This is a genomic window from Curtobacterium sp. 9128, from assembly GCF_007673775.1.
In the GTDB taxonomy this organism is placed as follows: Bacteria; Actinomycetota; Actinomycetes; order Actinomycetales; family Microbacteriaceae; genus Curtobacterium.
Window position 1 is genome coordinate 400160 of the sequence record NZ_VEAF01000001.1, and the last position, 55825, is coordinate 455984.

The following is a 55825-nucleotide window of genomic DNA, read 5'->3' on the forward strand; positions in this document are numbered from 1 at the left end:
GAACCGCGGTGCGCGTGCGGACGTCGACCACGAGGAGCGTCGCGCGAGGACCGCCATGCCGGTCGCGACGAGGGCAGCGACCATGGCGACCACGAGCGCCGGTTGGACGAGGTCCCACGGGGCGGGTTGGGCCAGGGTGCTCGACGGGAGGGTGGGTGGCAGGACCGCGTCGATGACCACTCCGTACCGGGAGGTCGATGCCGACCACGTCAGTGCTCCGCCGGCGAGGCCGACCAGCAGCCACAGCGCGGCACTCGAGGCAGCCGCCAGCAGGACCACCGGTCGGACCCCGGCCGGACGGTCGTCACGGTCGGTCGTCGGTTCCCCAGTGTCCACGGAACGAACGTAGGGGTGCGGGGTCGCGGCGGCAGAGCCGGACGCGGGCGATGTGTCCTGCGGCCCATCGGTGCGCGGCGCTGCGGGGGTCTGCGGGTGCTGCGCAAGTGGGCGGGCGCTGCGCGGGTGGCCGGGCGCTGCCGACTCGGAACGACAGGGTCGCTGTCGTACGACGTCGACCTTGTCGTGCCGGCGCGGGTGCAACATCGGGCGACTGCAACGGGCGACAGTGTCGCTGTCGTGCGACATCGACGGTGTCGTTGTGGGTCGACGTCGCAGAGACGAGCAGGACTCGGCAGGATGGGGGCATGGTCAGCGCAGTGCAGCTCATCCGTTCCGGCTCGTTGAGCTCCGTCGCGGAGTACGCCTACGCCGCGACCGCTCCGGCCGAGGCGCGACTGGTCTTCCTGGCCGGGTCGTGCCCGCTCGACGCCGAAGGGCGCACGGTCGCGGTGGGCGACCACGCCGGACAGGCTGCGGCGTGCGTGGCGAACCTCCGGCAGGCGTTGGCCGATGCCGGCGCGACGCTCACCGATGTGGTGTCGACCCGGGTGCTCGTGGCTTCATCGGACCAGGCGGACCTGATCGCCGCGTGGGAGGTCGTCCGCGATGCCTTCGGCAGCCACGACGTCCCGAGCACGCTGCTCGGCGTCACGGTGCTCGGTTACGACGACCAGCTGGTCGAGATCGAGGCCGTCGCCGCCGTCGTGGACTGATCGCAGCGTCGCAGCGTCGGCCTACCGGCGCTCGTTGCGTCGACGCCGAACGACACGGTCGACGTCGTACGACGACGACGCTGTCGCTCCCCGGCGCACGCAACATCTGGCGCCGACAAGGAACGACAACGCCGCTGTCGTACGACAGCGACCTCGTCGTTCCGAGTCGGGCGGGTGCGGCGCGGGCGGGTGCCCGGCCGAGGCGAGCGGCGGCCCGCTCAGCGCCGACGGCCGACGACCACCGCGGTGACGGCGGCAGCGGCACCGACCCAGAGCAGGGGACGCGTGACCCGTCGCCGCTTCGCGACCCAACCGCCGTCCGTCGCGTTGCCGGCGTCGGCGGGCTGCCACAGGTTGCCGTCCGTCGGCGCGCCCTTCCCGCGGAGTGCGAACGTCTCCACCATCGGCTTCGTGATCGCGTGGAAGAGCCCGGGGAACACGTACTGCAGCGGCACGAGGGACGCCTGGATGCGCCCGACGAAGCGGTAGCGCTTCGGGTGCAGCGCGGCGTGGACGACCGCCTTGCCCGCGCGCTCTACGGAGACCGTCGGCGGCAACGGGTGCGAGTTCTTCCCGGTGTAGTTGGCGCCGTTCTGGTAGATCGGGGTGTCGATCGTCGACGGCATGAGCGTGGTGAAGCGGATCCCGGTGTGCGCGAACTCGTCGCCGAGCACGTCGATCAGCCCGAGGGCGGCGTGCTTGCTCGTCACGTACGCCGACTGGTACGGGGCGGACAGCAGGGACTGGACGCTCCCCACGAGGACGTAGGTGCCGCGCCCGCGCTGCTTCCAGTGCGGCAGCAGGTGCGTGACCGCGTTGAGGTGCCCGTAGAGGTTCGTGTCGACCACGCGCTTGAACGACTCCGTCGGCGTCTGCTCGAAGAGTCCGTAGATGAACAGCGCCGCGTTGCCGACGAAGACGTCGATGCGCCCGAACCGGCTCGTGACCGTGCCGATGAGGTCCGCGACCTGCCGTTCGTCGGCCACGTCCGTCGGGATCGCGACGGCCTCGGCGCCGAGCCGACGACACTCCGCGGCGGCGGCCTCGAGGCTGTCGTGACTGCGCGCGGCGAGGACGACCGTCGCGCCCTGTCGGGCGAACTCGTGGGCTGCCGCTCGACCGATGCCGCTCGAGGCTCCGGTGACGACGACGACCTGACCGCGGAATCGATGTGCCATGCTCCCGTTCCTACGCGCGGCTGCTGGTCGCCGGCCGTGCGAGCGGTTCCGCGACGTGGGACGATGACCTCATGACCGGTCCGGGGAGCACCAGCGACGGCCTGTCGCTGGACGAAGCGGCGGCGATCGCGGAGCACGCGCGCGAGGGCCACCTCGACATGGACGACCCGCAGATCCGGCAGCTCGTCGGCGAGGCGAACCGCATCATGGTCCGCACGCAGATGTGGGGCGGGGAGCCGGAGACGCCGCAGCGGCGGTGGAAGCGCCGGGGCCTCGCGATCGGCGCCGCCGCGATCGTCGCGATCTGGGTGATCGGCCTGCTCGGACCGCTGCTGCTGCGCCTCGGCGACTAGCACCCGCCGACGGCAGCACGCGTCGACGGCCGCGACGACGGGGCCGGGAGCCGCCACGGTCCCGCGGCGACCGTCTACCAGGGGTGGGCGATGTCGCGGGGGCGAGCACGGCCTCCCGTCCGGATCTGCCGCACCACCCCGCCGCCCGCCGACGGGACCGTGGTGAGCAGCACCGAACACGCCGCGCCACGCGCGACGACGTCCTCGCCGAGCGCCGTGACGACCACGGAGGGCACCGGACCGTGGACGAGTCGGTCGCGCAGCCGCGTCCGGAGTGCGTCGAGGAACGGCTCACCGCCGGCGAGCGCGGTGCTGCCCCCGACCACCACACGACGGACGTCGAGCAGCTCCACGACGTGCACCAGGGCGGAACCGAGCGCTCCGCCGGCCTCGACGAGCAGGGGCCGCGCGGCTTCACCCGCACAGAGCCGTTCGAAGGCCGCGCGGACGGACGCCGGGTCCTCGCTCGGGTCGGCGAGCAGTCCGGCGGCGACGCCGCGGCGGACCTGCTGGAGTGGCTGACACGCCTCCCAGAGCTCGGTCCAGCCGCCGTGCGCGTGCACGGGCATCGCGCCGAACTCCCCCGCGTTCCCGGTGCTGCCGCGGACGACCTCCCCGCCGACGACGATGCCGGCACCCACGCCGTGACCGAGGTAGACGGACACCAGGTCCTCGGTGGCCGACCCCGTCCACCACTCGGCGAGGGCGCTCGCGACGGCGTCCTTCTCGATGCGGACGGGGAGCCCGGTGCGTGCGGCGAGCTCGGCTGCGAGCGGGACGCCGGACCACGACGCCAGCTGCACCGGCGCGCCGAGTGCCGCCAGGTCGCGTTCGATCGGGCCCGGTGCCGCGATCCCGATTCCGACGACCCTGGTGCGGTCGACGCCGGTCTCGGCCAGCACGTCCTCGACCGCGGCGGCCATGGCGTCGAGGGTCGCGGCCGGTCGGTCGAGGTCGGCGGCGCCGAGGTGCCGCTGCGCGAGGAGCCCGCCGGCCAGGTCGAGCAGCACCACGGAGACCTGCGCGGGGTCGAGGTGGATCCCGACCGCGGAGCAGCCGTCCGGCGCGAGCTCGAGGCGACGACGCGCGACACCGGCGCCGGCCACGCCGCGATCGCCCCCTGCTCCGCGCTCGCGGACCAGTCCGTCGGCGAGCAACCGGGCCGCGATGTTGGACACCGTCTGCGCCGTCAGCCCGGTCCGCTGGGTCAGCGCCGACCGCGACACGGGCCCGTCGCGGCGCACGACGTCGAGCACCACGGCACGGTTGTGCGCGGCGACGTGTGCTCCGTTCTGCCCGGCGGACACCTCAGCGATCCGGTGCTTGACGAACTTCGTGCATGGTCCATAGCATCGCTCACCAAGCGAATTTGTCAATCAATTGGATTGAACCGATCTGATCCGACAGTTCGCCCAGCGGCCACACCGACGTGGCTGCGCCCGTGGACGCAGCGGTGCGCCGCGGGGACCCGAAGGGACGCCCGTGACGACGACCGCTCGCCCGGCCCGCACATCGCGACCCGCGACCTCGACCGAGCGCACCGGTCGACGAGCGGGGAAGAACCACCCCTGGACCGCAGCGGAGAAACGACGCCTCCGCATCGGCATCGCCTTCATCTCCCCGTGGATCTTCGGGGTGCTCGTGTTCATCGCCTACCCGCTGATCTACTCGTTCGTGATCAGCCTGACGCGGTACTCCGGCATGCAGGCCGCGACGTTCGTGGGCTTCGCGAACTACGTCGCCGCCTTCCTCGACCCCCTCGTGCACACCGCCGTCGGCAACACGCTGTTCTACGCCGTGATCGCGGTGCCCGTCGGCATCGTCGTGGCGATCGTCATCGCGTTGGCGATGAACCAGGACGTCAAGGAGATCAGCTGGTACCGGACGGCGCTCTACATCCCGTCGCTCATCCCGACGTTCGCACTCGCGTTCATCTTCGTGGTCCTCGTCAACCCGCAGACCGGCATCGTGAACCAGGTGATGAAGCTCGTCGGCATCCCGGCGACGAACCTGCTCGGCGACCCGACGACGGCGAAGCTCGTCATCGTCGCCCTGGCGCAGATGGGCGCCGGCAACGCGGCACTGGTGTTCCTGGCCGGCATGCGCGGCATCCCGAAGACGCTCTACGAGGCCGCCCGTGTGGACGGTGCCGGCCCGGTCCGGCAGTTCTTCGCGCTGACGCTGCCGCTGATCTCCCCCGCGATCCTGTTCAACCTCATCACCGGGATCAGCAACGGCCTGCAGGTGTTCACCGAGGCGTACGTGATCTCGTCCGGGACGGGTGGCCTCGGGTCGCCCGACAACGGGACGTTGTTCTACATGCTCTACCTCTACAAGAACGCGTTCAGCTACGCCCAGCTCGGGTTCGCGAGCGCGATGGCGGTCCTGCTGTTCCTGGCCGGGATGATCCTCTCCGGACTCGTCTACTGGCTGTCGAAGCGGTTCGTGAACTACGACGTGAGCGGGGAGTGACACCATGACGCTGCAGAAGGACCCCGTGACCACCGCGACGTCGTCCATCGAGGACGTCCGCCCGAAGGACCGCAGGAACGCCCGCGCCGACCGCTCGAGGAACGCCGACGGCTCCGTCCGCTCCCCCTGGTCGTCGATCGGCGCCCGCGTGGTGCTCATCGCGATGAGCCTGCTGTTCCTGGTGCCCATCTACTGGATGGTCATCTCCGCGCTGAAGAGCAACGGCGAACTCGGGGCGTTCCCACCGACCTGGTTCCCGCACTGGCTGGACTGGTCGAACTTCGGCGAGGCCGTCACCGCGATGCCGTTCTTCACGTTCTTCCGGAACACCCTGATCATCACGGTCCTCGTGACGCTGTTCTCGATGGTGTCGAACCTGATCATCGCGTACGGCTTCGCGTGCATCGAGTGGCGTGGACGCGACCGGATGTTCTACGTCGTCCTCGCGACGCTGTTCATCCCGTTCCCGGTGACCCTCATCCCGATGTTCGACCTGTACGCCCGTCTCGGCTGGATCAACACGTTCCTGCCGCTCGTCGTGCCGAGCCTGTTCGGATCGGCGTTCTACGTCTTCCTGCTCCGGCAGTTCCTGCTGCAGATCCCGAAGGACCTGCTCGACGCAGCCCGGATGGACGGCGCGTCCGAGTGGCGCATCCTCTGGCGGATCGTCTTCCCCCAGGCCAGGGCGGCCCTCGTCACGGTCGGCATCTTCGCCGCCGTCGGCGCCTGGAACGACTTCCTCGGCCCGCTCATCTACCTGCAGGACCAGAACGTGCAGACCCTGTCGATCGGCCTCCAGGTGTTCCGCCTGAACAACAGCGCGGACTTCCAGTTCAACCAGTTGATGGCGGCCTCGATCCTCATCATCCTGCCGCTCGTCGTCCTGTTCTTCTTCTTCCAGCGGACCTTCCTCAAGGGCATCCAGATCGGGAGCTTCAAGTGAACGCGCGCACCAGCGGTGCCTCCTTCGACCGCCGTACCTTCCTCCGCGGCGCCGCGGCCACCGGCGGCGCCGGGGCCATCGCCCTCCTCGCTGCCGCGTGCTCGACCGGCTCCGGCAGCCGGAGCAACGCGAACTCGGTCTCCCTGTGGGGTGTGACCGGCACGTTCGTGCCCTTCCAGACGAAGGTCATCAACCAGTTCAAGCAGCTCCACCCCGAGATCGACGTCCAGGTCAACCAGGTGCCGTCACAGGGCACCGGCGACGCCACGAGCGTCATCACGGCGGTCCGCGGCGGGACGGCGCCGGACCTCTGGCTGCTCGACCGGTTCAGCGCGGCGCAGTACGCCGCGATCGGGCTGATCGAACCGATCGACGAGCTCATCGCGGAGTTCGAGGACGTCCCGAAGGAGGAGTTCCTGTCGAGCTGGCTCGGCTTCACCGTCGGCGAGCTCACCTACCAGGGCAAGACCTACGGGCTCCCCCACGACACCGACGCCCGCGGCATGTTCGTGAACCGGAAGATGCTCCGCGACGCCGGTGTCGACCTCGACGAGTTCGACTGGCAGCAGAACGGACCGGTCACCTTCGACCGTGTCCGCGAGGTCAGCGACCGGATCACGAAGAAGGAGGGCGGCGACTACACGAAGATGGGTCTGCTGCCCTGGTACGGCGAGGGCTGGCCCTTCACGTGGGGGCTGGGGCTCGGCGCGTCGTACTTCGACCAGGCCGACTCGCAGATGACGATGGACTCCGCCGGGGTCGAGAAGGTCTACGACTTCTACCGGGACTGGGCGGACCACTACGGCTACCGGGCAGCGGACACGTTCATCGCCACGTACGAGCCCACCGGGCACCCGCCGGGGCAGATGGCGTTCCTGCAGAACCGGATGGCGTTCATGGTCAGCGTGCCGTCGACGATCCAGACGTTCGACAACTACGGGCCGAAGGACCTCGACTGGACCATGGCCTACCTGCCGACACAGGCAGCCGGCGACGACAAGTACACGTGGTCGGGCGGGTTCGCGCTCTGCATGCCGAAGGGCTCGAAGAAGAACCGGGCCGTCTGGGAGCTGATGAAGTACTTCACCGGCAAGCGGGGGCAGGAGACGTACATGGTCCCCGCGACGAGCGTGCCGTCGAACATCGCGGCGCTCAAGGACCCGAAGGGCTCGGCGAAGTCGATCCGCTTCTTCGTCGAGTCGATGCCGGCGTCCACGTGCCGCCCGCCGCTGCCCGTCGGCGGGGCCTGGTGGGACTCGCTCGCCGACGCCAGGTCGAGCGTCCTGCTCGGCACGGCCTCGCCGAAGGAGGCGGTGGAGCGGGCGCAGGCACGGGTCAACCCGATGATGCAGACGTACTCCCCGTTCAAGCTGCCGAAGGACTACGACGAGGTCCGGATCTGACCCGGACCTCGCCGACCAGGGCACGACCCGACCACCACCACCAGGAGATCCACCCATGCCCAGCACCACCACCCCGGTCCGCGTCGCCGTCCTCGGCTTCTGGCACGTCCACGCCGGCGACTACGCACGCCAGACCGTCGAGCACCCCGGCACGGAGCTCGTCGCCGTGTGGGACGACGACGTCCAGCGCGGACAGGAGGGCGCCGCACAGTTCGGCGTGCCCTACACCGACGACCTCGACGCCCTGCTCGCCCGTGACGACGTCGACGCCGTGACGATCACCACCTCGACCGACGTGCACCGCGACGTCATCACCCGTGCCGCCCGCGCCGGCAAGCACGTGTTCACCGAGAAGCTCCTCGCCCCGACGGTCGAGGAGTGCGACGAGGTCGTCGCGGCGTGCGACTCGGCCGGCGTCGCGCTCACGGTGTCGCTCCCCCGGCTCTACCACGGGTACACGGCGGCGATCCTCGACGAGATCCGGTCCGGCCGTCTCGGCGAGGTGAACCACGCCAGGGTGCGCCTGTCCCACGACGGCGCGGTCCGGCCGTGGCTGCCCGAGCGGTTCTTCGACCCGCAGACCGCGATCGGCGGCGCACTCACCGACCTCGGGTGTCACCCGGTCTACCTGACGCAGCTCTTCCTCGGTGCCCGACCCGACACGGTGGAGGCGGTGTACCGCTCGGTCACCGGGCGCGCGGTCGAGGACCACGCGGTCGTCACGGTCGGGTACGCCTCGCAGGCGATCGGCGTCATCGAGGCCGGCTTCGTCGCCGGGACCCCCTTCACCATCGACGTGGCCGGCACCGGTGGATGGCTCGCGTTCTCCGACCAGGAGGCCCGGCTCACCGCCGGCGGGTCCGCCTACGGCGACGACCCGGTCACCATCGAGGTCCCCGCGGACGGCCAGGACGCCTTCGGGCAGTGGGTGGACCGCGTCGTCGCCGGCACCCGCGCCGACGACAACATCGCGCGCGCCGTCGAGCTCACCCGGCTCGTCGTCGCCGCGAACGCCGCCGCCCGGACGCCCGTCACCGCCTGACGCGTCCCCGCACGACCGACACCACCAGCACGAACCAGGAGCAACCATGTCCACCGACATCATCCGCGTCGGACTCATCGGGGGCGGCGGCATCGCGACCGTCCACATCGACGGCTACGCCCAGCACCCCGACCGCATCCGCATCACCGCGGTCGCCGACGCCGTCCCCGCGACCGCCCAGGCCCGCGGGGCCGAGCTCGGCGTCCCGCACCACACCGACTACCACCAGCTGCTCGAGCGTGCGGACGTCGACGCCGTCGACATCTGCCTGCCGCACCACCTGCACCGCGACGCCATCGTCGCCGCGGCCCGGGCCGGCAAGCACGTCCTCTGCGAGAAGCCCCTCTGCCTGACCCCGGAGGAGGCACGCGACGTGCAGGCGGCCGTGTCCGAGGCCGGGATCACCCTGATGTGCGCGCACAACCAGCTGTTCCTGCCGGCCGTCGCGAAGGCGAAGGAGCTCATCGACGACGGCGTCCTCGGCACCGTGTACGAGGTCCGTACGACCGACAGCTTCCGCAACGACTTCGACCCGGAGAACATGGGCTGGCGCGCGCACGCCTCGACGAGCGGCGGCGGCGAGCTCATCGACACCGGCTACCACCCGAGCTACCTGCTCATGCACCTCGCGGGCGGCGTCCCGGTGCAGGCGACGGCGATGCTGTCGACCCACCGCCTGGGCTTCATGGAGGGCGAGGACTCCGCGCAGGCCCTCTTCCGGTTCGACAACGGCGCCGTCGGGCAGCTCGTGACGAGCTGGGCGTACGAACCCGCCGCGGGGACCGAGCGCTTCAGCGTCGTCGGGGAGCTCGGCTCCCTCACGAGCGACGGCACCACGCTCCGCTGGGACCTGCTCGACGGGACGAGCGAGACCGTCACGCACGAGGAGATCGACACGTTCGCGGCGGAGATCGGCGCGTTCGCCACGTGTCTCCAGGACGGCGTCCGACCGATCCACACCGAGCGGGAGGGCATCGCCGTCCTGGGGATGATCCTCGCGGCGTACGAGGGTGCCCGCACCGGCACGATCGCGCCCGTCCTGCAGGTCGACCCGGTGGACGCGTGATCGTCGACCCGCAGGTCTCCGCGGCGCTCCGGACCGCCGCCGACGCGGTCCGGGGCGCACTCGGGGTCGAGGTCGGCGACCGCGTGGAGGACGCCCTGCGCCGGACGCTGACCGACACCATCACGCTCGACGAGGACGGCAGCGCCTTCGTGATCACGGGCGACATCCCCGCGATGTGGCTCCGCGACTCGACGACGCAGATGCTCCCGTACCTGCGCTTCGTCCACGCCTGCCCGCCGCTCGCGGACGTCCTGGTCGGCGTCGTCCGCCGGCAGTTCCGGTCGATCGAACACGACCCGTACGCCAACGCCGTCAACCGCTCCGCCACCGGCGCACACCACGACGACCGCGACCTGTGCGACGACCCGTCGGTGTGGGAGCAGAAGTACGAGGTCGACAGTCTCGCCTACCCCGTGCAGTTCGCCCACCGGATCTGGCGGGCGACGGGCCGCACGGACCTGTTCGACGAGCGGGCCCACCGGGTGCTCCGCACGGTCGTCGACCACCTCCGCGTCGAGCAGGACCACGACCGTTCGACCTACCGGTTCGTCCGCGACGTCGGGATCTCGACGGAGACGCTCGCCCGCGAGGGCCGCGGGACCCCGGTCGCGCCCACGGGCATGACCTGGTGCGGGTTCCGGCCGTCCGACGACGCCTGCACGTACGGCTACAACGTGCCCGAGAACCTGCATGCGGCCCAGGCGTTGCTCGCCCTGGCCGACCTCGCCCGTCAGGTGCTCGGCGACGAGCGACTCGCCGACGACGCCGACACCCTCCGCGCGGAGATCATGGCAGGAGTGCGCGAGCACGGCGTCGTCGAACACGACGGCGAACGGGTCTACGCGTACGAGGTGGACGGCCTCGGCGGGGTCGTGCTCATGGACGACGCGAACACGCCGTCGCTCCTGTCGCTGCCCATCGACGCGCCCGACGTCCTCGACCCCGAGGTGACCCGTGCGACGCGGCGGATGGTGCTCGGACCGGAGAACCCCTACTGGTACAGCGGCACGGCGGCCTCGGGCATCGGCAGCCAGCACACCGAACCGAACCGGGTGTGGCCGATCGCGCTCTGCGTCGAGGGCCTCACCGGTACGGCGGAACGACGGCGGGAGTTGGTCGACGTGCTGCTCGCGACGGACGCCGGCACCGGCCGGATGCACGAGTCGTTCGACGTCGACGACCCGACCGCGTTCTCACGGGAGTGGTTCTCGTGGGCCGACGCGATGTTCTGCGAGCTGGCGCTGACCGCGACCGACGACGTCACCGCGGTCACCGTCAGTGCTGCCGCAGCGCCTCGACCAGCTCGTGCTTCCGCATCGACGAGTACCCGGTGAGCCCGAGCTCCTTCGCACGCCCCCTGAGGTCCGGCACGGTCCAGTCCTCGTAGGAACCGGACTCGCCGCCCTTCGCCGCGACGGCGTGCTTCCCGCGTGCCGCCGCGGCGTTGCTGATCCGCGCGGACTTCTCCTCCGAGTTGCCCTCGGACCGGAGTGCCTCGTACATCTCGGGGTTCTTCAGGCTCGGGTTCTGCTGCTTCGGCATGGCGAGCACGGTACCCGCGTGCGCTCAGTGCTTCTCGGGGTCGTTGCCCCAGTTCATGAGCGACCACCGCCACGGGGTGTCGTGCACGTCGCCGTGCGGTCGCTGCTTCGCATGCCGTGCGACGTACCCGACGACCTTCCGCATGTGTGCGTAGTCGGCCTCGGTGTACTCGGACTGCCGCTTCTCCAGGATGCGCACGATGTGCCGCCCGCTCTGGTGTCCCGTCGACTCGGTGCTCCCACCCGACTTCTGTCCGACCTCCTTGGACTCGTCGGTGTCGAGCCACTTCCGGAGCTCCGACGCGGTCATGTTCACCGCGTCGGCGAAGTCGTCCCTGGTCTGTCGTTCGTCGTCACTCATGGGGGCCATGGTGCCCGGGGTCCCCTGACGACGCACGGACCGCCCGGTCGGTCCGGTCTGCGCGTCTGCCGAACCGGTACCCAGGCGCGCGCGAGTTCGCTGGGTCCGTTCCCTGAACGACGGAAGGAAGAACCCATGCGCGCAGTCGTCTGGCACGGCATCGGCGACATCCGGATGGACGAGGTCCCCGAGCCCACCATCCAGGACCCGCACGACGCGATCGTCCGCATCACCCGCAGTGCGATCTGCGGCACCGACCTGCACTTCGTCCGCGGCACCATGGCCCCGATGCAGGAGGGCACCATCCTCGGCCACGAGGCCGTCGGCGTCGTCACCGAGGTCGGTGACGCGGTCCGTGGTTACAGCCCCGGCGACCGCGTCGTCATCAACTCGACCATCTCCTGCGGGGCCTGCCGCTACTGCCGGATGGGCAAGACCGCACAGTGCGACGTGGCGAACCCGAACGGCCCGCAGGCCGGCACGAGCTTCTTCGGCGGCCCGGAGTCGACCGGCCCGGTGAACGGCCTGCAGGCCGAGTACGTGCGCGTCCCCTGGGCGCAGAACACCATGCACCCGCTGCCCGAGAACGTCAGCGACGAGCAGGCCATCCTGCTGTCGGACATCTTCCCGACCGGCTGGTTCGGCGCCGAGCTCGCGGGGGTCACCCGCGGCGACGTCGTCGTCGTCTTCGGTGCGGGGATCGTCGGGCAGTTCGCGGCGGCCTCGGCGTACAAGCAGGGAGCCGGTCGCGTGATCGTCGTCGACGGCGAGGAGACCCGGCTCGCGGCGGCACTCGCGCAGCACTGCGAGATCGTCGACTACAACCGCGAGGACCCGGTGCAGGCGATCATGGACCTGACGAACGGCATCGGCGCGGACGCCGTCATCGACGCGGTCGGTGTCGACGCCGAGCGACCCAAGCAGGGCCCGGCCGCCGTGTCCGACGAGCAGGCGCAGGCGTTCGACGCCGAGGTGCGCCAGGTCGCTCCGGACGCATCGCCCGACGGCTTCGGCGAGGCGCAGCAGTGGAAGCCCGGCGACGGCCCCTCCCAGGTCGCGCAGTGGGCCGTCGAGGTCGTCGCGAAGTACGGCCGCATCGGCATCATCGGCGTCTACGGTCCGACCGCCGAGCGGTACCCGATCGGGCAGGCCATGAACAAGAACCTGACCATCCGCATGGGCAACTGCGACCACCACTCGGTCACGCCGCCGCTCATCGACATGGTCGCCGCCGGGCAGTTCGACCCGACGGCACTCATCACCGAACACGAGCCGATCGGTTCCGCGATCGACGCCTACGAGGCGTTCGACCGGCGCGAGCCCGGCTGGATCAAGGTCGAACTGGAGGCCAACTGACATGCCCACGGACCAGTACGAGTTCGGCGACCCCCGGTCGCGCTACCCGAACGTCAGCCCGGAGCCGCAGACGCAGGCCGAGCCGGGCCTCCAGTCCCGGATGACGCCGGTGCCGGACCTCGGCGAAGAGTCGTACCGCGGGACCGGCCGGCTCGCCGGCCGGAAGGCGCTCATCACCGGCGCGGACTCCGGCATCGGCGGCGCGGTCGCGATCGCGTTCGCCCGCGAGGGCGCCGACGTCGCCCTGGCGTACCTGCCGGACGAGCAGGAGGACGCCGATCACGTCATCGAGCAGATCCGGGCAGCGGGTCGGACCGCGGTCGCCATCCCGGGTGATCTGCGGGACCGCGAGTACGCGGGCCGACTCGTCGAGGAGGCCGTTGCCGGCCTGGGCGGGCTCGACGCGCTCGTCAGCGTCGCCGGCAAGCAGGTCTGGCAGCCCGACCTGCTCGACATCACCGACGACCAGTTCGAGGCGACCTTCGACGTGAACGTCTTCGCGCTGTTCCGCCTCGTCAAGGCCGCGCTGCCGCACCTGCAGCCCGGGTCGACGATCACCACGACGGCGTCGATGGAGGCCTACCAGCCGGCGCCGGACCGGCTCGACTACGCCGCCACCAAGGGTGCGATCAACAACCTCTCGAAGGGGCTCTCGCAGGCGCTCATCGAGAAGGGCATCCGCGTGAACGTCGTCGCTCCGGGACCGACGTGGTCGGTGCTGCAGGTCACACGTGGTGTCGACCCGGAGTCCCTGCCGGAGTTCGGCAGCAGCGAGTCGCCGATGGGCCGTGCGGGTCAGCCCGCCGAGCTGGCGCCGGCGTACGTCTTCCTGGCGTCGCAGGAGTCGAGCTTCGTCGCGGGCGAGACGCTCAACGTGAACGGCGGCATGGTCACGCCGTAGCCGGACGCACGCCGAGATCCGGCCCCGCGGACACACCGCGCCGTCTGCACGCGACGTCCGCGGGGCCGCGGTCAGCGGTGGTCGCGCTCCGTGCGGCGCGTCCAGACCAGGAACGCGGTGTGGCCGAGCAGCGCGATCCCGAAGAACACGAGCGCGACGGCCCAGACCCGGTCGAGCGTGTGGTCGCCGACGACGAGCATCACGATGCAGATGATCACCGCGGCCGAGAGCACGCCGACCTGCACCATCGACCAGGTCGTGCGCCAGCGGGGCTGCTGCTGTCCGTTCACGGGAGCCCATCATGCCGCACGGAGCGCGGCGCGACCTGACGACGGGCGCCAGGCGGGGTGCCGCGGCCGTCGGTCCATTGACTCAGTGCCGCCCGCCGGCCACCGGGACGGCAGCGGCAGCGACGAGGGCGGCCAGCAGGAACGCCGCTGCGGCACCGGCCGCGCCGATCACGGCACCGGCGGCGGCGGCTCCGAGTGCCTGTCCGAGCACCAGCGTGACGAAGAGCACGGCCGTCCCGGCCTCGGCGCGGTCGGCGTCGATCGCGGTCGTCCAGGCGATCTGGGCACCGGTCGCCGCCGTGTAGCCCCAGCCGAAGACCAGGCACCCGAGGAGCGCGACCGGCAGGGTCCCCGGCCAGACCCCGAGCGCGAGGGACCCGACCACGACGCCCGCGACGCTGATCCGCCAGAGCCGCGCTGGAGTCAGGCGGGCCGTCCACCGGCTCGTGACGACGACCGCCGCTCCCCCGACACCGAGCGCGACCCAGGCGACGATCGAGCCGTCCCTGCCCACCCCGGCATCGACGAGCGTGGACCGGCCGAAGTTCCAGACGGCCGCGGAGGCCGCCCCGAGCAGGAGCGACGCGACGAGGAGTCGGCGATGCGCGGTGACCCACGACCGCCCGGCGGTGACCCCCGGACCGCCGGCTGCTCGCGGACGCTCCGCCGCACGCGGACGGTCCGCCGGTCGCGGACGGTCCGCCGGTCGCGGACGGTCCGCCGCTCGTGGACGGTCCGTGCAGAGCACCGCGGTCCCGGCCAGGACCGCGCAGACCGCGGCGACGGACCACGCCGTCCGCCAGTCGGGCAGGAGCAGCAGCGCCAGGAGCCCGGCGGCGACGAGCCCGGGTCCGGTCCCGGCGTTCACGATCGACTGCAGGCGCGCGGCGCGCTCGGGTCGTGCGTTCCTCGCCACGATCCGGACCAGTGCGGGCGACGCGGCGCCGGCCCCCGTCGAGCCGAGGACCACGAAGGCGCCGAAGGCCACCGGGTCCTGGCTCGCCGCGGTGCCGGCGGCGCCGACGGCCGCGGTGCCGGCGGCGAGGACGACCAGTGCCCGCGGACGTGCCGCGGCGGCGAGGAAGCCGACGGCCGCGCCGACGACGTAGGCGACCGATGCGCCGGCGGAGACCCACCCGGCCGTCGCGGCGCCGAACCCGAGGTCGGCCTGCGCGTCGGGCAGGACCAGCCCGTACGCCAGCCGCACCAGCCCGTAGGTCACCGCGATGAGCGCCGTGCCCGCGACGACGAGCCCGGTCGAATTCGAAAACGATCGTTTCACTTTTCCGAGCCTAGAGTGCAGGCATGGCGATCCGTGCAGGAACCGAGCGGAAGCTCCTCGACGCTGCCGAGGAGCTGTTCTTCACGAACGGCATCGCGGCCACCTCCGTCGACGCCGTGCTCGACCGCGCCGGTGTCTCGTCGGCCACCCTCTACCGCGCCTACCCGAGCAAGGAGTCCCTCGTCGCGGCGACCCTCGAACGGCGTCGACGGGACTGGGAGGGCACGTGGACCGCCGCCGTCGCGGAGCACGGCGACCCGCGGACGCGACTGCTCGCGGTGTTCGACGCGCTCGACGCCTACCGCGCACGCACGGCAGCCTCACGGTGGTGCGCCTTCCTCGGCACGGCGTCCGAGTACGCGGACGCCCCGACGGAGATCCGGGTGGTCCTCGACACCGAGACGAGCGACATGCGGACGCGCCTCACCGCGCTCGCCGAGCCCCTCGTCGGGACGGGGGCCCAGGCGCTCGGTGAGCAGCTCACCCTCGTCGTGTCCGGAGCCCTCGCGATGCGGCTCCGGGATGCCGACGCCGACACGGGCGTGGCGCGGGCCGTCGCGGGGGTCCTGGTCGACGAGGCCCTGCGCGCGGGGTGACGCCGCGCCCGAGCCGGCTAGGCGTACCGGATGCCCTCGCCGGCGAGCACGGCGCGGTACCCCTCGCGGTACGTCGGGTAGGCGAAGGCGAAGCCCGTCGACCGCAGGAGCGCGTTCGACAGGCGCTTGTCGGTGACGGGGCCCTCGACGGGTGCCGCCGGAAGCGGCCCCGCGCCGAGCTCGTCGGCCAGGAACCGCAGCACGTCGTCACGGCGGACCGGCTCGTCGTCCGTGCCGATCACGAGCGGGGGCGCGCTCGCCGTCGTGGCCAGGTGCACGAGGAGCGCCGCGGCGTCGTCGCGGTGGATGCGGTTCGTCATCGGGGACGACTCCCCCGGCGGCGCGACCGTCGCCCGGCCGCTGCGGACCTGGTCGACGAGGCGTGTCCGACCCGGGCCGTATATCCCGGAGAGCCGCACCAGCGTCGCGGCGGGCGCACGGTCGCGCAGCAGCGACTCCGCCTCGAGCAGGACGTCGGCGGTCGGGGTGCCGCCGGTCGCCGGCGTCGACTCGTCGACGACACCGGCGCCGCCGTACACCGCCGTCGAGGACACGACGACGATGCGTGGCGTGGCACCGGAGGAGTCGACGCCGTCGAGCACGTTCCGGAGCCCGTCGACGTAGGTCGCCCGGTAGGTCTCGGTGTCCCGGCTCCCCGCGGCGAGCGCCACGACCACGACACCGGTGTCGCCGTCGATCACCGGCTGCTCGTGTCGGAGGTCGACGGCGCCGCCCGCGAGGGGCGCCGGGATGCGGTCCGGGGTGCGGCGGAGGCCGACGACGGAGTGGCCTGCGGCGTGGAAGCGGAGTCCGGCGGCGATCCCGAGGTCGCCACAGCCGGCGATGACGACGTGCACGGGTCGACTCTACGGCCGGGTCGTCGTGCGTCGGTGCGCGTCGGGCGCGGAGGGCGCCCGGTGACGTCCAGGGCCGGCGCCTAGCATCGAGCAGATGCCTGCTCCGTCGGACCCCACTGCCCGTGCCCACCCCGGACAGGACGAGTTCATCCGGGTGCGGGGAGCGCGGGAGAACAACCTGCGGGACGTCGACGTGGACGTGCCGCGCGACCGGATCGTCGCGTTCACGGGGGTCTCCGGGTCGGGGAAGTCCTCGCTGGCGTTCGGGACGGTGTTCGCCGAGGCGCAGCGGCGGTTCCTGGAGTCGGTGGCCCCGTACGCGCGTCGGCTCATCGCGCAGGGGTCCACGCCGCACGTGGACTCGATCACGGGTCTGCCGCCGGCCGTCGCCCTGCAGCAGCGTCGGGGGGCGCCGAGTTCGCGGTCGACGGTGGGGACGCTGACGACGCTGTCGAACTCGATGCGCATGCTGTACTCCCGGGCGGGGACCTACCCTGCCGGTGCCGAGCGGTTGGAGTCGGACTCGTTCTCGCCGAACACGGCGGCCGGTGCGTGTCCGCGGTGTCACGGTCTCGGTGTGGCGCACGAGGTGACCGAGGCGTCGGCGGTGCACGACGACGGGCTGAGCATCCGGGACGGGGCGATCACGGCGTGGCCGGGGGCGTGGCAGGGCAAGAACCTCCGCGACGTGACGGCGGCGCTCGGGTACGACATCGACCGTCCGTGGCGGGAGCTGTCCCGTGCCGACCGTGACTGGCTGCTGTTCACCGAGGAGCAGCCGGTGGTCGAGGTGCACCCGAAGCGGGACCGGGTGGCGAAGCCGTACAAGGGGCGGTTCTGGAGTGCTCGGCAGTTCGTGATGCACACGCTCGCCGACTCGCAGAGCGAGACGCAGCGGACGAAGGTCCTGCGGTTCGTGGAGTCCGGGCCGTGCGGCCTGTGTGGTGGGACGGGGCTGACCCGTGCCGCGCTGGCCGTGACGGTCGCCGGGCGGACCATCGCGGCGATGAACGGGCTCCCCCTGACGGTCCTCGCTGACACGCTCCGCCCGATCGCGGCGGTCACGGACGCGGCTCCGGCGACGTCGCGGGCTTCGTCGGGTGAGCGGACGGAGGTCGCGGTGGCGATCGCCGGTGACCTGCTCCGGCGCGTGGAGGTGCTGACCGGGCTCGGGTTGGGGTACCTGTCCCTGGACCGCGCGACCCCGACGCTGTCACCCGGGGAGACGCAGCGGCTCCGCATCGCCACGCAGCTGCGGTCGGGGCTCTTCGGGGTCGTCTACGTCCTCGACGAGCCGAGTGCGGGGTTGCACCCGGCGGACGCCGAGTCGTTGACGGCGGTGCTCGAGGACCTCCGGGCGAGTGGCAACAGCGTGTTCGTGGTGGAGCACGACATGCGCATCGTCCGTCGGGCGGACTGGATCGTCGACGTCGGTCCGGGTGCGGGTTCCGCGGGTGGGACGGTGCTGTACAGCGGACCGGTCGACGGTCTGGCGGAGGTGGAGGCGTCGGTCACCCGGCGGTTCCTCGACCCGCGCGGGTCGGGCGGGCCGTCGCGGGTCCCGCGGACGCCGGTGGGGACGCTCGAGCTCCGGGGGGTCAGTCGGCACAACCTCCGCGACCTCGACGTCGACCTCCCGCTCGGGGTCATGACCGCGGTGACGGGGGTCAGCGGGTCGGGCAAGTCGTCGCTGGTGGGCGGGGTCCTGCCGGCGACGGCGACGGAGCACCCGCTCGTCGACCGGGTCGTGCAGGTGGACCAGAAGCCGATCGGCCGGACGCCGCGGTCGAACCTCGCCACGTACACGGGGCTGTTCGACGCGGTCCGTGCCGCGTTCGCCGCGACCGACACGGCCCGTGAGCGCGGCTGGGGTGCCGGTCGGTTCTCGTTCAACGTCGCCGGGGGTCGCTGCGAGGTGTGCCAGGGCGAGGGGTCGGTGTCGGTCGAGCTCCTGTTCCTGCCGGGGAGCTGGGCTCCGTGTCCCGAGTGCCACGGTTCGCGGTACACGGCCGAGACGCTCGAGGTGCGCTGGCACGGTGCGTCGATCGCGGACGTGCTCGCGATGACGGTGGACGAGGCGGCACCGTTCCTCGCCGAGCTGCCGGCCGCGGCCCGCGGTCTCGAGGCGCTCCGCCAGGTCGGCCTCGGCTACCTGCGACTCGGACAGCCCGCGCCGGAGCTCTCCGGCGGCGAGGCGCAGCGCATCAAGCTCGCGACCGAGCTCCAGCGGGCCCGCACGGGGCACACGCTGTACCTGCTCGACGAACCCACCACGGGGCTGCACCCGGCCGACGTCGAGCTGCTCACCGAGCAGCTGTCGCGGCTCACGGACGCGGGCAACACGGTGGTCGTGGTCGAGCACGCGATGGACGTCGTCGCACACGCCGACCACGTCGTCGACATGGGGCCGGCCGGGGGCGACCACGGCGGGCAGGTGGTGGCGTCCGGCACACCGGAGGAGGTCGCCGCCTCCGGCGAGAGCCGGACCGCGCCGTACCTGCGCGCGCAGCTGGGCCGCTGACCGCAGCAGCGCACAGCTCGGCCGCCGACCGCGGCACGTGCCGGACTGGAGGCTCGTGGCGGCGTCGCCACGGGCCTCCAGTCCGGTGTGCACCGGTCAGAGCGAGAAGCCGCCGTCGCTGGTGAGCACCTGACCGACGACCCAGCTGCCACCGGAGGTGGCGAGCCAGCCGATGAGCTCGGCTGGGTCCTCGGGTCGGCCGAGGCGGCCGAAGGGCGTGCTGGCGACCCAGGCGTCGAGGTCCTCCAGGGAGCGGTCGGTGGTCTCCGGGTCCATGTAGCCGGTGTTGACGGGGCCCGGGTCGACGGTGTTGAGGACGATGCCGAGCTCGAGGAGCTCGGCGGCGACCGTCGCGGTCACCCCGGCGAGGGCGGCCTTGCTGGCGGCGTACGCGACCTCGCCCCGCATGGCGCCGTGGACCTGCCCCGACGTCATCCAGAAGACGTGCCCGCGGGGCTCCGCGTACGGACCGTTCCCGGTGATGCGGTCCCCCGGTCGTCGCGGTGCGGCGTCGACGGCGAGCTGCGGTGCCCGTCGTCGGGCGAACTCGGCGGTGAGCAGCATCGTGGCCCGGGTGTTGACCTCCCAGAACGCGGTGAGGCGTTCCGGTGTCATGTCGAGGATGCTGCCGTCGTCGCCGCTCTTGGCCTGGTTGCAGACGAGGACGTCGAGGTCCCCGGTCAGGGCCGCCGCGGTGGCGATGACCTCCGGCACGGACGCGGGGTCGGACAGGTCGGCGGCGACGTCCGCGAACCGTGCTCCCGCGGCCAGGTGCGCGCGGACCCCCGCGCGGACGGCGTCGAGGTCGTCGCCGCCCCAGGGCAGGTCGAGGTCGTGCGGTCGGTGGTGGTGGATGACGACGTGCGCGCCCAGGGACGCGAGCTTCGTGGCGACGGCGAACCCGATGCCGCGTCGTCGGGAGACACCGGTGACGAGGGCGGTCTTGCCGTGCAGGGGCAGGTGTGCGGACATGGTGAACCTCTCGATCGCGCCGGGACGTGGCGCACAGATGGAATCGGAGACGGTTCAGCGGCACTGCATGTCGATCAACCTACACAGGCCCGTCGGAACCGACAACCACTCCGAACGGAGGGTGCGGGACACGGCGTCGTCGGTCTGGGACCAGGTCGATCGACATCCGTAGGATCGTGAGGGAACCACGTCATCGGAGACGGAGACCGGAATGGACACCACCCACCAGCAGGCCACCACGTCGCCGACGACCCGGGCCACGGCCTCCGTCGCGGCGATCCTCGCCGAGTCCGCCGCGCGGTTCCCGGACGACGTCGCCGTGGTCGTCGGCGACCAGCGCACGACCTACGCCGAACTCTGGTCGGAGACCCTCGCCTACGCGGGCGCGCTCCGGGCACGCGGCGTGACGGCGGGGGCGCGCGTCGCCATGCTCATCCCGAACGTCACCGACTTCGCCCGCGTGTACTACGCCGTCCTCGCCCTCGGAGCGGTCGTCGTGCCCGTGCACGCGCTGCTCAAGCGGCGCGAGATCGAGTACGTCCTGCGCGACAGCGGCGCCTCGCTCCTCGTCTGCGCCGCGCCGCTGCTCGCCGAGGGAGCTGCCGGCGCCGCACTGGCCGACGTGGACGTCGTCACGGTCCTCGCCCCGGAACCGGACGGGGCCGCCGGTGGTGGACACGACCGCCTGGAGGCACTGGCCGCGTCGAGCGAGCCGCTCACGACCTACACGCCCCGCCACCCGTTCGACACGGCGACGATCCTGTACACGAGCGGCACCACGGGGCACCCGAAGGGCGCGGAGGGATCGCACTTCGCACTGCTCGAGCAGGTCAACACGAACCTGCTGACGACGTTCGACATGCGCCGCGGCGACGTGCTCCTCGGCGCGCTGCCGCTGTTCCACACCTTCGGGCAGACCTGCACGATGAACACCGGCTTCCGCGCAGGAGCGACGATCGTGATGCTGCCGAAGTTCGACGGGGACGCCGCCCTGACCGCGATGGTCGACCACGGCTGCGAGATCTTCATGGGCGTCCCGACGATGTACATCGCCCTGCTCGACGCCGCCACCAGGAACGAGGCCCGCCCGCACCTGCGCTACGCGATCTCCGGCGGCGCATCCCTGCCGCTCGCGGTGCTGGAACGCTTCCAGGCCGTGTACGACGCGCCGATCCACGAGGGCTACGGCCTCACGGAGACGTCCCCGGTCGCGACGTTCAACCACGTCGGCCGGCCACCGCACCCGGGTACCATCGGCACGCCGGTCTGGGGCGTCGACGTCGAGATCGCCGACCCGGCCACCGCGGACACGATCGTCCTGCTGCCGCACGGCGAGATCGGCGAGCTCGTGATCCGCGGCCACAACCTCATGAACGGGTACCTCGACCGGCCGGAGGACACCGCGCACGCGATCGTCGACGGGTGGTTCCGCACCGGCGACCTCGGCACGAAGGACGACGAGGGCTACCTGACGATCGTCGACCGCACGAAGGACATGATCATCCGGAACGGCTACAACGTGTACCCGCGGCAGGTCGAGGAGGTCCTCGCGGCACACCCCGACGTGACGATGGCCGCCGTGTTCGGCGTCCCCCACGCCGTGCACGGGCAGGAGATCGAGGCCGCCGTGGTGCTCCGAGCGGACGCGACCGTGACGCCGGACGAGCTCGTCGCCTTCGTCGCCGGGGAGATCGCGGCGTACAAGTACCCGCGCGCCGTACACGTGCTCGACGCACTGCCGCTCGGGCCGAGCGGCAAGGTGCTGAAGCGGGAGCTCGTCGAGCGGTTCGGGGCGGAGCGGGAGACGGTGGGCCCTGCCGGGATCGAACCGACGACATCCACGGTGTAAATGTCCTTGTCCCTGGACGCTGCCAGACCGGTAGGCAAGTAACCGCAACCATCGCAGCTGTTCAAAGTCCGGTTCTTTGCGGTTAGTTGCCACCGCCTCCGCGTCTTCACCAACACCACACCGACACGCGGAAGCTCCACCGCACACACCAGGACTCGCGGCGTCGGCACTGTAGGCGGCGAGGGTCCGCGCGACGAGTCAGCTGCGCCGGGTGCTCGACGACACCCGACTTGACCTGGGCTTTCCTCGAACAAGGCCCCCGCGGCGTCGGGTCATGCATAGGGCGTGCATGACCAACGCAAACACCCACACCATCAAGGCCCGCAGCGCTCAGACGTCGAACGGCCAGACCGCCCCTTCTCGTCGAGGCCGCGGTTTCACCCACGAGTCGGGCCCGAACAACCCGAACATCGAGTGGTACACCCCGGCCGCCGTGTTCGACGCTCTGGGCGTCGATTTCGACCTGGACCCCTGCTCCCCCGGTTCCGCGCTCTCGAACGTTCCGGCCGTGAACTGCTTCACCATCAACGATGACGGGCTGACCTCCCCGTGGCACGGCATGTGCTGGGTAAACCCGCCTTACGACGACACGGACGCATGGCTCGAGAAGCTGGCTGCACACGGCGATGGCATCGCACTCGTCTTCGCACGCACGGACACCAAGTGGGCGCACAAGGCGATGGCTTCGGCCGACGTCGTCTGCTTCACCGCTGGCCGCATCAAGTTCATCAACGGCCGGACGGGCCGGCCACAGGGGTCGCCTGGCGCGGGGTCGATGTTCCTGGCGTGGGGAGAGCGGGCCGCGAGAGTTCTCCGCCAGGCCGACCTCGGGCTCTGCTTCTCCGTTCTGAGCTGACCACCGGGTTCCCCAGAGGCCCTCGATGCGAGTTCGCGTCGAGGGCCTCTTCGCGCGCTCACATCACGTCGAGAATGCCAGCGCGCTCCAACATCAGAAGCATCTGCCCGTCGCTCGGCCCCACCCGCTCTACCGAACCCAGCGGTAACGGCGCACCGTGCAGCTGCATGACGGTGAGGTAGAGGGCCGGTTTTCCGACCCACTGCTCCGGGAGGTCGGATTCGAATCGCTCGCCCTTCGGTGCCGTGTAGATGGCCAGCTCCTCAACCGTCATCGACGCGGTGCCCTGACGGCGATGCACGCGCTCCCAGTGTTCCAGTTCGGCGTGCTGTGCTCTCTGTGCGACGGCAATCATCAGCTCGGCGCGATTCGAGGCGCCCGGGAGCAGTTGAGCCAGCGCGGCTCGCGGGTCATCGAACAGCATCCAGTCTCCGCTGATGTGGACGAGGGTGTGGGCGGACGGCTCGATGGTCACGACGGCGGCCGACGCCGTCCTGCGCGAATGTCGGCGAGGTAGTCGAGCGGTTGTTGCAGCGACCACAGCGCATCGAGCAGGCGGCCGTCTTCCGGCATTGCCCAGCCGAGGAGAGCGGTCGCCTCAGCGGGTGAGAAGATCTCGCCTGCCCGCACCACCGCGGTCCAACCAGCGCGGATGTGGACGCGGCGGACCTCGTCCGGCGCATCTCGCTTCGCAACGCGCGCGTACTCCCTAGCGCCTTCCTGCGGGGTGACGAGCTCGACTATCAACCCGACGCCGGGACCAAGCGTGAGGACCTGCGCACGAACGCGGACCTCCGCGTCGTCCTCGGGCCCACTGCGGTACTCGATGAGCATCGGCTCGCCGGTGGTCGGCGACGACGAATGCGCATCGACAGTCGAACGCAGGCGCCCCCACGAGATGGCTCGCCACGTACCGCCGCCCGCTTGCAGCACGGAGAGCGTCTCCGCCGCGAGGTGCTGCTTGGCCTCGGGGTAGCCGCTCATGCGAGGTCCACAGCTGCCGGAGTGATCGCGCGTGGCGCCCCGGTCGATCCTGATCCGTTCACGAGAGATGTATGCGCGGATTGCACGACATGCGTGCGTACGGACGGACGGACGGAACGACGACAGCATTCGGGCTGGTGCTGATCATCCGCACGCGGTGCGTCCGCGCGTCGAAGGTCCGAATGCGCGGCGGGGGCTGAGTTCATCACGAACGCTTCTATGCGGCGAACCGCGGCGTTGACGCGACTTTCTCGAGGGCCGGCGCGATCCGGCCGTCATCGAGCAAGCGGTGACTTGCCGGTGCTCGACGCGTGGACGGGATCGTCAAGTCACCGCAGATCGCCGGTGGCAAGCCGATCGGAAGGGGTAGAGGGCCCTTTGACTTGAAGACTTATGTATAGAGGATACAAAGAAGAAGAAGAAGAAGTAGATCGGCCCTAGATCCCCACACCTATATACCCCCTAAAAGGTCTATAGCTGTACCTCCCCGCAACGGTCATGCACGGAAGCCACGAGAGGTTTCCCCAGTTCAGACCGACTTTTCTGACACTTTCAGGGCTCATCACGGGCAAGCACTATCCGCCAGGAACGACGATCCGGGCACCCTGGGTGCATGTCAGGAGCCCCGACGACAAGGGCCATCAGCCCGGTTCCTCCCTGAGGACGGCGGCTATGACACACCGGCCTCGCCGTCGCTGGACTGGACCGAAACACAGGTCAACTCAGCCCGTCTCGGTCACTCCGACATTTTCGCCGCATAGAGGTGGGTGGACAGCAAACAGCCTGTCCGTCCACCACGAGGAAGCGAACACATGTCCCCCACCAATCAGCCCGCCGGCAACGGCGCCATGTCACTCCGAGAGCTCGCTGCGGCGGCTGACGTCACCCTCGGCACCGTTTACGCCTGGAGCGCCAAGGGCATGCTCCCCGAGTCTGCATCCAAGGTCGACGGAAAGTTCTGGATCCCTCGCGCCGACGCCGACGTGCTCATCGCAGAACGGCGTGCGGACAAGCAGCGCTTCTTCGGACAGAACACCGAACCGTTCCCGCTGGATGTCGAGACAGTCGGGCTCGAGTGGCTCGCCGCTCAGTTGAACGTGTCACTGCGCCGGGTGTGGGCCCTGAGTGCAGAGGGCGCGCTGCCTGCATCCGCGCGACGGATCGGGCGATCCATCCAGATGCCCATCGAAGACGCACGCACCTTTGCCGAGGAGCAGCGCAGCCGCCGACGACGCCCGTTCCCAAGGCGCCGACAGGCATCGCGAGCGACAGTGGGCCTGGGGTGGCTCGCTGATGAAATCGGATGCCCTCGACAGTCCCTCTACTACATCATCAACATCGTTCCGCTGCCGGACTCGACGTTCTACGCCGGGAACGAGATGCGGATGCCCCGCGAGGACGGCGAGAACTGGGTCGCCGACTTCTCCGCGTCGATCGAAGCCGACAACGCCAACGGGCGACGCCTCGGCGCCGCGCTGAACCGGTCGCAGGCCGCGTGAGGGTGGGGGTCGGCCGAGCGATGTCAGCCGACCGCCACGAGCTCGGCCTTCGTCAGATGATCTCGTCACGGTATGCGGGCTGTGCGCACGCGAGACCTTCCCAACGCACCTGGAGAGGCCAACCGCCACCCTTGGTGACGACGCCACGACACCCTCCGGGTACGAACGTCCTGCTCGTTCCCCCATGGTCCTTGCTCGCAGCGACAACGGTTCCGGCGGAAATCATCATGGTCGTTCCTCTCTTGAAGCCGGCCGGACATCGGCGGCGCCGTTCCTATGCGCGGACAGGACGGGCTTTGGGAGCGCCGCAAGTCGCGAACCGGGGTGCCATCTGACGTGACCTCCGTGGTTGTGAATGCTGACTCGCCTCGAGGGGTCACTCGAGGCATGTTGTCGATGACCTCGCTACCTCCGCACATATCGCAGGTAGCCCCGCCGGTCTCCATCCGAGACAGTCGCCGGCACGGCAGATCCGATCTCGAAGGGAATCTGATGCACAGCGCCAGCGACGAATGGTGGTCTCAAGCCCGGCAACGTACCGACATCCTCGACTTGCGGGACTGGTCCACGTGGCCGGTCGACATCACGCGCGAACTCGTCGCCCTCGAACGCGCGGGCCTGCCCGCCACGATCGAGACCCACGACACAATCCGCCTCGCCGACGGCCGCCGCGCCCGCGTCGCACCAGCCGCATCCCCCCGCCGCCAACCCGGCCTGAGTCTCGACGACGAGCCAGAACTGCTGCTCGTGCCGACACCGGCGTACGTCAACCGCCGCACCTTCGTCGAAGTAGCGCGGTCCGCACCGAACGTGCTGCTCGTTGACGGCTCCCAGGTATGGGAGGACGGCCGGCAGATCGCCGGAGAGCCTGCGTTCCAAGAGCTCCGAAGTGACCGGTACGCGGTGTTCGCCGTCGCACGCACCCTCCCTGTTGCCAGCGGCCGTATCGATCAGATCGCGGCCCACACGGGGATGAGCGTTGGACGGGTCGGTGACGCGCTCAGCGTTCTCGGCGACACCGTTCGGCACGTCGACATCGGATGGGAAGCGGTCGACATGTTCGCCCTCGCCGACTGGGCGATGACCTACAACGGGCCCGGTGGTACCGCCACCAGCTGGCACCACCCCGGTACCGTCAAAGAACAAGCGCGCCTCCTCATCGACGCCGGCGCACTCGTCTCCGGCGCCTGGGCGGCGATGACCCCGTTCCCTGGCCTTTCGTATCTCGGCCGGAAAGACGACGTCGGAACCGGACGAACACGGGTGGCGTTCACCCGCACCATGCCCGACATGGCCGCGCTGGGATTCACGCCCGCCGTCCCACCAAGGGATGGGAGGGCGCGACCGAAGTTCACCGTCGCTGTCCCCGAGGACGAGACCATCTTCGCGACGTCGAACTTCTCCGCCGGCGGCATCACCGACGACACCATCACCGTAGCCACTCTCATGCGCGGCTACCACGAAACTGACCTCGCCAACCAGCTCCGCAGCCGAATCCACTTCCGCACCGACGTCCACTACGACCTCATCCACCATCTTCCTTCGTGACAGGCCCGTACGACAGCACGCTTCAAGCATCGGAAGTGTCACCCACGACTGTGGGCGCCCCAGATTGCGCCGGCGTCTCGTGCGACAACTGCCGAACCGCGGACCCCGCGCCCGTGCCGGGACTCGTTGAGACCAACGACGGGGTGTGGCACGTCGCCTCGAGCCCGTGACGCGTCACCTCAGTCGACCAGGCCTCGGTTGGCGACCGTCGGGCGACGAAAAGGCGCCTCAGCACGACAACGAACCACTCGGAGTGACCGCGCCGACAGGCCTGACCTCGACGACACAGCAATCGGCTTCTCCTCCGCACAGATCCAACTAGCCACGACGGGAGCCCCGCGATCAAAGGAGTCCGCGGGCGCCTGGAGTCCGTCGCTGCGCCGCTACGACCTCGGCCTCTGAATGCCGAGCAGACGCGCTGCGCCCGCCGGCCAGAAGCGTTCGTATGGGGCAGCCTTGAGAGAATCAAAGCGGACCATCTATATGCGACACTCGGACCCTCGATCGAGCGGCGGTCCGCAGCCGGCCGGTCGACGACCGGCTATCGGTCACTCGTGCCTTGCCAGTGGAGGCAGCTGAAGCCTCGCTACATTCGACGCATCCGTGCGGCGAGTCGGAGTGCCTGAACGGAACGTCGGTGCTGTTCCGCGCGGTGGCGGCCGTTGGCGGGAGAGGGGTGTGGTGCCGCGATGACGGGGACGAGTCGGGCGTGCTCGTCCAGGGTGAGGTACCGCATGACTCCGTCGAGAGCGATGCTCCCGTACGTGACGATCGCTTCGACGGAGGGGAGCGCCTTGAGGAGAACGCTCAGGGCATGTCTTCCCTCGTCGATGTCTGCAGGTCGTATGCGCCCGGGGAGTTCCCACGGGATGAGGTTCCAGCGGAGGTACGCGTTGCGTGCGAGTCCGGACTCGATGCGGGCTGCGCGGAACGCGGCCGCGGTCGGCCCCGGGTTGTCCTCGCTGCAGACCGCCGAGTGCGCTGCGGCAATGGTCTGGGGGCCGGGTGACTGCATGAGGACCAGCACTCGGCTGGACGTGCCGCCGGATCGTGGGTCGAAGCTCGGGACGAACCGTCGCGAGCCGTCGGGTGCGGTGCGCCATGCCTCCGCGAGGACGTTCAGCGATCGAACGTCCGCGACCTCATCCGCGAGTTCGTCGGGGGTGCTCACGCCGGCTGTGGTGGTGCGAGGAGTGTGCCGCGGATGACGGAGCCGTGGAAGGTGCGGACGGCAACGGTGATCCACGCGGCGACGAGGCCGGCGTAGTAGACGACCGCGAGCACAGCGACGACGGTGAGTCCGGAGTGCAGGGCCAGGCCGTTCAGCCCGGTGACGCAGGTACCGACGGGGAACGTGAACGACCACCACGTCAGGCTGAACGGCAGATGTTCTCGAGCGGTGCGGATGGTGATGGCGAGGGCGATGACGGTCCACAGCAGCGCGAAGCCGAGCATCGCGAACCCGTACACCAACGCCACGACCAGCAGCGCGTGGGCGGTCGAGGCGTCGACGACGGTCGGTGCGTTCGAGGCGAGGAGGTTCACCGCGGTGATCGACTGCCCGACCGGTCCGAGGACGATCCACAGCGTCGGCACCATCCCGGCCGCACCGACCTTGTGCTGCGCGAGTCGGCTCCAGATCAGCGTGATCACGACCAGGGACGTGATGAGGCTGAGGCCGAAGAAGCCGTAGCAGGACCACAGCAGTGTCTCGCGCCCCTGCCCGGCGGGGGCGTAGGGCAGCAGGAGGGCGCCGGTGGAGGCGGACACCATCGGCGGGACGATCGGCATCAGCCAGCCGCCGAACGCGGAGTCGGGTCGGTTCTCGTGGCGGGTGAACGCCAGGTACGGCACCAGGACCGCAGTGAGGAGTCCGCCGATGGTGCCGAGGCTCCAGAGGACCCAGTCGATGGTGACGGCGGCGGGGAGGCCGATCCAGTCTTTGCCGAGGAGGATCGTTCCGGCGCCGACGGTGAGGAACGCCATCGGCGGTGCGCCGTAGAAGTGCGAGATCACCGGGTGCAGGTGGTGCTTCGCTGCGGTGCTCCGGTAGCGGACCCAGTGCAGGACCGTCGCGATGGTGAGGGCGACGAGCAGGACCGCGGCGATCGCCCACACGATCGTCGCCGCGGTGCGCAGACCGGGGAACTGCAGCGGCAGCGATGCGGCCGCGACGGCGACGATCCCGGTGCCCATGATCGACGCGAACCAGTTCGGGGTCAGGTTCGACACGATCAGACCGGGCTGCTCCAGCTCCCGGAACAGCCGCCGGTCGCGCGCATAGTGCTCGGACGTCGCGGGTGCGTGGGCGAGGTGAGCGGACATGCACCCATCGTGCGCGCGTTCCCCGTGGTTCGGGAACGGCGGACTCGTTGGCAGGGCACAATGGTTGCTTGTGGCACTGCGGCGGTTGACGGACCGGACTCTGGACCTCGACACCCTCGAGGTCCTCGTCCGCGTCGCGGAGACCGGTTCGTTGACCCGCGCGGCCGAGGCGTTGGGGGTGACGCAGCAGGCGGTCTCGGCGCGCTTGCGTGCCGCGGAACAGGCGACTGGTCAGCCGCTGGCGCACCGGACGGCATCCGGGACCGCGCTGACCGACGCCGGCCGGGTGGTGCTCGGTCTGGCCGTTCCCGTGTTGGAGGCCTCCCGGCGGCTCGAAGTAGGAGTCGCCGCGCTTCGAGAACCCGCGGGATCTCTCGTGGTCGCAGCGTCGCAGACGATCGCCGAACTCCTGCTCCCTGGATGGTTGCTCGTCCACCGGGCCGTCGCACCCGAGGCGTCGGTGCGGTTGATCGCGGGAAACTCCGCCGACGTGACCGACCTCGTCCGTTCCGGCGCTGCCGACGTCGGATTCACGGAGACACCTGCTGCGCCACCTGACCTGTCCTCGCTGGTGGTCGACGAGGACGAACTCGTGGTCGTCGTCGCCCCGCACCACCCGTGGGCAAGCGCTTCGGGCATCACCGCGGATGACCTCGCGGAGACGCCGCTGCTGCTGCGTGAGGAAGGGTCCGGGACCCGCGCCACGGTCGAGGCGTGGCTCGACCGTGCTGGGCTCCGCCTGGTCGCCCCAGCGGCCGTGCTGGAGACGACCGGCATCATCCGCGCCAACGCGCGGGCCGGCATCGCGCCGGCGGTGATGAGTCTCCGCACCGTCGACACCGACCTCGCCGACGGTGCCCTCGTCCGAGTAGCGCTGCTCGGCCCGCCACTGATCCGGCCGCTGCGCGCAATCTGGACGGGCCGCCCGGGGCCCGCTGTGACGGCGTTCCTAGACACCGCCCGCAGCTCGAGCGCCAGTGGTCAGATCAGTCCGTAGGGCAGCTCCGGGTGCTGTTCGGCGATTTCGATGAGCCGGTTGTACTTCGCGACGCGTTCCCCGCGGGCGGGTGCGCCGGACTTGATCTGCCCGGTGCCGGTTCCGACGACGAGGTCCGCGATGAACGTGTCCGTGGTCTCCCCGGAACGGTGCGACACCATGCTGGCCATCCCGATGCTGGTGGCGGTGGCGATCGCGCCGAGGGTCTGGGAGACGGTGCCGATCTGGTTCGGCTTGATCAGTGCCGCGTTCGTCAGCTGCTGTTCGCCGCCGTCGCGGATCCGTTGCGGGTCGGTGACGTAGAGGTCGTCGCCGACGATCTGGATCCGGTCGCCGAGCGCTGCCTGCATGCGGCGGAACCCCTCATGGTCGTCTTCCGCGAACCCGTCTTCGACGCTCCGGATCGGATACGCGTCGACCAGGTGCCGGTAGTAGTCGACCAGCCCGTCCCGGTCGAGGCTGTCGTCAAGCATCCGGTAGGATCCGGCGCCCTGGGAGAACTCGTTCGCTGCCGGGTCGAGCGCGATCGCCACCTGATCGACGCCCGGCTCGTAGCCCGCGGCACGGATCGCGGCGACGAGCAGGTCGAGCGCTTCCTCGGGGGCGGCAATTGACGGTGCGAAGCCACCCTCGTCGCCGAGGCCGAGGCTGCCGAACCGGTCCCGCACCAGGGCCGCGAGCGCGTGGTAGACGTCCGCGCCGATGCGGACGGCGTCGGCCATCGAGTCGGCATCGACGGGGGCGATCATGAACTCCTGGAAGTCCAGGGCGTTCGCTGCGTGCGCGCCGCCGTTGAGGACGTTGAAGTGCGGGACCGGCAGGCGCGGCGTCGAGCCGGTGATCTCGGCGATCCACTTCCAGAGCGGCAGGTCCGCGGCGTGGGCGAGGGCCCGGGATGCGGCGATCGAGGTGGCGACGACGCTGTTCGCGCCGAGCCGGCGGTACCCGGTGGTGCCGTCGAGTTCGGCGAGGGCGGCGTCGATCCGCCCGATCGAAGACCATGACCGGCCAGTGAGGAGCCCTGAGATATCGGTGTTGATCAGGTGGAGCGCCTGAGTAACGTCGCGGCCGCCGAACTTGGAACCGCCGTCGCGGAGCTCGACGGCTTCGTGGGCGCCGGTGGATGCGCCCGCGGGGGCGTCCCCGGTGACGGTGCGGCCGTCGTCGAGCTCGAGGGAGACGCGAACGGTCGGGTGGCCGCGGGAGTCGAGGATGCGGGCGCCGTGGACGGCGTCGATGGTGACGGGGTGGTCGTGGTGAGTGACGTACTCGCCCTGATGTGCTCCGTGGTGGTGGATGCCGCTGATGTAGTCGTTCATGGTGACGCTCCTTCGGTTCGGGTCATGCGTCGAGCTGGCGGGTGGTTGCGGGGAAGCCGCGGGGAGGCGGAGGGACGACCTCCTAGCGATCACTCAGCGCCAGTGCCTCCCCGCGGCAGTCTGTGGACCCGTGGGTCACGGGTGTCGGGTGTGGGCTTCCTGTGCGGTGCGGATGACGGCTTCGGCAGCAGCACGGTCGGCCCACCCGTTGGTGGTGACGTGCTTGCCGTGCTCGATCTCCTTGTAGTGGGCGAAGAAGTGCTCGATCTCCGCCAGCGTGGGCTCCGGCACATCTGTGATGTCCTGCAGCTGCGCGAAGCGGTCGTCGCCAGCGGGGACGGTGAGGATCTTGTCGTCGCCGCCGTTCTCGTCGACCATGCGCAGCATCCCGACCGGCCGGACCGTGATGACGACGCCGGGGAACGTGGGACGGGGTAGGAGCACGAGGGCGTCGAGGGGGTCGCCGTCCTCGCCGAGGGTGTTGTCGATGGAGCCGTAGTCCTGGGGGAACACCATGCTGGTGAACACCGCCCGGTCGAGCCGGATCCGGCCGGTGGTGTGGTCGACTTCGTACTTGTTGCCGCTGCCGCGGGGAATCTCGATCGTGACGTCGAACAGCATCAGCGCCTCCGGTTCTGGAGCGGGTGTGTGGTCAGTGGGCGGGGTGGTCACAGGGTGCCGCCGAGGAGAATGCCGGCGGTCGCGACGGCGACGGAGACGACGAGCATCCCGAGCCCGTTGATCGCGGCGGCGGTGATCCGGCCGCTGCGGGCGAGGCGGACGGTTTCGAAGCTGGCGGTGCTGAACGTGGTGTAGCCGCCCATCACCCCGGTGCCGAGGACCGCGACCGGCACCGCACCGAGGTGGGTGGCGGCACCGACGATGATCCCCAGCAGCAGCGACCCGGTGACGTTGATCGTCAACGTGCCGACGGGGAGCCGGAACTCCCGGCCGGTGTTGATCACCCCGTCGAGGAGGAACCGGCCGGCAGCGCCGGCACCGCCGGCGACGGCGACGGCGAGGATGAGCGCGGCGTTCATGCGTCCTCCGTTCGGGGTCGGAACCAGCCGGCGACGACGAGACCGCAGGCGGTCGCGATCGCGCCGGACAGGACGGTCAGGAGCGCGTACCCGGTGCCGGCGAGTCCGTGCCCGTCGAGGAACAGGGCGGCGGTGGACTCGGCGAGGGTGCTGTAGGTGGTGAACCCGCCGAGGACCCCGGTCCCGAGGAGCAGCCGCAGCACCCTCCGGCGGCCGGCATCGGGCCCACGGTGCGCGAGCGCTTCCAACAGCACACCGAGGGCCAACGCGCCGGTGATGTTGATCCAGAAGATCGACCAACTCACCCCGCCATCGGCAGGAAGCACGATGCTGATGACGTCACGGAGGGCAGTACCAGCGGCCCCACCGACTGCGACGAGGCCGACGTACCGCCACCGCAGATGCACCGGCCGCATGGTCGCTGCGGGGTCGGAGACGTCGACGTCCGGGTCGGAGGGGAGCTGGTCGTCGGGCATCGGGGTGTCCGTTCGGGTGGTCATGTTCCGCCTTCTGCCGCGACCAACGCCGCGGCGTGCTGTGCTGCTGTCGGATCCAGGAACGCCCCACCCCGCGGGACGAGAGCACCCGTCGGGGCGAGGTGGTACTGCACGGGTTGCCCGGTCGGCAGGTTCAGCTGCTCGAGCTCCGGGTCGGTGAGGTCGTCAATGCATGCGCACAACGCACGGAGCGAGTTCCCGTGCGCGACGACGAGGACGCTCCGCCCTGCCCGCAGCATCGGCAGGAGCCGGTCGTGCAGGACGGGGCGGACCCGCTCGATGACGTCCGAGAGGGCCTCGGTGCGTCGGAGAGCGCCGTCGGGCAGGCCGCGCAGCGCGGAACTTGACCGCAGTTCCTCCCACAGCTGCAGCGACATCGGTGGCGGCGCGCCGGTACGGGACCTGCGGAGCCGCAAGTACTTGTCGTCACCGAGCATCCGACGGGCGTCGGTCTTCGTCATCCCGGTCAGAGCACCGTAGTTGCGTTCGTTGAACTGCCACACCGCTTCTGTGGGCATCTGTGTCCCGAGGGCGTCGCAGACCAGTTCGGCGGTGCGGACGGCTCGGCGCAATGTGGAGGTGACCACGACGTCCGGCGTGATGTGCTTCGACCGAAGAAGCTGCCCCGCCGCTGCCGCTTGCTCTTCACCGTGAGGCGTGAGCGGGACGTCGAGGAGCCCGGTGAAAGTGCCGGCTTCGTTCGCGGTGCTCTCCCCATGCCGCAGAAGCATCAGCGTGCCCGTCACGGGGCATCCGACGGCCGGACCACGGTGGCACCAACCGGGTCATGCGGGACGACCAACACCGGCCGGTGCTGCTGATGGGTCAAGTGCGCGGCGACAGACCCATTGAGCAGTTCCGTCACCCGGCGTCGGCCGGTCTGCGATCCGACGACGATCATCACCGCATCACGTTCCTCAGCCACCGCAGCGAGTGCGCGACTCGGATCCCCGACCCGGAAGGCAACTTCCACGTCCACTGATCGCGCTGCAGCGAGCTCCTGAATGACCCGCACGTCTTCGTCGGGGAGCTGCTGCGGGTCGCTGTCCGCCGTGTCCGGGTCAATCGGTTCGATGATCTCCGACCCATCCGCACGGAACCCCGTCGACAGCAGCGCCGGATCGATGACCACACACACCAGGCGGGCGCTGAAGCGTTCAGCGACGGCAGCCGCGACACCGACGACGTCGTGCGCCTGCCCTGGCTGCACACCGACGACGACAACACCGGCAGTGTTCGACTCGACCATGACATATCCCTACCTCAGGCGCGCAAAAGCGCGACCAGCTGAGATAGGGACTGTTGTCGACGATTGTCGAGGTTGGGTCCGGCAAGCCCCACTGCCGGGTCCGAAGACCCCACAAGTATGCACCCACCACCCCATGCCTGCACCGACAATCTTCCGCACCTCGATACCTGTGCTGGCTGCTGCCCTCCACGATCCTCGGACGGCGGGTACCCCTTGGGGGTATCATGACGGTCACCTGTCGCCTCGCACGGCTGACGCTCTCCGCTCTCCGACCCACTGAAACCAGATGATCATCACCACGTCTCCGCGTCGCCGACTGCTGTTGCAGGTCACGGCGACGATGGCGTTGCTGCTGCTGGTCGGGTTCACGGTCCTGATGCACACCATGGCCGGGCACACCGCCGACCCTGAGCATCCGATGACAGCTCCCACCGCCGCGATGGAGCACCACCCGGCCGCTGCCACCAGTCACACCGCGGCCACCGGTCATGCTCAAGACGTGGTTCCCGCGGTTGCGGTGATGAACGTCCTGAGCGATGCCGGCTGCGATGGTGGCTTGTGTGCGCTGATGTGCTCGCTGATGGGGATGGCGTGCATGCTGACGATCGCCCTGTTCGCGTGGGTGCTGCTCCGCGCCCGGAGTGGCGGGGTGCTGCATCTCCTCGCGCGGCTGCTCGCCCTCGCAGCCCACGTGGCACGCCGTGTCGCGGCGCCGCGGCCGCCGTCACTATCGGCATTGCAGATCATCCGAGTCTGATTCCACCCCGGCGGGTCCTCCCACCCTCCGGGAGCACCCGCATGCCCAGAACCCGGGCAGGCAGTCGCCTGCCCGCACCCATCTGACGCATCCACGGAAGCGGAATCCACCATGCAGACCACCACCATGCGCGCTCTCGCGGCCGCCGCAGCCCTGGCCATCGGGCTCACTCTCGCGGGCTGCTCCACCAACAACACCAGCAGCCCAGAGACGTCGTCGTCGGAATCCTCGTCGTCGAAATCCACCTCCGCGGCGTCGCACAACGATCAGGACGTCAAGTTCACGCAGCAGATGCTGCCCCACCACCAGCAGGCCATCGAGATGAGCGACATGCTCCTCGCGAAGGGCTCCGGCGTGCAGGCCGACGTCGGGACGCTGGCGAAGCAGATCAAGGCCGAACAGGCCCCCGAGATCACGGAAATGACCGGCTGGCTGAAGGCGTGGAACAAACCGACCCAGATGCCGAGCATGTCTGGGATGAACCACTCTGCGATGTCGGGGATGATGTCCGACTCGGACATGCAGGACCTCCAGAACGCGTCCCCGCGGGACGCCGGGCAGCTCTACCTCGAGCAGATGATCCAGCACCACACCAGCGCCGTCGACATGGCGAAAACCGAAGTCACCAAGGGCAAGAACGCAGACGCGGTCGCACTCGCGAAGTCGATCGTGCAGAGCCAGACCGAGCAGATCACCCAGATGCAGGACATGCTCGCATCCAAGTGACCCGGCGCGCGCCGAGGCAGGCTTGACCGCCTCCTCGGCGCGCAACCGGTCCGGTCCGACCCGGTCCGGTCTCCCTCATTCTCACGACGCTGCGGGACACTCTTCCCGCACCGCAACGAAGTAGGTGTACATGTTCATCCTCAACGCGCTCGGCGACGCCCTCGCAGCCGCTGGCTCCATGGGGTGGGAGATCCTCTGGCCCCTCATCCTCGGCTTCGCCCTGTCCGGTATCATCCAAGCCGTCGTCCGCACGGACCGGATCATGAAGCTCATGCACGACGACTCGCCTCGCGCGATCAGCGTCGCGACCGGACTCGGCGCCCTGTCATCGTCCTGCTCCTACGCCGCAGTCGCACTCGCACGAGCCCTGTTCCGGAAAGGCGCGAGCCTGTCATCCGCGATGGCGTTCGAGGTCGCATCGACGAACCTCGTCGTCGAACTCGGCCTGATCCTGGCGTTCGTGATGGGCTGGCAGTTCACCCTCGCGGAGTTCATCGGCGGCCCAATCATGATCATCCTCATCGCCCTCGGTTTCCGACTCTGGATGCGTGGCAAGATCCTCGACGCCGCCCGCGAGCAAGCCGACAAGGGCCTTGCCGGATCGATGGAGGGCCACGCGGCGATGGACATGTCCGTGCAGGGCAACCAGGGGTTTTGGCGGCGACTGTTCTCGAAGCCGGGGCTGACAAGTGTGTCGCAGTACTTCGTCATGGACTGGGCATCCGTCATCCGCGACATCATCATCGGTCTGCTCATCGCCGGCGCATTCGACGCGTGGGTGCCGAAAGCCTGGCTGCAAGCGATCTTCCTCGAAGGGCACCCCACGCTCGCGTTCATCATCGACCCAATCATCGGACCGATCCTGGCGATGGTGAGCTTCGTCTGCTCCGTCGGTAACGTGCCCCTGGCTGCAGTGCTCTGGAACGGTGGGATCAGCTTCGGCGGCGTGATCAGCTTCATCTTCGCCGACCTGATCATCATCCCGATCATCGTCATCTACCGGAAGTACTACGGCTGGAAGGCCGCCCTCCGGATCACCGGCATCTTCTACGGCGCCATGGTCCTCGCCGGGTACGCCGTCGAGCTGCTGTTCACTCCGCTGGGCCTGATTCCCACGAACCGGCACCTGAGCATCGTCGCGACCACAATCAGCTGGAACTACACCACCTGGCTCAACATCGTGTTCCTCCTGATCGCCGCGTTCCTGCTGGTCGTGTTCATCCGCAGCGGTTCCTGGTCGATGCTCCGCATGATGAGCGACGCACCCGAGGAGAACAGCCACGGCCACTCGCACACCTGACCATTCCGTAGGACCGCCCCCCCCCCCCCCCCTCCGCCGTCCGGTAGCCGATCGCCTACCGGGCGTGGAGTTCGAGGTAGTCGAGTGCCTGGCGAACCGTCTCTTCGAGAGGGCGGGTGCTGTCGGTGATGAGCCGATCGTCCGTGCGGGGCTCGTACTCGTCGGCGGTGCGCTGTACCTCGTCCCACGTCGGCAACGTGAACCCGGGCAGGTCGTTCGCACGCTGTTCCACGCGGCGGCGGTGTTCGTCGACGTCGGCACACACGACCTCGATCACGCGCAGCGGCACCCCGGCGGCATCAGCCGTGGACACCCACCCAGCCCGAGCAGGTTCAACGCCGCTCACCGCGTCCGCGATGACCACCTGACCGCGACGGAGGTTCGGTACCACGATGGCATGCATGATCGAGTACGCAGCGATACCGGACTGCTCGCGTGGGATTTGGTACTTCCACATCGCGCCCTCGATCGCGTCGACGCGGAGCGTCAGCGAGGGCATCAGCTCCGCGATAGCAGCAGACAGCGTCGACTTCCCTGCACCAGGAAGACCACAAACCTGAACCAGCATCGACAACTCCTTCGGCGGCCGTAGCTCCTTGTCTATCGCTCGCGGACGCGCAGCACCAGCGACGTGGATACGCACGCTGGACCACTGAGGACGTGTCCGAAGATCGATCCATCAACGGGCGGTCACGAGCGGCGGCAAAGGGGGATGTGGCCCCACCACCCGAGACCGTCGGCATCAACATCGAGGATGTCGCCGTACGCCCCCAGGGCTCTCCGATGTTGAAGTCCGCTACCTCCTGGCCGAACTCTTCGGGTGTCGCAATGTCTCCGGTTGCGTAGACGTCCATCCGGTCGATGGTGGTCTCTCTATTCCGGATGATGCCGACTCGTCGGCCACCGGTCCAGGAGTAGATGACGCGAAACTCATCGTTTGTGGCCCAGGCGTATTCAACGACCACCCGCTCGGCCTCCGTGGGCCCGCCGCCACAAAGCTTCCGTAGACAGGCAAGAAGCGCTCGTGGACCCCAGTCGTCGGAGTGTCCTGATTCGAGTTCCGCGATGTCCCCGGGGCCGCGACGATGAACGGGCTGTCCCCAGACGACAGCGAGCACGTTGCCCGCGACGCTGGTCCAGAGCATGTCCGCCGGTGACAGCGTGCTGATCTGGGTCGCGTACGCGAGGCCGAACGACTGCATGAACGTGGTGATGACGATCACCAGCGACATCAGTACGACGACCAGGAACGCCTTCGGATTCGACCGGAACAGCCCGACCATCGGCAGACGGGCGCGCCGATGGGCGTCCTTCTCGTCGACGAACACCTCAGGTTCCTCGAGGCGGCGGCGCACGAGGTACGCGACGATCAGGACGACGACGGAAAGCAGGAACGGGACTCGCCATCCCCAGCTGTCGCGGGCGGCTTCCGGCAGCGCGGCGACGGGAAGGAAGACGAGCGATGCCAGGACGATCCCGGCGCTGATGCCCGAAGACGTGAAACTCGCGTAGAACGCCCGGCGACCCTCCGGCGACTCCTCGACCGTCAACGTGGAAGCGCCGGCGGTCTCGCCACCGGCGGACAAGCCCTGCAGGATCCGGAGCACGACGAGCAGAATCGGCGCGAGGTAGCCGGCCGTCTGGAACGTGGGGAGGACGCCGATGAGGAACGTCGAGGCGCCCATGATCGTCAGCGTCGCCACGAGCGTGTTCTTCCGGCTGACGCGGTCGCCGAGGTGCCCGAAGATGAAGGCGCCGATCGGCCGGAACACGTATCCGACTCCGAGCACCGCGAAGGACTGGATCAGCGCGGCGGTCGGATCCCCCGCAGGGAAGAACACCCGGCCGAAGATCAGCGATGCCGCGGTCGTGTACACGAAGAAGTCGTAGTACTCCAGGGTGCCGCCGAGGAAGCTGGCGAAAGCTGCGCGTCGTGCTCGCGCGACGGTGCGGGTGGACTGCATTGGGCCTCTCCTCGTTGAGCGGACACGAGGGCTGGGCCAGTCGGCGTCACTGCCAGACGTGTCACCCCTCGACCGTCAACGTTAGGGAGGGTCGGAGTATCCGCGGTCCCGGTTCTCCTTATGTGCGCGGTAGCGCCGCTAATGACCATCAATGGGTGGAGCCTGGTCGTGCCAAGGCAGTAGGACCGGCGCGAGATCGTCAGCCAAGATCGCGTGTTGGCCGACAGCGTCGTAGCGAGCGGTGTGATGATGTCGAATCGTCCAGGAGGAACGGTCGGCGAACCGCAAACGGCAGCGCCACGTCGGTGCGCTCACGTCGGCACAGTGTCCAGAAGGACATCACCAAGATGTGACGCGCGTGGCAGGCGCACGACGCCTTGCCGGGAGATCACGACCTGGGCGGCGAGCATGCGGGGCCGTCTTCGGCAGCACCCTGATGTCGGCCCGACGTGAATTGACGAGACGAGGACACTCGCGGTGCGTCCGCCGTGACCCGTGGTGTGTACGACAGCGGGCTCGGCGAAGGCGAAGCGCTGACGTGTCGACGACAGGAGCCGCGCATGAACGGTCTGAGAGGTGACCTCAGGCCTCCACGACATCGTCGTCGCGCCGCTCCTCTACCGGAGCCTGACACGGGCGCAACGGACCAGCGGGAGCCTCGTAGGATCGCATCGCCGCGTGCCACGTCGTCTGGCCCGTTGGTCTTTCCTCACAAGACGCAACGGTTCCGCCGTCTCCGACATGGGTGAGGCGTCGAGCGAAAATTCGGCCCTGTTCTGGGCGAGATTGGCGAGCTGGCGCTGGCCCCGGCGTGGCATTCTGAGGCCCAATTCGCACGGCTCGGAGGAGCAGGTCGAGGAACTCCGCGCATAGAGACGAGCATGGATATCGCATCTCAACTGCGCGCACGATGGGCGCTGCTCCAGACCTCACGTGAACTCGAACGACTCGTTCTTCTCGCCGCGCAGGACCCGGAGTCGGACGAGACCGCGTTCGAGGTCATCCGACGCACCCGATGGCGGGTGCGCGCGGCCGAAGTTTGGGACAGCGGGGAGGTTGCGAACATCGCGCGGGAGGAGCTCATCGGAGCACTCAAGGCCTTGCACGCCGGAACGGATGTCGGAGTGCTCTCCCACGAGCTCATTCGACGCACCCTGACGGAGCTGCCCGACGAGCCCTGACGCCAGGGCTGGCGACGCTACGCCAGCCCGAGCGCCCTCTGCGACGCGTCGATCTCTCGGCGACCGATTGCCATGACTTCCGCCAGCGTCTCGTTCGCAGATCTGACCGGAAGCCAACGAGCGATCCGACTCGCTGGAACACGGCCGAAGGGCACCGCCACCTTCGCACGATCAAGAGCAGGAGCCAGCAAGTTCCGCGCGTCGTCTACTCGTCTCCGAATGTCCACGACGTCCAACCATTCCGTCGACGTGACAGCTCCGCGCTGTTGCGCGATACGGACTCGCAAAGCCAGATCGACAAGCTGCTCCGCCGCAGCCTGGAGCCGGTGTGCGGCGGCCGCGATGTCGTTGACAACGCTCAGCGCCCTAGCCTCGTCCAGCAGCGCTCCCGAGGCAGCCGAGATCTCCGCCACCACGTTGTCCGCTGTGACAACACCGTTTGACCCAATGCTGAATCGCTCGATGCCTACCGCGTCAAGAGCCGCAGTTGCATCCTCGTTCCAGCCAGACACCACGTACACCCGAACCGCTCGCATCTCAGCTCGCTCGAGGACCGGCGTGACCTGGTCGGCGGTCACGCCGCGCGGCCGAAGCAACGCTGCAGAAACGACGAGGTCGTCTTCGAGAATGACGAGCTGAGCGGTGTTCGTGACCGTGTGGAGCTTCGTCACATCGACGCCGCTCTGGGCGAGGTGCTCCCGGATGGTCGCGGCTGCCTTTGTCTTCGTCATGATCGTTGCCACGCTCAAAGGGTGCCAGATGTTCAAGGAACGGGCGCCCCACGCCCCGGTCTCGCGTGCGATCGTGACCGACTGGACTGGCGACGATCGTCCCGAGTTACCGCCTGACCAGGCAAAACCCGGTTTCCGGGTGCTGGTCCCGTGAGCGACGCATAGGCCTCCCATGACCGAAACCCAGACCCGCTGCGCGACGTGCGGCGTACCGAATGCGTCCGCGCATACACAATCCATGACCGACGCGAGCGCGAACCCCCAGCTGGAGCCAATGCTCACGATGGACGAGCTCAGCCACTACACGCAGACCTCGAAGAGCACGCTCTACTCGCTGCGAAGCCAGGGACGCGGCCCGAGGGGCGTCCGCATCGGTCGAGCCCTCAGGTTTCGGACGTCCGACGTCGATGCATGGCTCAACATGCTGAGCGACGAGGCGGAGGCAGCCTGATGAGCGTCAAGAAGGCGGACAACGGACGTTGGCGCGCCCGCGTCTACCACCGCGGCAAGCAGGTCTCGATGGCGACGTTCGACCGGAAGAAGGACGCCGACGCTTGGGAGCTCGGCCAGAAGACGACTCTCGCATCCGGAACCTGGTCCGACCCTCGCAACGCCGAGATGACGCTCGCAGAACTCATCAAGGAGTTCCTGACCGAGCGGCGCGGACTCGTCTCGCAACAGACCTACGACACCGATGAGACAAACCTCCGCCTCCACGTCTCAGACCAGATGAAGCGGCTTCCCATCGGTTCCATCGACGGCCGGCAGCTGCGAAGGTACGTCGCCAACCTCGTGCGCACCAAGCGGCACAGCACCGCGAAGCGAATTCGGGAGTCGCTCGGTGGGGTCTTCGCGTACGCGGTGCGGGAGGCGTACATCTCGCACAACCCAGTCCTGGATGCACCGCTCGGTCGCGGGGACGGAACGGAAACGAACACCGTCCGGCCCTTCACCGAGTCGGAGTTCAGGTCGATGCTCGTGGCTCAGCGAGCCCTGAACCCGAACTACGCCGACGTTGTCGAGTTTCTTCGGGAGACCGGCTTGCGCTGGGGAGAGATGAAGGCGCTCCGTGTCCGCAACATCGTCACGAACCCCTTCCCCGCAGTCATGGTCGAGCGCTCGAAGAGCGACGGGTACCCCGAAAAGCAGACGAAAGGACGGCGAAGCCGGAAGGTCCCTCTCATGGGCAACGCAGAGGAAATCGCGATGCGCCATGCTGATGGCAAGTCGCCCGACGCGTTCCTGTTCCGGTCGACCGGCGGCTCCGAACTGAGCGGACCGAACTTCACCCGCGACCTTCGCTGGAAGACGACGGCAGGGAACCATCGTGTCCACGACCTTCGCCACACCGCCGCGACGGCGTGGATGAGCGACGGAATCAACGTCAAGACCATCTCTGTATGGCTCGGTCACAGCACGACACAGCAGACCGTCAACCGCTACTCCCACTGGATGAACGACGACGGCGACATGGCCGCCATCGCCCGGATGATGCGAGCTCGACGCGAGCGCTCCGAGGAGCGAGACTTGTCATGAGGCGGAGGCAGCGGAACCGAACGGGGCCCGGCCCGGCCCGGCCGCTCCGTCTCAGCCCTCCTCGATGAGCACCAACGAGAACTCGTCGCTCGAGAGTGTCGGCACGCCTAGGTCACCAGCCAGCGTCACCACGGCGCGGTCGTTCGACACGACCACCCACTCCGCACCGAACAGACCCAGCTCAGCCTCGGCCATCGCGTCGAGCGCGCACGCGAGCAACATCGGGTCGGCATTCCCGAGATTTGCGTAGAGGTCGATGAGGGTCGTGTCGTCGGCTGGAACACATTGAAGGACGGCAGCGAGGTGCAGGAGGACGCCCTCATCGGTCGAGTATTCGAGCGCGCGCAGCGAATCGACGTCCGGAAGGAATCGTGCTTCGTGGAGCACTTCGGACGGTAGCCGACACTGTTCGTGCACGAACGCCGAGGAGCGTTGCTCCGGCGTCAGCCGAGTCAACGCGTTGTTGTCGAGGAGGTAGAACGTCCCCATCATCCGAGCGCCTCCCGGAAGTCCCGGATCTCTCGCGGTCGGATCTTGTTCGCGCAGACCGCTCGGCAGAACTCACCTTCGGTGATCTTGCCGGCATCCAGCGCGCCGAGCATGCGAACGGACAGCTCCCGGCCGTTGTACGTCCGGACCCCGTTCACGGGTTTCGGTTGGCGGCCCTGCGACTTCGGCCGGTTGGCGAACTCGAGGCGAAGTTCCTCGAGGTGTTGCTGAGCACCGACACAACTGATGAGTCCGAGCCGCTGGAGGCGCACGACCAGCGCGCTCGGAGTCACCTTGAACGAGTCGGCGGTGCTCCTGATTTTCCCGAGGTCGTCGGACGGAACCGTTCGCATCTCCGCCGCCGGCATTAGGACCTCGCCAACGATGTCGTACTCGCGGCCCGGGTCCGACGCAAGGTTCCGGCCGTCGTAGGTCACCGGGGCGAAGATGCCGCGAGCGACCAAGACGGTGAGAAGGGTAAGCGTGAAGAGCTGACGCCCCTCCGGCTCCTCGTCGTCGCCGTGACTCCCCCGCGAGAGGAAGATGTACGGGACCTTCTTGTCCTTGATGGTCAGCCCACTGAACTTGACCTCGATGAGCTGCGGCATGAAGCCGCGGACGCTGCGCGAGACGAGGATCTGGTGCGACTCCAGCGTCTCGATGAGCAACGACAGGGCGGCGCCCTTCGATCGAGCCAAGCGGAGTACGGCCACATCCAAGTCGAGAGCTGTGAGCAGCACGGCGACGTCCTCCTCGATCGTCGCCCGAGGCTTCCGGAGGACTCCAACGATCTTGTTCTCGGCGAGCGACTCGTCGTGAGTGCGCAGCATCATCTGCTTCCGCACAAGATCCTTGACGATGAGCTCGACGTCGCTGAGCTCGATCGTCGTACGCGAGTTGACGGCGAAGGTGTCTTTGCTCAACCCTTGCAGCAGCTTCTGCGTCTTCGTTTCGACCTGCGCCCGAACCAGCTCGCGCGGCGCGAAGCAGAGTGCGTACGGCACCTGTGCGGTGCGCGCCAGATCGACGAGATCAGAAAAGCTGATCGTTGACCGTTCGAGGGCGTGGCGATACGGAACGCGTGCACTCACGACAGAGTTCTCGAACAGCTCGACGAAGACGACGCGGTCGATCATCACGCGGCTCCCGTGCAGAGTGACCGCGATCGTCCCTGGCTGGTCGGCGCTCACGGCAACACCGCGTGGTGGCTCAACGATCCAGACTCGGTGGCTGCCGTGCTCCCCATTCGACCGACGATCCCTCATGTCGGCCTTCGAAGCGACCCCGAGTTCGGGTGTCGAGCAAGTCAACTCGCCGACCGGAGGCCATCAAGAAGGTGACGCGTACAAGTGCGCCTTGCCCCAATCCCGCTCCAGACCTCCGGCTCGCACCGCTCGAGAGCCTCTAGGCTCCGAGCATGGGTGATCTCACGGTGACGATTCGTCCTGGTCGGCGCACGGAGATCCAGAACATGCCGTTCGAGGGCAACGGACGCGGCTACACCATCCTCGGAGACATGTTCAACGCTTCACGGCGGGGTCAGGTCAACTACTCCCCCAGCTCCCGATCATGGTCGGTCTCGCGGCCGCACACGAACGCTGTCATCCACGGTCTCGCCGCACGATACGGCCGGGTAACGCTGATTCAGCATGGCGGTGTCGAGAAGTGCGTGGAAGCGTGCTGGAAGACGGGACTCCCCGAAAACGCATGGCTGTGTGAGTGCGCATGCGCTGGACGAAATCACGGCTCGGGGCAGCCGTTCAAAGTCATCGTAGGGGGCAACGGTCCCGGCGGACAGCTCTCGGTGCAGGCCCGTGCGCCCCACGTGTTCTACGTCGGCTGATCACGAGCCGAGTCGGCGGACCTGACCCGTGCTCGAGCCGGAACCATTGCCAGGGTCCGGTGGGCTCTGGCGGGCTCGAACCGCCGACCACTTCGGTGTAAGCGAAGTGCTCTACCAACTGAGCTAAGAGCCCTCAAGGCCGATCCTACTTGGCGATGAGCTGACATCGTGACGACGAGCGACTTGACTCGCCGTCGCCGACGACGGTGGCCGACTCTCGCCTGCGCGATACTTGCCCTCGGCGCTGCGGCGCTCGTTCGACCCGACCGGGTCCACACTCGAAGGGCCGGGGGTCCCGTGATCAAGCGCATCGTCCGTATCGACGGCATCGGTCTTTTCCGGCGTTGGCAGCCCGGCAGCGATTCCTCCAACTTCGAACGGATCAACGTCGTCTATGGCGGCAACGGCACCGGCAAGTCGTCAGTCGCACGCGCGTTCGGCGAGGCGACCGCGGCATCATCGGCCTCGACCGTGCACGTCTCAGTCGAAGACGGCGACAGGCTTCGCCAAGTCACGTCGAGCGAGGACCCCTTCTGGACACGCGTCCGCGTGTTCAACCAGGACTACGTCGAGAACAACCTGAGCTTCGGCACCGATCGCAGCGAGGCAGCACCGCTTCTCGTCCTCGGCCAGAAGAGCGTTGGTCGCGAGACACGGCTCGCGCAGATCGCCGAACGCCTCGAGATCATCGAGAGCGAGGAGCGTCTCGCGGTTGAGGACGCCGGCCGCGCGAGAAACGCTGCGGACCGTCTCGCAACTGCGACCGCGACGACGATCCACAGCGAGCTGCAGCACGTGAGCGCACGGTACGGCCGGGCCTACAACCGTCGCCAGGTGAAGACCTTGCTGGATGCCTTGCCGACCAGGTTCGACGAACCCCTCGACGAGGTCATCTCGACGCATCTCGGCACTGTTCGTCCGCAGAAGATGGAGCCAGTCGCCCTCCTCACCATCACCGGTGAAAGTGTCGTTCCGCTCGTCGCCGAGGTGGGTGACGCGCTTGCCACCTCGGTGTCGAACGTGGTCCTCGACGACCTGGCCGCGCATCCCGAGGACAGCACCTGGGTGAGTGAAGGCATGTCGAGGCACGAGCAACGCGATCGGTGCCTGTTCTGTGGCGGTGTGGTGACCGACGAACGCCGAGGTGCTCTGGCCGCGCACTTCGACGGCCGGTTCCGGCAGCTGGAGCGCACGCTCGACATGCTGGACGGCCGCGTCGCAGCGGTCATCGCGGCTCAGCAGGGCATGATCTCCCGCGCGCCGGCAGCAAATCTCCTGTACCCGCCGCTCCGGGAGTCGTACGGTGAGCTGCTCGCCGGGGTGCGAGAGGCCACCACGTCTCGAAGCGAGGCCCTCGACGCGGTTCGCCGTGCGATCGAGACCAAGCGCTCCGCGATGTTCGACGTGGTCACGTTCGATCCCGGTGTTGTCGACGGCCAATCGGACGACGTGGCCGCGATCAACCTCGTGCTGCGGGACCACAACGAGCGTTCGGCGGCGTTCGAGTCGATCCGCGCGGACGCCGCCGACCGTGTCGAGCGCGCTCGGGTCGAGTTGATCCGCTCGGAGTACGTGTCGTTGTCGGAGCGAGCGCTCGGCGCCGAGCAACAAGCGGCAGACCACGGCGCCGAGCGCGAGCAGTTGACCCGCGAACGTGGGCGCCTGAATTCTGCCGGGCTCGACGCGGGACCACTTGCAAGCGAGCTCACCCGAGACGTTGCCGTCCTCCTCGGTCGCGACGAGCTCCGCTTCACCGCCGTCGATGGGCGTTACGCCATCGAACGGGACGGGCGCCCGGCCGTCGGTCTCAGCGAGGGCGAGCGGACGGCGATCTCGCTGCTCCACTTCCTGTGCAGCCTCCGCGACGAGACGATGCGTGGCGCCGACCTGACCGTCGTCATTGACGATCCGGTGTCGAGTCTGGACCAGGAGATCATGGTCGGCGTCTCCGGGCACCTCTGGAACACCTTCGTCGGAGCGGGCATCCGCCACCAGTTGATCCTGCTCACGCACAGCTTCGAGCTCTTCCGGATGTGGGTGAACCAACTGGACCGGCTGAACTCGCGGCTCCGCCGGGACAACTCGTACTCATTGCACGAACTGCGCTCGAGGGTGAGTCGCGACGCTGAGGACGTTCCCCGTCGTGTGCCTGTGCTGCGGAGCTGGAGCGACCCTCAGCTCCGCAAGAAGCTGCGCTCCCAGTACCACTACCTGTTCTGGCGAGTCGGCAGTGCCGTCCTCGAGCGGAACTCCGGTACGCAGTTCGAGGCTGAGCTTGAAGCTGCTGCGCTCCTACCGAACGCCGCGAGGCGGCTCTTGGAGTCGTTCCTGGCCTTTCGGTTGCCAGTGCTCATGGGCGACTTCGAAGGGAGCATGCGGACGGCGTTCGACGAACACCAGATCGAGCAGCCACTCCGCCAGCGTCTGGTGCGGTTCCTTCACCAGTCGTCGCACAGCGAAGAAGCGGACATCTCTCGGCCCGTGGACGTGCACGAGGCGGTGGTCGTCCTCGAGTCGGTGTTCCGCTTCATCGCGGCAGTGGATCGGCCGCACTTCGAGCAGATGTGCGCCGCCGTCGTGCCGGGCCTCTCGTACATCGGTGCGGCTTCGGTCACGGTGGAACCGGTCGCTGCCGCCTAGCCGTTGCCATTTCCGCACCGACACCAAACCGACACGGACACGGAGCAACGCTCGGACCAGTCAGAGGGAACGGGACGATCACCGTCCTGACCTGGTCTTTCGGCGACCAGCGGAGCGCGAGCGACGGGACTGACATCCACGGTGTAAACGTGGCGCTCTACCAGCTGAGCTAAAGGCCCTCGACCTTCATCCTACGGCGCGCCACGATCCCGTACGCTCCCGCCATGACGAGCATCCGGACCGGCTGCGACCTCGCCGACGTCGCCGACGTGGTCGCGGGGATCGCGGCCCACGGCGAGCGGTACCTCACCAGGGTCTTCACCGCACGCGAGCGGCGCGACACCGACGACGATCCGGAACGGCTCGCGGCGCGGTTCGCCGGCAAGGAGGCGGTGGTCAAGCTCCTCCGTCCGAGCGACACCCGCGCACTCCCGCTGCTCGACGTCGCCATCGTCCTCGACGCCGTCGGCGCGCCCCTCGTGGAACTCTCCGGTGCCGCGGCCGCGCTCGCCGAGGAGCAGGGCGTCGGACCCATCGCGGTCTCGCTGTCCCACGAGCGCGGCCTGGCGCTCGCCACCGCCGTCGCCCTCGTCGAGCACCGGCGACCCCAGACCTGAACGAACGGACAGGCCCTGGGGCAACGATGCGGCTTCACGCATCCGCACGGCGGCTTTCCGGGTCCGTCCGCTCCCTATCGTTGCTCGCATGCAGCCGGATCAGGACACCCGGGCGACCTCGACCGCCCTCGCCGACACGACCGACCAGGTCGTCCGACGCGCACTCGCCGACCACGCCCGGCTCAGCATCGACCCGCAGGACCTGTCGCCGCACGCCGACCTCTACGCGCTCGGCCTGACCTCGCACGCCACCGTGAACGTGATGCTCGCCGTCGAGGACCAGCTCGACACCGAGTTCCCCGACCACCTGCTCACCCGCGCGACCTTCGCCTCCATCAGCGCGATGACCGCCGCGGCCACGGAGGCGCTCGCATGACGACGCTGCAGCCGACGGCCCGCGTCGACACGGCCGAACGGTTCGCGGAACGCACCGCGGCCGTGGCGGCCGTCGCCGCACAGTTCGCCGACGAGGTCGACCGCGACGCCAGACCGCCGCGCGAGGCGATCGCCGCGATGCGGGAGTACGGGCTGCTCGCCGCCGCGGTGCCCGAGGAGCACGGCGGCGACGGAGCCACGGTGTCCGACCTCGCCACCATCGCGACCGAGCTCGGCCGTGCCTGCGCCGCCACCGGCATGGTGTTCGCGATGCACCAGGGCCAGGTGATGGCACTGTGGCGGCACGGCGGGGACGATCCCGCCGTCCTCGCGATGATCGACCGCGTCCGCGACGGCGCCCTCGTCGCGTCGTCCACCACGGAGCGCGGCGTCGGCGGCGACGCACGGCGGTCCACCTGCGCGATCGAGGACGCCGGGGCCCTCCCCGGGCGGATCCGCCTCCGCAAGGACGCCCCGGTGATCTCCTACGCCACCGAGGCGGACGCGCTGTTCGTCACCGCGCGACGGGACCTCGACGCCCCCGCCTCCGACCAGCGCCTCGTCATCTGCGACCGCGAGCAGACCGTGCTCACCCAGACCTCGACGTGGGACACGCTCGGGCTCCGCGGCACCTGCAGCAACGGGTGGGTCCTCGACGCCGAGACCACGAGCGACCACGTCCTCCGCGACGACTACGCGACGATCTCCGCGCAGACGGTCCTGCCGGTCTCGCACGTGCTCTGGGCGTCCGTCTGGGTCGGCATCGCCGTCTCGGCCGCCGACCGTGCCCGCTCCGCCGTGCGGAAGCAGGCCAGAGCGAGCATCGGCACCACCCCGCCAGCGGCACTGCGGCTGGCCGAACTGCTCGTCGACCTGCAGACACTCGCCGACGGCGTCCGTCACGCCGCGGAGCGCTTCGACGCCGTCGCCGACGACCCCGACACCCTCGAGTCCAGCGCGTACGCCCTGGCCGCGAACGCGCTGAAGATCAGCGCCTCCGAGCGGGTCACCGACATCGTCACGGCCGCACTGCGCGTCGTCGGCATCGCCGGCTACGCCGCATCCGGCCCGACGAGCATCGCCCGACACCTCCGAGACGCCCACGGCGCCGCCGTCATGGTGAGCAACGACCGTCTCCTCCACAACGACGCCGGACTGGCCCTCATGACCGGAGTGATCCTGTGACCGTCACCGAACCGACCACCGACACCGCCCTCGACCGCGCCCGTGCCGCGCTCCGCAGCACGCTCCTCGCCGACGGGATCCTGATCGACCTCGGCTCCCCCGGCCTCTACGGCCGAACCGGGGTGTTCGACCGCGTGGCCACCGCGGTGGACGCCGCCGCAGTGGCCACCATGGCGCCCCTCGACGCGGAGGTGCTGCGCTTCCCGCCCGTCGAACCGCTCGCCGCCTTCGAGCGCACCGACTACATCGCCTCCTTCCCCGACCTCGCGGCGTCGGTCTCCGTCTTCACCGGCGGCGACCGCGAGCACCGGGCGCTCCTGGCGGCACGCGAGCGGGGCGATCGGTGGGAGGGCTTCCTCGAACCGGCGGACCTCATGCTCGCGCCGGCGGTGTGCCACCCCGTCTACGGCCTCGTCGGTGACACCGTGCCGCAGGCGGGCCGGTCCTTCGACGTCCTCGGGGACTCCTTCCGCCGCGAGCCGTCGCTCGACCCCATGCGGATGCAGGCGTTCCACATGCACGAGTTCGTCCACATCGGGACGCCGGCCGCGGCACGAGCGCACCGCGACGAGCACGTCCCCGTCATGCGGGCACTGCTCGAGGGGTTCGGGCTGGCGATCGACGTCGTCCCGGCGAACGACCCGTTCTTCGGCCGGGTCGGCACGGTCATGGCCCGGAACCAGATCGAGCAGTCCCTGAAGTCCGAGTTCGTCACCCCCGTGTACGGCGACGTCGGCGAGCCCACGGCGATCAGCTCGGCGAACCTGCACGAGGACCACTTCGGCCGGGCGTTCGGGATCCGGACCGCCGACGGCGAGGTCGCGCACAGCGCGTGCCTCGCGTTCGGCCTGGAGCGCATCACGATCGCGCTCTTCGCCGCCCACGGCACCGACCCCGACGCGTGGCCGCTGACGGTCCGACGCGCGCTGGCCCTGTGACGACGTTCCACGGCTGGTCGGGTGTCCCGGCGATCCGCGCCGCCGTCCAGGTGCCACCGTCGGTCCGCGCCGGGGTGGTGATCTGCGCACCGCTCGGCCAGGAGGGCGTCCTCGCCTACCGCTCGTTCCGCCTGCTGGCCGACCGCCTGGAGGCTCGTGGCGTGGCTTCGGTGCGCTACGACGCGTCGGGCCGTGGCGACGCGCAGGACGACGCCGACCCGGACGCACCCGTCCGGTCCGCACGCCACGCGGCCGACGTGCTCCGCACGACCGGGGTCGAGCGGATCGTCTTCGTCGGACTCGCGTCGGCGGCCCTCATCGCCTCGGCAGCCGCGACCGAGGACGACGGCGTGGTGCTCTGGGACGCGCCGGAGTCCGGTCGCGCCTGGCTGCGGCGACAGCGCGCACTCGCGACGCTGACCATCGAGGCACCCCGTGTGGTCGACGGTGTCGAGTCCCTCGTCGGCATCGACCTCGACACCGCGCAGGCCGCGGCGGTCGCCGCACTCGTGCACGTCGAACGGGACCCCCGCTCGACCGTCGTGCTCGTGCGACCCGGGGCACGTGCCCCGCGAGCGGTCGGCGACGTCCCCACCGTCGAGGTCTCCGGCAGCGCCGAACTCCTCGACGAGATGAGCATCCACGCGCGGATCCCCGCTGCGGCGATCGACACGGTGGTGACCTGGGTCGACGCGCACGTCCCGGAGGCGGTGGTCACGTCGCGGCCGCCGCGTCTGGACGCCGTGCTCGACCTCGACTCCGGTGTCTCGGAGCACGTCGTCCACCTCGGACCCGAATCGCTCTTCGCCGTGGCGACGGTCCCGGCCGGCACGCGCGAGCACGGGCCCGTCGTCCTCCTGCACACCGGCGGCGCCGAGCACCGGGTCGGTGGGAACGACCACCAGGTCGCGCTCGCCCGGGCACTCGCGGAGGACGGTGTGCGCGTCGTCCGGCTCGATCGCCGCGGGACCGGGGAGAGCACCGCGGTGTCCCCCGACGAGCACAACCACCTCTTCGCACAGACGTGGGTCGACGACCAGGCCGCAGTCGTGTCCGCGCTCGGCGTGCAGGGCGACCGACTCGCGCTCGTCGGTCTCTGCGCCGGCGCGTGGCTCGCCGGACGCTCGGCGGGGCTGTCACCACGACTCGTCGTGGAGATCAGCCCCAACGACTTCCGCCGTCGGGCCGCCGCACCGGGCGACGTCACCGCGACCGCCACCGACGTCCCCTCCCGGAGCCGTCAGTGGACACGGTCCTGGTACGACCGCCTCGTCCCGCCGGCCCTCCGTGCCCGGGTCGAGCGGCAACGGACCGGCGGCGTCCTGCAGCACGTCCGGCCGCTCGTGGCGTCCGGCACCGACGTGGTGGTCATCGCCGCTCCGGTCGACCTCGCGGTCTTCGAGCGTCTCGGCGGACGGGCGGCACTCCAGCGGTACGCACCGGGGACCCGCGCGGGCTCGGTGAGCCTGGTGCCCGTGCACGACGGGGACCACGCGCTGTTCTCCCTGAGCATGCGGCGTACGGTCGTGTCCGAGGTCCGCGCCCGCGTCGCGGCGACGTTCGCGGCTGACCGCACCGGGTCAGGGTCCGAGCGGGTCGATCAGCTGACGTAATCGATGACGGCGTCCGCTTCGGCTCGTGTGAGTCCGGAGCGGCGCGGCCGGTCGACGCCCCGGGCCCGTTCGTCATCGAGCACCGCGGCGACGGTGGACGCCAGCGGTCGGGAGCGGCCACCGGCAGCGTGCCACGCCACCCCGGACCGCTGCGCGAACGCGGCGTCGGACCGGGGCAGCCACAGCGGTTGGGAACGGGGACCAGCCCAGTACCGGACGTCCCGCGCGAGGAGCGCGTCGTCCTCGACCGCGACGGTCTCGCCGTCGAACCCGCCGACCGCGGCGACGGTGCGGAGGAAGTCCTCCATCGGGACCGCCGCCCCGACCGCGTTCACGACGCCGACGTGCGCCGTCCGCGCCGCCGCCGCGGTCCACGCCGCCAGGTCGCCGACGTCGACGACCTGCACGAACCGCCCCGCCGTCGTCGGGGTGAGGACCGGCCCCGTGCCCTGCAGCCGCGCCGGCCAGTACCCGAACCGATCGCTCGGGTCACCCGGACCGACGACGAGGCCCGGACGGACGACGGACAGCCGGCCGCCCCCGGCTCCGGACGCGCCGAGGCGTGCGGCGGTGCTGCGTTCCGCCGCGACCTTGCCCGGCCCGTACTCCGTCGGGTCGGCCGGGTCGACGAGTGCTGCAGATTCGTCCGCGTCGGGTTCGTCGTTCCGGGCGTACACCGACACGGTGGACACGAGCGTCCAGTGCGCGGCGTCGTCTGCGAGTGCCGCGAGTGCCGGCTGGACCAGATCAGGGGCGGCGCACAGCTCCACGACCTCGTCCCACGCGCCGCGGACGGTGTCGTACGCGTCCGCGTCTCGTCGGTCGGCTCGGACGAACCGGGCGCCGTCGGGGACCGTGCCGCTCTCCCCGCGTGCCAGACACGTCACGTCCGCCCCGAGCGCCAGGTGCTCCCGCACGATCGCGCTCCCGAGCCATCCCGTCCCACCCAGCACCAGCGTCCGCATCGTCCCAGTCAATCGGCTGGCGGTGGCCGACGGCGCCCGGTCCGCTGTCAGCGGATCGGTTTGTGGAGCACCGAGAACGACGGCTCCCGGTCGCGTTCGATGTGCGCGAACGCGAGCGCCTCCGCCATCCGCTCGTCGCCGCGGGCGATCGCGGCGGCGAGTTCGACGTGGTCGTGGAAGGCGTCGTGCACGTCGAGTTCGCTCGTCAGGAAGAACAGCCACTGCACGCGCCCGGACACCGACCGCATCGACGCCTCCATCATCGAGTTCCCGGTGGTCTCGACGATCGTCTGGTGGAACAGCGTGCTCGCCTCGGCGATGCGGTACGGATCGCCCTCGTCGACGACCGCGTGCGAGTGCTCGAGCGCCCGTTCGACCGCCGTCGCGGAGGTCCCGCGGGCGACGGCCCGGGCGGCGAGTCCGGCGGCACCGACCTCCAGGACCTCCCGCAGGTCGAACAGCTCGTGGATGAGGTCGGACGTCCAGGTGGTGACCACGGCCCCGCGGCGCGGCGAGGTGACGACGAAGCCCTCCATCTCGAGCATCGGGACGGCTTCGCGGAGGGGGACGCGCGAGACCGCGAGCTCCTCGGCGATCCGGACCTCGGCGAGCTTGTGCCCCTGCGGGTACTCGCCGCGGATGATCGCCTCCCGCATCCGGGCATGGATCTGGCGTGAGAGCGACGGTTGGTCCGTCGCGTCGGCACGGCGCGTCGTGGTCATCGTGGCCATCCTCCCGGACGAGACGGGGAGCGGCGGTCCGGACGCGCGCCCGGACCGCCGATCCCGTGCCTCACTTCTCGATGCCGAGCTTGCTGAAGTCGAGCTCGTTCGCGCCGATGTTGTGCGACGCGGCGACGCCGGTCAACCACTTCTGGGCGAGGACCCAGTCCTTGTTGTACGACAGGTTGTAGTAGCACCCGGTCGCGGCGTACTCCTCCGCGGCGGCCACGTACAGGTCGTCGTCGCCGGTCGCGACCGCCTGGTTCAGCTTCTCGTCGACGCTCGGGACGTCGCAGCCGAAGTAGTTGATGCCGCCGGACCTGTCCCAAAACACGTGTCCCCACATGTAGGGCGAGCCACCGTCCGGGCCGTTGTTGCCGTCGAAGAACGCATCGGGACCCGTGCTCGGGTCGTTGATCCACCCGAACACCTGCGACGTCGGGTAGGACTTCGCCGTCGCCTGGATGCCGAGCGCCTGCAGCTTGGCGGCCTGGATGTTCGCCATCTGCTGGGCGTTCGTGTTGCCGCTCGCGTACCCGATGGTCATGCTCGTGCCCTTCGGCAGGCCGGCCGCGTAGTCCTTCAGCACGGACGGCTTGTACCGCAGCTCCTGCTCGTCCTTGCCGCCGGGGATCATGCCCTTGGCGTAGAGGGTGGTGGCCGGCTCCGATCGGCTCCCGAGCACCTGCTTGACCAGGGACTCCTGGTCGATGCTCTGCAGGAAGGCCAGACGTGCCTCCTTCGTGCTGAAGAACTGCCGCGACGGGTTCAGGGTCACGAGCGCGGACTGCAGGGTCGGGAGCATGGAACTGGCGTACTTCGTCGAGTCCTCGTACTTCGACAGGCTCGACGAGGGCAGGGCCGCGACGACGGCGGACACGTCACCGCGGTCGAACGCGAGCTGCAGCGCAGACACGTCGGAGTAGATCGGCAGCTTCACCGTGGTGAACGGCGACTTCGAGCCCCAGTAGTCGTCGTACCGCTTGAGCGTCCACGAGGTGCCGGGGTCGGCGGCGCTGATCTCGTACGCGCCCGTGCCGGCGTCGTGGGTCTGCAACCACGTCTGGGCGTCGTCGGAACCGGCGTGCTCCTGCAGCGCGGTCGGCGACTCCATCTTCGGGCCGAAGGGCGACGCCAGGTAGTCCAGGAACGCCGAGTTCGGCGCGTCGAGGGTGACCACGGCCGTCAGGTCGTCCGGGGTCGCGACGCTCTTCACGCCCTCCACCATGTAGGCGGCACCGCCCTTGACGGCGATGCGCCGGTCGAACGCGACCTTCACCGCCGCCGACGTGAACGGCGTGCCGTCGTGGAAGGTCACGCCCTTCCGGAGGTGGAACGTGTACGTGGTGTTGTCGCCGCTCACGTCCCACGAGGTCGCCAGGCGCGGCGCGATCTTCACCGCGTCGGTGTCGTTCGCGTACTGGACGAGCCCCTCGTACGTGTTGAGCACGATCGCGAGGCCGTTGTTGGCGTAGTAGATGTCCGGGTCCGGCGGCTGGCCGATGTCGCCGAGCAGTCCGACGGTCAGGGTGCCGTTCGTCGGCGCGGCGTTCGCGGTGGTCGCGCTCCCGGTGCCGGAGCACGCGGCGAGGGCGAGGAGGGGCATGACCGCGGCGGTGGCGAGTGCGACGCGCGTCCGCCTGCGGAGTGTGCTGAGCCTCACGGGATCTCCTTCGGGTGGGTGGTGCCGAGGTGGTGCTGGAGGGGTGGTGCTGGAGGGGTGGTGCTGGAGGGGTGGTGCTGGAGGGGTGGTGCTGGTCCGCGGCGCCTCAGGCGAGGCGGGGGTCCGCGGCGGTCTGGAGGACGTCGGCGACGGTGTTGACGACGACGTAGACGGCGCCGAGCACGAGCGTGACCGCGGCGATCGCCGGGAAGTCCGACGTCGGGATGCTGT

The 55825-nt window shown here is 69.6% G+C and carries 57 protein-coding genes, 1 tRNA gene and 1 pseudogene (2 of these 59 cut by a window edge); 30 read left to right on the top strand and 29 right to left on the bottom strand.

The genetic code is table 11. The features are described 5' to 3' along the window. Positions 1–336, bottom strand: the 5' end (the start) of a protein-coding gene (locus FS641_RS01870; RefSeq protein ID WP_144759056.1) for a DUF4232 domain-containing protein. Its footprint begins 849 nt before the window's first position; 336 of the gene's 1185 nt are visible here — the first part of the coding sequence; the start codon lies at positions 334–336; its stop codon lies off the left edge, out of view. A gap of 308 nt (positions 337–644) precedes the next feature. Between FS641_RS01870 and FS641_RS01875 the strand changes: the two genes are divergently transcribed. Continuing rightward, positions 645–1052, top strand: a complete 408-nt coding sequence (locus FS641_RS01875; protein ID WP_144759059.1) for a RidA family protein — start codon at positions 645–647, stop codon at positions 1050–1052. Positions 1053–1270: 218 nt separating this feature from the next. Here FS641_RS01875 and FS641_RS01880 read toward each other — a convergent pair whose 3' ends face one another. Beyond that, positions 1271–2230, bottom strand: coding sequence for an SDR family oxidoreductase (locus tag FS641_RS01880; protein WP_144759062.1), 960 nt, complete (start codon positions 2228–2230; stop codon positions 1271–1273). Between the two features lie 71 nt (positions 2231–2301). On the opposite strand from FS641_RS01880, the gene FS641_RS01885 reads away from it, so the two are divergent. Further along, on the top strand, positions 2302–2583 hold the full coding sequence (locus FS641_RS01885; RefSeq protein WP_144759065.1) for a hypothetical protein: 282 nt from the start codon (positions 2302–2304) through the stop codon (positions 2581–2583). A gap of 74 nt (positions 2584–2657) precedes the next feature. Here FS641_RS01885 and FS641_RS01890 read toward each other — a convergent pair whose 3' ends face one another. Continuing rightward, positions 2658–3890, bottom strand: a complete 1233-nt coding sequence (locus tag FS641_RS01890; RefSeq protein ID WP_186317527.1) for an ROK family transcriptional regulator — start codon at positions 3888–3890, stop codon at positions 2658–2660. Positions 3891–4065: 175 nt separating this feature from the next. Between FS641_RS01890 and FS641_RS01895 the strand changes: the two genes are divergently transcribed. From FS641_RS01895 to FS641_RS01920, 6 genes are read left to right on the top strand one after another with little or no spacing between them, the layout of a single operon-like run. Then, positions 4066–5055 (top strand): carbohydrate ABC transporter permease, encoded by a 990-nt coding sequence (locus FS641_RS01895; protein ID WP_144759071.1) that lies wholly within the window; start codon positions 4066–4068, stop codon positions 5053–5055. A 4-nt stretch (positions 5056–5059) separates the two neighbouring features. Next, the gene (locus FS641_RS01900) at positions 5060–5998 is read left to right on the top strand and encodes a carbohydrate ABC transporter permease (RefSeq protein ID WP_144759074.1); all 939 of its coding nucleotides are present in this window, start codon (positions 5060–5062) and stop codon (positions 5996–5998) included. Continuing rightward, positions 5995–7401 (top strand): extracellular solute-binding protein, encoded by a 1407-nt coding sequence (locus tag FS641_RS01905; RefSeq protein ID WP_144759077.1) that lies wholly within the window; start codon positions 5995–5997, stop codon positions 7399–7401. Before FS641_RS01900 ends, FS641_RS01905 begins: the two co-directional genes overlap by 4 nt. Before the next feature lie 55 nt (positions 7402–7456). After that, entirely contained in the window at positions 7457–8443 is a 987-nt protein-coding gene (locus FS641_RS01910) for a Gfo/Idh/MocA family protein (RefSeq protein ID WP_144759082.1), read from the top strand. Positions 8444–8489: 46 nt separating this feature from the next. Further along, positions 8490–9509 carry a Gfo/Idh/MocA family protein gene (locus FS641_RS01915; protein ID WP_144759085.1) on the top strand — a complete coding sequence of 340 codons (1020 nt, stop codon included), beginning with the start codon at positions 8490–8492 and terminating at the stop codon, positions 9507–9509. Further along, positions 9506–10843 (top strand): glycoside hydrolase family 125 protein, encoded by a 1338-nt coding sequence (locus tag FS641_RS01920; RefSeq protein WP_144759088.1) that lies wholly within the window; start codon positions 9506–9508, stop codon positions 10841–10843. The genes FS641_RS01915 and FS641_RS01920 overlap by 4 nt, the downstream gene beginning before the upstream one ends. Here FS641_RS01920 and FS641_RS01925 read toward each other — a convergent pair. Together FS641_RS01925 and FS641_RS01930 are read right to left on the bottom strand one after the other, a co-directional pair. Beyond that, the gene (locus tag FS641_RS01925) at positions 10785–11051 is read right to left on the bottom strand and encodes a Rho termination factor N-terminal domain-containing protein (RefSeq protein ID WP_144759091.1); all 267 of its coding nucleotides are present in this window, start codon (positions 11049–11051) and stop codon (positions 10785–10787) included. The two genes, FS641_RS01920 and FS641_RS01925, sit on opposite strands and share 59 nt — an antisense overlap. Before the next feature lie 24 nt (positions 11052–11075). After that, on the bottom strand, positions 11076–11411 hold the full coding sequence (locus FS641_RS01930; RefSeq protein WP_144759094.1) for a DUF3140 domain-containing protein: 336 nt from the start codon (positions 11409–11411) through the stop codon (positions 11076–11078). Positions 11412–11546: 135 nt separating this feature from the next. Between FS641_RS01930 and FS641_RS01935 the strand changes: the two genes are divergently transcribed. Beyond that, positions 11547–12767 (top strand): zinc-dependent alcohol dehydrogenase, encoded by a 1221-nt coding sequence (locus FS641_RS01935; protein WP_144759098.1) that lies wholly within the window; start codon positions 11547–11549, stop codon positions 12765–12767. A 1-nt stretch (position 12768) separates the two neighbouring features. Next, positions 12769–13668 (top strand): SDR family oxidoreductase, encoded by a 900-nt coding sequence (locus tag FS641_RS01940; RefSeq protein WP_144759101.1) that lies wholly within the window; start codon positions 12769–12771, stop codon positions 13666–13668. A 71-nt stretch (positions 13669–13739) separates the two neighbouring features. Here the strand turns inward: FS641_RS01940 and FS641_RS01945 are convergent, their stop codons facing one another. Together FS641_RS01945 and FS641_RS01950 are read right to left on the bottom strand one after the other, a co-directional pair. Further along, entirely contained in the window at positions 13740–13958 is a 219-nt protein-coding gene (locus FS641_RS01945; RefSeq protein WP_144759104.1) for a hypothetical protein, read from the bottom strand. Positions 13959–14040: 82 nt separating this feature from the next. Further along, positions 14041–15240, bottom strand: coding sequence for an MFS transporter (locus FS641_RS01950; RefSeq protein ID WP_144759107.1), 1200 nt, complete (start codon positions 15238–15240; stop codon positions 14041–14043). A 23-nt stretch (positions 15241–15263) separates the two neighbouring features. On the opposite strand from FS641_RS01950, the gene FS641_RS01955 reads away from it, so the two are divergent. Beyond that, on the top strand, positions 15264–15836 hold the full coding sequence (locus tag FS641_RS01955; RefSeq protein WP_144759110.1) for a TetR/AcrR family transcriptional regulator: 573 nt from the start codon (positions 15264–15266) through the stop codon (positions 15834–15836). Between the two features lie 17 nt (positions 15837–15853). Here FS641_RS01955 and FS641_RS01960 read toward each other — a convergent pair whose 3' ends face one another. Beyond that, a complete protein-coding gene (locus tag FS641_RS01960; RefSeq protein WP_144759113.1) occupies positions 15854–16693 on the bottom strand; it encodes an NAD(P)H-binding protein in 840 nt (279 codons plus the stop codon). Positions 16694–16787: 94 nt separating this feature from the next. Between FS641_RS01960 and FS641_RS01965 the strand changes: the two genes are divergently transcribed. Further along, positions 16788–19214 carry an excinuclease ABC subunit UvrA gene (locus FS641_RS01965; RefSeq protein ID WP_144759116.1) on the top strand — a complete coding sequence of 809 codons (2427 nt, stop codon included), beginning with the start codon at positions 16788–16790 and terminating at the stop codon, positions 19212–19214. Between the two features lie 96 nt (positions 19215–19310). Here FS641_RS01965 and FS641_RS01970 read toward each other — a convergent pair whose 3' ends face one another. Next, positions 19311–20186 carry an SDR family oxidoreductase gene (locus FS641_RS01970; protein ID WP_144759119.1) on the bottom strand — a complete coding sequence of 292 codons (876 nt, stop codon included), beginning with the start codon at positions 20184–20186 and terminating at the stop codon, positions 19311–19313. Between the two features lie 211 nt (positions 20187–20397). Here FS641_RS01970 and FS641_RS01975 point away from each other — a divergent pair, with 211 nt between their 5' ends. Both FS641_RS01975 and FS641_RS01980 read left to right on the top strand, forming a co-directional pair. Further along, positions 20398–22035, top strand: coding sequence for a long-chain fatty acid--CoA ligase (locus tag FS641_RS01975; protein ID WP_144759122.1), 1638 nt, complete (start codon positions 20398–20400; stop codon positions 22033–22035). 289 nt (positions 22036–22324) lie between these two features. Then, on the top strand, positions 22325–22891 hold the full coding sequence (locus FS641_RS01980) for a DNA N-6-adenine-methyltransferase (RefSeq protein WP_186317528.1): 567 nt from the start codon (positions 22325–22327) through the stop codon (positions 22889–22891). Positions 22892–22949: 58 nt separating this feature from the next. On the opposite strand, the gene FS641_RS01985 is transcribed toward FS641_RS01980, so the two are convergent. Next, positions 22950–23366, bottom strand: a complete 417-nt coding sequence (locus FS641_RS01985) for a hypothetical protein (RefSeq protein WP_144759130.1) — start codon at positions 23364–23366, stop codon at positions 22950–22952. Continuing rightward, positions 23363–23875 (bottom strand): hypothetical protein, encoded by a 513-nt coding sequence (locus FS641_RS01990; protein WP_144759133.1) that lies wholly within the window; start codon positions 23873–23875, stop codon positions 23363–23365. The genes FS641_RS01985 and FS641_RS01990 overlap by 4 nt, the downstream gene beginning before the upstream one ends. 812 nt (positions 23876–24687) lie before the next feature. On the opposite strand from FS641_RS01990, the gene FS641_RS01995 reads away from it, so the two are divergent. Both FS641_RS01995 and FS641_RS02000 read left to right on the top strand, forming a co-directional pair. Continuing rightward, positions 24688–25374: a hypothetical protein gene (locus FS641_RS01995; RefSeq protein ID WP_144759136.1), complete on the top strand. Its 687-nt coding sequence runs from the start codon at positions 24688–24690 to the stop codon at positions 25372–25374. A 492-nt stretch (positions 25375–25866) separates the two neighbouring features. Next, on the top strand, positions 25867–26922 hold the full coding sequence (locus FS641_RS02000; protein WP_144759139.1) for a hypothetical protein: 1056 nt from the start codon (positions 25867–25869) through the stop codon (positions 26920–26922). 586 nt (positions 26923–27508) lie between these two features. Here FS641_RS02000 and FS641_RS02005 read toward each other — a convergent pair. After that, complete coding sequence (locus FS641_RS02005; RefSeq protein ID WP_144759142.1) at positions 27509–28093, bottom strand: uracil-DNA glycosylase family protein; 585 nt, start codon at positions 28091–28093, stop codon at positions 27509–27511. Beyond that, positions 28090–29247: a TDT family transporter gene (locus FS641_RS02010; RefSeq protein WP_144759145.1), complete on the bottom strand. Its 1158-nt coding sequence runs from the start codon at positions 29245–29247 to the stop codon at positions 28090–28092. Before FS641_RS02010 ends, FS641_RS02005 begins: the two co-directional genes overlap by 4 nt. 85 nt (positions 29248–29332) lie before the next feature. Between FS641_RS02010 and FS641_RS02015 the strand changes: the two genes are divergently transcribed. Continuing rightward, positions 29333–30244, top strand: coding sequence for a LysR family transcriptional regulator (locus tag FS641_RS02015; protein ID WP_260855606.1), 912 nt, complete (start codon positions 29333–29335; stop codon positions 30242–30244). Here the strand turns inward: FS641_RS02015 and eno are convergent. From eno to FS641_RS02045, 6 genes are all read right to left on the bottom strand, one after another. Then, positions 30229–31563, bottom strand: coding sequence for a phosphopyruvate hydratase (eno, locus tag FS641_RS02020; protein ID WP_186317529.1), 1335 nt, complete (start codon positions 31561–31563; stop codon positions 30229–30231). The genes FS641_RS02015 and eno overlap by 16 nt on opposite strands. A 135-nt stretch (positions 31564–31698) precedes the next feature. Continuing rightward, positions 31699–32184, bottom strand: a complete 486-nt coding sequence (locus FS641_RS02025) for an inorganic diphosphatase (RefSeq protein WP_144759151.1) — start codon at positions 32182–32184, stop codon at positions 31699–31701. A gap of 47 nt (positions 32185–32231) precedes the next feature. Then, on the bottom strand, positions 32232–32603 hold the full coding sequence (locus FS641_RS02030) for a CrcB family protein (protein ID WP_144759154.1): 372 nt from the start codon (positions 32601–32603) through the stop codon (positions 32232–32234). Next, positions 32600–33103, bottom strand: a complete 504-nt coding sequence (locus tag FS641_RS02035) for a CrcB family protein (protein WP_031261894.1) — start codon at positions 33101–33103, stop codon at positions 32600–32602. The genes FS641_RS02030 and FS641_RS02035 overlap by 4 nt, the downstream gene beginning before the upstream one ends. After that, on the bottom strand, positions 33100–33831 hold the full coding sequence (locus tag FS641_RS02040) for a 2,3-diphosphoglycerate-dependent phosphoglycerate mutase (protein ID WP_260855607.1): 732 nt from the start codon (positions 33829–33831) through the stop codon (positions 33100–33102). Before FS641_RS02040 ends, FS641_RS02035 begins: the two co-directional genes overlap by 4 nt. A gap of 11 nt (positions 33832–33842) precedes the next feature. Beyond that, on the bottom strand, positions 33843–34349 hold the full coding sequence (locus FS641_RS02045; protein ID WP_144759161.1) for a universal stress protein: 507 nt from the start codon (positions 34347–34349) through the stop codon (positions 33843–33845). Positions 34350–34635: 286 nt separating this feature from the next. On the opposite strand from FS641_RS02045, the gene FS641_RS02050 reads away from it, so the two are divergent. The 3 genes from FS641_RS02050 (at position 34636) to FS641_RS02060 (ending at position 37132) form a co-directional block, all read left to right on the top strand. Beyond that, the gene (locus FS641_RS02050) at positions 34636–35106 is read left to right on the top strand and encodes a hypothetical protein (protein ID WP_144759164.1); all 471 of its coding nucleotides are present in this window, start codon (positions 34636–34638) and stop codon (positions 35104–35106) included. 111 nt (positions 35107–35217) lie between these two features. Next, positions 35218–35832 carry a DUF305 domain-containing protein gene (locus tag FS641_RS02055; protein ID WP_260855608.1) on the top strand — a complete coding sequence of 205 codons (615 nt, stop codon included), beginning with the start codon at positions 35218–35220 and terminating at the stop codon, positions 35830–35832. Positions 35833–35962: 130 nt separating this feature from the next. After that, the gene (locus FS641_RS02060) at positions 35963–37132 is read left to right on the top strand and encodes a permease (protein WP_144759167.1); all 1170 of its coding nucleotides are present in this window, start codon (positions 35963–35965) and stop codon (positions 37130–37132) included. Positions 37133–37187: 55 nt separating this feature from the next. Here FS641_RS02060 and FS641_RS02065 read toward each other — a convergent pair whose 3' ends face one another. Together FS641_RS02065 and FS641_RS02070 are read right to left on the bottom strand one after the other, a co-directional pair. After that, entirely contained in the window at positions 37188–37700 is a 513-nt protein-coding gene (locus FS641_RS02065) for an ATP-binding protein (protein WP_260855656.1), read from the bottom strand. Between the two features lie 517 nt (positions 37701–38217). Continuing rightward, positions 38218–39096, bottom strand: a pseudogene (locus FS641_RS02070) (MFS transporter); the annotation flags it as partial. Between the two features lie 881 nt (positions 39097–39977). On the opposite strand from FS641_RS02070, the gene FS641_RS02075 reads away from it, so the two are divergent. Further along, a complete protein-coding gene (locus FS641_RS02075) occupies positions 39978–40277 on the top strand; it encodes a hypothetical protein (protein ID WP_144759173.1) in 300 nt (99 codons plus the stop codon). A gap of 17 nt (positions 40278–40294) precedes the next feature. Here the strand turns inward: FS641_RS02075 and FS641_RS02080 are convergent, their stop codons facing one another. Further along, positions 40295–41020 (bottom strand): hypothetical protein, encoded by a 726-nt coding sequence (locus tag FS641_RS02080; RefSeq protein ID WP_144759176.1) that lies wholly within the window; start codon positions 41018–41020, stop codon positions 40295–40297. A 226-nt stretch (positions 41021–41246) separates the two neighbouring features. Between FS641_RS02080 and FS641_RS02085 the strand changes: the two genes are divergently transcribed. Together FS641_RS02085 and FS641_RS02090 are read left to right on the top strand one after the other, a co-directional pair. Beyond that, positions 41247–41459, top strand: a complete 213-nt coding sequence (locus FS641_RS02085; protein WP_186317530.1) for an AlpA family transcriptional regulator — start codon at positions 41247–41249, stop codon at positions 41457–41459. Then, entirely contained in the window at positions 41459–42544 is a 1086-nt protein-coding gene (locus FS641_RS02090; RefSeq protein ID WP_186317531.1) for a tyrosine-type recombinase/integrase, read from the top strand. The genes FS641_RS02085 and FS641_RS02090 overlap by 1 nt, the downstream gene beginning before the upstream one ends. A gap of 51 nt (positions 42545–42595) precedes the next feature. Here the strand turns inward: FS641_RS02090 and FS641_RS02095 are convergent, their stop codons facing one another. Further along, positions 42596–43036 (bottom strand): hypothetical protein, encoded by a 441-nt coding sequence (locus FS641_RS02095; RefSeq protein ID WP_186317532.1) that lies wholly within the window; start codon positions 43034–43036, stop codon positions 42596–42598. Then, entirely contained in the window at positions 43033–44223 is a 1191-nt protein-coding gene (locus FS641_RS02100; RefSeq protein WP_144759186.1) for a hypothetical protein, read from the bottom strand. The genes FS641_RS02095 and FS641_RS02100 overlap by 4 nt, the downstream gene beginning before the upstream one ends. 227 nt (positions 44224–44450) lie before the next feature. On the opposite strand from FS641_RS02100, the gene FS641_RS02105 reads away from it, so the two are divergent. Continuing rightward, on the top strand, positions 44451–44876 hold the full coding sequence (locus FS641_RS02105) for a hypothetical protein (RefSeq protein ID WP_144759189.1): 426 nt from the start codon (positions 44451–44453) through the stop codon (positions 44874–44876). Between the two features lie 60 nt (positions 44877–44936). Here FS641_RS02105 and FS641_RS02110 read toward each other — a convergent pair. Continuing rightward, a tRNA-Val gene (locus tag FS641_RS02110) sits at positions 44937–45009 on the bottom strand. A 164-nt stretch (positions 45010–45173) separates the two neighbouring features. Between FS641_RS02110 and FS641_RS02115 the strand changes: the two genes are divergently transcribed. From FS641_RS02115 to FS641_RS02145, 6 genes are all read left to right on the top strand, one after another. Continuing rightward, a complete protein-coding gene (locus tag FS641_RS02115; protein WP_186317533.1) occupies positions 45174–47516 on the top strand; it encodes an AAA family ATPase in 2343 nt (780 codons plus the stop codon). Between the two features lie 224 nt (positions 47517–47740). Continuing rightward, positions 47741–48133 carry a holo-ACP synthase gene (locus tag FS641_RS02125; protein WP_144759195.1) on the top strand — a complete coding sequence of 131 codons (393 nt, stop codon included), beginning with the start codon at positions 47741–47743 and terminating at the stop codon, positions 48131–48133. Positions 48134–48221: 88 nt separating this feature from the next. Further along, entirely contained in the window at positions 48222–48509 is a 288-nt protein-coding gene (locus FS641_RS02130; RefSeq protein ID WP_144759198.1) for an acyl carrier protein, read from the top strand. Continuing rightward, on the top strand, positions 48506–49693 hold the full coding sequence (locus FS641_RS02135) for an acyl-CoA dehydrogenase family protein (RefSeq protein WP_144759201.1): 1188 nt from the start codon (positions 48506–48508) through the stop codon (positions 49691–49693). The genes FS641_RS02130 and FS641_RS02135 overlap by 4 nt, the downstream gene beginning before the upstream one ends. After that, positions 49690–50631 carry an amino acid--[acyl-carrier-protein] ligase gene (locus tag FS641_RS02140; RefSeq protein WP_144759203.1) on the top strand — a complete coding sequence of 314 codons (942 nt, stop codon included), beginning with the start codon at positions 49690–49692 and terminating at the stop codon, positions 50629–50631. The genes FS641_RS02135 and FS641_RS02140 overlap by 4 nt, the downstream gene beginning before the upstream one ends. Then, the gene (locus FS641_RS02145) at positions 50628–52244 is read left to right on the top strand and encodes an alpha/beta hydrolase family protein (RefSeq protein WP_144759205.1); all 1617 of its coding nucleotides are present in this window, start codon (positions 50628–50630) and stop codon (positions 52242–52244) included. The genes FS641_RS02140 and FS641_RS02145 overlap by 4 nt, the downstream gene beginning before the upstream one ends. On the opposite strand, the gene FS641_RS02150 is transcribed toward FS641_RS02145, so the two are convergent. From FS641_RS02150 to FS641_RS02165, 4 genes are all read right to left on the bottom strand, one after another. Next, on the bottom strand, positions 52232–53209 hold the full coding sequence (locus tag FS641_RS02150; RefSeq protein WP_144759207.1) for an NAD-dependent epimerase/dehydratase family protein: 978 nt from the start codon (positions 53207–53209) through the stop codon (positions 52232–52234). The two genes, FS641_RS02145 and FS641_RS02150, sit on opposite strands and share 13 nt — an antisense overlap. A gap of 47 nt (positions 53210–53256) precedes the next feature. Continuing rightward, positions 53257–53931 (bottom strand): GntR family transcriptional regulator, encoded by a 675-nt coding sequence (locus FS641_RS02155; RefSeq protein WP_222122030.1) that lies wholly within the window; start codon positions 53929–53931, stop codon positions 53257–53259. Between the two features lie 70 nt (positions 53932–54001). Beyond that, positions 54002–55594 carry an ABC transporter substrate-binding protein gene (locus FS641_RS02160; RefSeq protein ID WP_222122031.1) on the bottom strand — a complete coding sequence of 531 codons (1593 nt, stop codon included), beginning with the start codon at positions 55592–55594 and terminating at the stop codon, positions 54002–54004. 106 nt (positions 55595–55700) lie between these two features. Next, on the bottom strand, positions 55701–55825 hold the 3' end of the coding sequence (locus FS641_RS02165; protein ID WP_144759211.1) for an ABC transporter permease. 802 nt of this gene lie beyond the right edge of the window; 125 of the gene's 927 nt are visible here — the last part of the coding sequence; the start codon falls outside the window, past its right edge; its stop codon occupies positions 55701–55703.

What these genes read in the sequence shown, in the direction of transcription:
- FS641_RS02050 (WP_144759164.1), top strand. Translation starts at nt 34,636, where the DNA reads ATGATCATCACCACGTCTCCGCGTCGCCGACTGCTGTTGCAGGTCACG.
- FS641_RS02130 (WP_144759198.1), top strand. Translation starts at nt 48,222, where the DNA reads ATGCAGCCGGATCAGGACACCCGGGCGACCTCGACCGCCCTCGCCGAC.
- FS641_RS02125 (WP_144759195.1), top strand. Translation starts at nt 47,741, where the DNA reads ATGACGAGCATCCGGACCGGCTGCGACCTCGCCGACGTCGCCGACGTG.
- FS641_RS01910 (WP_144759082.1), top strand. Translation starts at nt 7,457, where the DNA reads ATGCCCAGCACCACCACCCCGGTCCGCGTCGCCGTCCTCGGCTTCTGG.
- FS641_RS01995 (WP_144759136.1), top strand. Translation starts at nt 24,688, where the DNA reads ATGTCCCCCACCAATCAGCCCGCCGGCAACGGCGCCATGTCACTCCGA.
- FS641_RS02060 (WP_144759167.1), top strand. Translation starts at nt 35,963, where the DNA reads ATGTTCATCCTCAACGCGCTCGGCGACGCCCTCGCAGCCGCTGGCTCC.
- FS641_RS01900 (WP_144759074.1), top strand. Translation starts at nt 5,060, where the DNA reads ATGACGCTGCAGAAGGACCCCGTGACCACCGCGACGTCGTCCATCGAG.
- FS641_RS02135 (WP_144759201.1), top strand. Translation starts at nt 48,506, where the DNA reads ATGACGACGCTGCAGCCGACGGCCCGCGTCGACACGGCCGAACGGTTC.
- FS641_RS01990 (WP_144759133.1), bottom strand. Translation starts at nt 23,875, where the DNA reads ATGAGCGGCTACCCCGAGGCCAAGCAGCACCTCGCGGCGGAGACGCTC.
- FS641_RS01885 (WP_144759065.1), top strand. Translation starts at nt 2,302, where the DNA reads ATGACCGGTCCGGGGAGCACCAGCGACGGCCTGTCGCTGGACGAAGCG.
- FS641_RS01935 (WP_144759098.1), top strand. Translation starts at nt 11,547, where the DNA reads ATGCGCGCAGTCGTCTGGCACGGCATCGGCGACATCCGGATGGACGAG.
- FS641_RS01965 (WP_144759116.1), top strand. Translation starts at nt 16,788, where the DNA reads ATGCCTGCTCCGTCGGACCCCACTGCCCGTGCCCACCCCGGACAGGAC.
- FS641_RS02065 (WP_260855656.1), bottom strand. Translation starts at nt 37,700, where the DNA reads ATGCTGGTTCAGGTTTGTGGTCTTCCTGGTGCAGGGAAGTCGACGCTG.
- FS641_RS01925 (WP_144759091.1), bottom strand. Translation starts at nt 11,051, where the DNA reads ATGCCGAAGCAGCAGAACCCGAGCCTGAAGAACCCCGAGATGTACGAG.
- FS641_RS02010 (WP_144759145.1), bottom strand. Translation starts at nt 29,247, where the DNA reads ATGTCCGCTCACCTCGCCCACGCACCCGCGACGTCCGAGCACTATGCG.
- FS641_RS02055 (WP_260855608.1), top strand. Translation starts at nt 35,218, where the DNA reads ATGCAGACCACCACCATGCGCGCTCTCGCGGCCGCCGCAGCCCTGGCC.
- FS641_RS01940 (WP_144759101.1), top strand. Translation starts at nt 12,769, where the DNA reads ATGCCCACGGACCAGTACGAGTTCGGCGACCCCCGGTCGCGCTACCCG.
- FS641_RS02075 (WP_144759173.1), top strand. Translation starts at nt 39,978, where the DNA reads ATGGATATCGCATCTCAACTGCGCGCACGATGGGCGCTGCTCCAGACC.
- FS641_RS02150 (WP_144759207.1), bottom strand. Translation starts at nt 53,209, where the DNA reads ATGCGGACGCTGGTGCTGGGTGGGACGGGATGGCTCGGGAGCGCGATC.
- FS641_RS02155 (WP_222122030.1), bottom strand. Translation starts at nt 53,931, where the DNA reads ATGACCACGACGCGCCGTGCCGACGCGACGGACCAACCGTCGCTCTCA.
- FS641_RS02085 (WP_186317530.1), top strand. Translation starts at nt 41,247, where the DNA reads ATGACCGACGCGAGCGCGAACCCCCAGCTGGAGCCAATGCTCACGATG.
- FS641_RS02035 (WP_031261894.1), bottom strand. Translation starts at nt 33,103, where the DNA reads ATGACCACCCGAACGGACACCCCGATGCCCGACGACCAGCTCCCCTCC.
- FS641_RS01880 (WP_144759062.1), bottom strand. Translation starts at nt 2,230, where the DNA reads ATGGCACATCGATTCCGCGGTCAGGTCGTCGTCGTCACCGGAGCCTCG.
- FS641_RS01975 (WP_144759122.1), top strand. Translation starts at nt 20,398, where the DNA reads ATGGACACCACCCACCAGCAGGCCACCACGTCGCCGACGACCCGGGCC.
- FS641_RS02025 (WP_144759151.1), bottom strand. Translation starts at nt 32,184, where the DNA reads ATGCTGTTCGACGTCACGATCGAGATTCCCCGCGGCAGCGGCAACAAG.
- FS641_RS01970 (WP_144759119.1), bottom strand. Translation starts at nt 20,186, where the DNA reads ATGTCCGCACACCTGCCCCTGCACGGCAAGACCGCCCTCGTCACCGGT.
- FS641_RS01980 (WP_186317528.1), top strand. Translation starts at nt 22,325, where the DNA reads ATGACCAACGCAAACACCCACACCATCAAGGCCCGCAGCGCTCAGACG.
- FS641_RS02090 (WP_186317531.1), top strand. Translation starts at nt 41,459, where the DNA reads ATGAGCGTCAAGAAGGCGGACAACGGACGTTGGCGCGCCCGCGTCTAC.
- FS641_RS02000 (WP_144759139.1), top strand. Translation starts at nt 25,867, where the DNA reads ATGCACAGCGCCAGCGACGAATGGTGGTCTCAAGCCCGGCAACGTACC.
- FS641_RS01955 (WP_144759110.1), top strand. Translation starts at nt 15,264, where the DNA reads ATGGCGATCCGTGCAGGAACCGAGCGGAAGCTCCTCGACGCTGCCGAG.
- FS641_RS02095 (WP_186317532.1), bottom strand. Translation starts at nt 43,036, where the DNA reads ATGATGGGGACGTTCTACCTCCTCGACAACAACGCGTTGACTCGGCTG.
- FS641_RS01930 (WP_144759094.1), bottom strand. Translation starts at nt 11,411, where the DNA reads ATGAGTGACGACGAACGACAGACCAGGGACGACTTCGCCGACGCGGTG.
- FS641_RS01915 (WP_144759085.1), top strand. Translation starts at nt 8,490, where the DNA reads ATGTCCACCGACATCATCCGCGTCGGACTCATCGGGGGCGGCGGCATC.
- FS641_RS02040 (WP_260855607.1), bottom strand. Translation starts at nt 33,831, where the DNA reads ATGCTTCTGCGGCATGGGGAGAGCACCGCGAACGAAGCCGGCACTTTC.
- eno (WP_186317529.1), bottom strand. Translation starts at nt 31,563, where the DNA reads ATGAACGACTACATCAGCGGCATCCACCACCACGGAGCACATCAGGGC.
- FS641_RS01875 (WP_144759059.1), top strand. Translation starts at nt 645, where the DNA reads ATGGTCAGCGCAGTGCAGCTCATCCGTTCCGGCTCGTTGAGCTCCGTC.
- FS641_RS02030 (WP_144759154.1), bottom strand. Translation starts at nt 32,603, where the DNA reads ATGAACGCCGCGCTCATCCTCGCCGTCGCCGTCGCCGGCGGTGCCGGC.
- FS641_RS02105 (WP_144759189.1), top strand. Translation starts at nt 44,451, where the DNA reads ATGGGTGATCTCACGGTGACGATTCGTCCTGGTCGGCGCACGGAGATC.
- FS641_RS02045 (WP_144759161.1), bottom strand. Translation starts at nt 34,349, where the DNA reads ATGGTCGAGTCGAACACTGCCGGTGTTGTCGTCGTCGGTGTGCAGCCA.